This window comes from Chryseobacterium sp. WG14 (assembly GCF_024586945.1).
Classification (GTDB): domain Bacteria; phylum Bacteroidota; class Bacteroidia; order Flavobacteriales; family Weeksellaceae; genus Chryseobacterium.
In genome coordinates this window covers 1-57,671 of sequence record NZ_JALCZD010000015.1, presented here as the reverse complement: position 1 = coordinate 57,671, position 57,671 = coordinate 1, and the positions used below count along the sequence as shown (strand labels likewise).

The 57,671-nt window shown below is 36.4% G+C and carries 52 protein-coding genes (1 of these 52 running past the window's edge); 13 read left to right on the top strand and 39 right to left on the bottom strand.

The annotated features are described in order from the left end of the window. From MP478_RS20070 to MP478_RS20040, 7 genes are all read right to left on the bottom strand, one after another. Nucleotides 1–1,017: the 5' portion of a CocE/NonD family hydrolase gene (locus tag MP478_RS20070; RefSeq protein WP_257191771.1), read on the bottom strand. It extends 843 nt beyond the left edge of the window; only the first 1,017 of its 1,860 coding nucleotides appear in the window; the start codon lies at nt 1,015–1,017; the stop codon falls past the left edge of the window. 169 nt (nt 1,018–1,186) lie between these two features. Then, nucleotides 1,187–3,904, bottom strand: a complete 2,718-nt coding sequence (locus tag MP478_RS20065; protein ID WP_257191770.1) for an outer membrane beta-barrel protein — start codon at nt 3,902–3,904, stop codon at nt 1,187–1,189. Nucleotides 3,905–3,994: 90 nt separating this feature from the next. Then, the gene (locus MP478_RS20060; protein WP_230037284.1) at nt 3,995–4,414 is read right to left on the bottom strand and encodes an SH3 domain-containing protein; all 420 of its coding nucleotides are present in this window, start codon (nt 4,412–4,414) and stop codon (nt 3,995–3,997) included. Nucleotides 4,415–4,419: 5 nt separating this feature from the next. Next, nucleotides 4,420–4,908, bottom strand: coding sequence for a BON domain-containing protein (locus tag MP478_RS20055; RefSeq protein WP_257191769.1), 489 nt, complete (start codon nt 4,906–4,908; stop codon nt 4,420–4,422). A 174-nt stretch (nt 4,909–5,082) separates the two neighbouring features. Then, nucleotides 5,083–5,994, bottom strand: a complete 912-nt coding sequence (locus tag MP478_RS20050) for a hypothetical protein (RefSeq protein WP_257191768.1) — start codon at nt 5,992–5,994, stop codon at nt 5,083–5,085. A gap of 10 nt (nt 5,995–6,004) precedes the next feature. Continuing rightward, a complete protein-coding gene (locus MP478_RS20045; RefSeq protein ID WP_257201463.1) occupies nt 6,005–6,847 on the bottom strand; it encodes a hypothetical protein in 843 nt (280 codons plus the stop codon). A gap of 10 nt (nt 6,848–6,857) precedes the next feature. Beyond that, entirely contained in the window at nt 6,858–7,700 is an 843-nt protein-coding gene (locus tag MP478_RS20040; protein WP_257201462.1) for a hypothetical protein, read from the bottom strand. Nucleotides 7,701–8,351: 651 nt separating this feature from the next. Between MP478_RS20040 and MP478_RS20035 the strand changes: the two genes are divergently transcribed. Continuing rightward, on the top strand, nt 8,352–9,602 hold the full coding sequence (locus MP478_RS20035) for a dicarboxylate/amino acid:cation symporter (RefSeq protein ID WP_230037274.1): 1,251 nt from the start codon (nt 8,352–8,354) through the stop codon (nt 9,600–9,602). A gap of 10 nt (nt 9,603–9,612) precedes the next feature. Then, the gene (locus MP478_RS20030; RefSeq protein WP_257201461.1) at nt 9,613–10,335 is read left to right on the top strand and encodes a phytanoyl-CoA dioxygenase family protein; all 723 of its coding nucleotides are present in this window, start codon (nt 9,613–9,615) and stop codon (nt 10,333–10,335) included. Between the two features lie 126 nt (nt 10,336–10,461). On the opposite strand, the gene MP478_RS20025 is transcribed toward MP478_RS20030, so the two are convergent. Then, complete coding sequence (locus MP478_RS20025; protein WP_257201460.1) at nt 10,462–13,263, bottom strand: GH92 family glycosyl hydrolase; 2,802 nt, start codon at nt 13,261–13,263, stop codon at nt 10,462–10,464. A gap of 95 nt (nt 13,264–13,358) precedes the next feature. Here MP478_RS20025 and MP478_RS20020 point away from each other — a divergent pair, with 95 nt between their 5' ends. Then, nucleotides 13,359–15,701, top strand: a complete 2,343-nt coding sequence (locus tag MP478_RS20020) for a TonB-dependent receptor domain-containing protein (protein WP_257201458.1) — start codon at nt 13,359–13,361, stop codon at nt 15,699–15,701. Between the two features lie 136 nt (nt 15,702–15,837). On the opposite strand, the gene MP478_RS20015 is transcribed toward MP478_RS20020, so the two are convergent. Then, a complete protein-coding gene (locus MP478_RS20015; protein WP_257201457.1) occupies nt 15,838–16,293 on the bottom strand; it encodes a hypothetical protein in 456 nt (151 codons plus the stop codon). A gap of 147 nt (nt 16,294–16,440) precedes the next feature. On the opposite strand from MP478_RS20015, the gene MP478_RS20010 reads away from it, so the two are divergent. Both MP478_RS20010 and MP478_RS20005 read left to right on the top strand, forming a co-directional pair. Next, the gene (locus MP478_RS20010) at nt 16,441–17,547 is read left to right on the top strand and encodes an Mrp/NBP35 family ATP-binding protein (protein ID WP_257201456.1); all 1,107 of its coding nucleotides are present in this window, start codon (nt 16,441–16,443) and stop codon (nt 17,545–17,547) included. 48 nt (nt 17,548–17,595) lie between these two features. Next, the gene (locus tag MP478_RS20005; RefSeq protein WP_002977212.1) at nt 17,596–17,844 is read left to right on the top strand and encodes a NifU family protein; all 249 of its coding nucleotides are present in this window, start codon (nt 17,596–17,598) and stop codon (nt 17,842–17,844) included. 86 nt (nt 17,845–17,930) lie between these two features. Here the strand turns inward: MP478_RS20005 and MP478_RS20000 are convergent, their stop codons facing one another. The 6 genes from MP478_RS20000 to ppk1 form a co-directional block, all read right to left on the bottom strand. After that, entirely contained in the window at nt 17,931–18,683 is a 753-nt protein-coding gene (locus MP478_RS20000; protein WP_257201455.1) for a barstar family protein, read from the bottom strand. Between the two features lie 47 nt (nt 18,684–18,730). Next, entirely contained in the window at nt 18,731–21,769 is a 3,039-nt protein-coding gene (locus MP478_RS19995) for a choice-of-anchor I family protein (RefSeq protein WP_257201454.1), read from the bottom strand. Nucleotides 21,770–21,901: 132 nt separating this feature from the next. Further along, nucleotides 21,902–22,054: a hypothetical protein gene (locus tag MP478_RS19990; protein WP_209804973.1), complete on the bottom strand. Its 153-nt coding sequence runs from the start codon at nt 22,052–22,054 to the stop codon at nt 21,902–21,904. Then, the gene (locus tag MP478_RS19985) at nt 22,051–22,704 is read right to left on the bottom strand and encodes an NAD-dependent epimerase/dehydratase family protein (protein ID WP_257201452.1); all 654 of its coding nucleotides are present in this window, start codon (nt 22,702–22,704) and stop codon (nt 22,051–22,053) included. Before MP478_RS19985 ends, MP478_RS19990 begins: the two co-directional genes overlap by 4 nt. Nucleotides 22,705–23,095: 391 nt before the next feature. Continuing rightward, nucleotides 23,096–23,980, bottom strand: a complete 885-nt coding sequence (locus tag MP478_RS19980; RefSeq protein ID WP_230037255.1) for an exopolyphosphatase — start codon at nt 23,978–23,980, stop codon at nt 23,096–23,098. Continuing rightward, a complete protein-coding gene (gene ppk1 / locus MP478_RS19975) occupies nt 23,977–26,049 on the bottom strand; it encodes a polyphosphate kinase 1 (RefSeq protein ID WP_257201451.1) in 2,073 nt (690 codons plus the stop codon). The genes MP478_RS19980 and ppk1 overlap by 4 nt, the downstream gene beginning before the upstream one ends. Before the next feature lie 614 nt (nt 26,050–26,663). Between ppk1 and dnaK the strand changes: the two genes are divergently transcribed. Next, entirely contained in the window at nt 26,664–28,565 is a 1,902-nt protein-coding gene (gene dnaK, locus MP478_RS19970) for a molecular chaperone DnaK (RefSeq protein WP_209804968.1), read from the top strand. A 114-nt stretch (nt 28,566–28,679) separates the two neighbouring features. Here dnaK and MP478_RS19965 read toward each other — a convergent pair whose 3' ends face one another. The 4 genes from MP478_RS19965 to MP478_RS19950 all read right to left on the bottom strand — a co-directional run bounded on the left by MP478_RS19965 (nt 28,680) and on the right by MP478_RS19950 (nt 31,884). Beyond that, nucleotides 28,680–29,720: a hypothetical protein gene (locus tag MP478_RS19965; RefSeq protein WP_257201450.1), complete on the bottom strand. Its 1,041-nt coding sequence runs from the start codon at nt 29,718–29,720 to the stop codon at nt 28,680–28,682. 494 nt (nt 29,721–30,214) lie between these two features. Then, nucleotides 30,215–30,568 (bottom strand): cupin domain-containing protein, encoded by a 354-nt coding sequence (locus MP478_RS19960; protein WP_257191755.1) that lies wholly within the window; start codon nt 30,566–30,568, stop codon nt 30,215–30,217. Between the two features lie 25 nt (nt 30,569–30,593). Further along, the gene (locus MP478_RS19955) at nt 30,594–31,007 is read right to left on the bottom strand and encodes a DoxX protein (protein ID WP_257201449.1); all 414 of its coding nucleotides are present in this window, start codon (nt 31,005–31,007) and stop codon (nt 30,594–30,596) included. A gap of 88 nt (nt 31,008–31,095) precedes the next feature. Continuing rightward, complete coding sequence (locus tag MP478_RS19950; protein WP_257201448.1) at nt 31,096–31,884, bottom strand: AraC family transcriptional regulator; 789 nt, start codon at nt 31,882–31,884, stop codon at nt 31,096–31,098. Nucleotides 31,885–32,402: 518 nt separating this feature from the next. On the opposite strand from MP478_RS19950, the gene MP478_RS19945 reads away from it, so the two are divergent. Both MP478_RS19945 and MP478_RS19940 read left to right on the top strand, forming a co-directional pair. After that, a complete protein-coding gene (locus MP478_RS19945) occupies nt 32,403–33,512 on the top strand; it encodes a DUF1624 domain-containing protein (RefSeq protein ID WP_257201447.1) in 1,110 nt (369 codons plus the stop codon). 135 nt (nt 33,513–33,647) lie between these two features. Then, nucleotides 33,648–34,166: a thioredoxin family protein gene (locus MP478_RS19940; RefSeq protein WP_230037240.1), complete on the top strand. Its 519-nt coding sequence runs from the start codon at nt 33,648–33,650 to the stop codon at nt 34,164–34,166. 511 nt (nt 34,167–34,677) lie between these two features. Here the strand turns inward: MP478_RS19940 and MP478_RS19935 are convergent. The 3 genes from MP478_RS19935 to MP478_RS19925 form a co-directional block, all read right to left on the bottom strand. Beyond that, nucleotides 34,678–35,073, bottom strand: coding sequence for a hypothetical protein (locus MP478_RS19935; RefSeq protein WP_230037238.1), 396 nt, complete (start codon nt 35,071–35,073; stop codon nt 34,678–34,680). Between the two features lie 262 nt (nt 35,074–35,335). After that, nucleotides 35,336–35,692 carry a hypothetical protein gene (locus MP478_RS19930; protein WP_257201446.1) on the bottom strand — a complete coding sequence of 119 codons (357 nt, stop codon included), beginning with the start codon at nt 35,690–35,692 and terminating at the stop codon, nt 35,336–35,338. Between the two features lie 12 nt (nt 35,693–35,704). Further along, complete coding sequence (locus tag MP478_RS19925) at nt 35,705–35,866, bottom strand: hypothetical protein (RefSeq protein ID WP_257201445.1); 162 nt, start codon at nt 35,864–35,866, stop codon at nt 35,705–35,707. 436 nt (nt 35,867–36,302) lie between these two features. On the opposite strand from MP478_RS19925, the gene MP478_RS19920 reads away from it, so the two are divergent. Then, the gene (locus MP478_RS19920) at nt 36,303–37,316 is read left to right on the top strand and encodes a nucleoid-associated protein (RefSeq protein WP_047492108.1); all 1,014 of its coding nucleotides are present in this window, start codon (nt 36,303–36,305) and stop codon (nt 37,314–37,316) included. 59 nt (nt 37,317–37,375) lie between these two features. After that, nucleotides 37,376–38,335 (top strand): hypothetical protein, encoded by a 960-nt coding sequence (locus MP478_RS19915; RefSeq protein WP_257201444.1) that lies wholly within the window; start codon nt 37,376–37,378, stop codon nt 38,333–38,335. Nucleotides 38,336–38,436: 101 nt separating this feature from the next. Here MP478_RS19915 and MP478_RS19910 read toward each other — a convergent pair whose 3' ends face one another. The 6 genes from MP478_RS19910 to MP478_RS19885 all read right to left on the bottom strand — a co-directional run bounded on the left by MP478_RS19910 (nt 38,437) and on the right by MP478_RS19885 (nt 45,652). Then, on the bottom strand, nt 38,437–39,186 hold the full coding sequence (locus MP478_RS19910; protein ID WP_257201439.1) for a succinate dehydrogenase/fumarate reductase iron-sulfur subunit: 750 nt from the start codon (nt 39,184–39,186) through the stop codon (nt 38,437–38,439). Between the two features lie 13 nt (nt 39,187–39,199). Then, nucleotides 39,200–41,116 carry a fumarate reductase/succinate dehydrogenase flavoprotein subunit gene (locus MP478_RS19905; RefSeq protein ID WP_257201438.1) on the bottom strand — a complete coding sequence of 639 codons (1,917 nt, stop codon included), beginning with the start codon at nt 41,114–41,116 and terminating at the stop codon, nt 39,200–39,202. Between the two features lie 10 nt (nt 41,117–41,126). After that, nucleotides 41,127–41,783 (bottom strand): succinate dehydrogenase cytochrome b subunit, encoded by a 657-nt coding sequence (locus tag MP478_RS19900; RefSeq protein WP_257201437.1) that lies wholly within the window; start codon nt 41,781–41,783, stop codon nt 41,127–41,129. Nucleotides 41,784–41,799: 16 nt separating this feature from the next. Then, nucleotides 41,800–43,230, bottom strand: a complete 1,431-nt coding sequence (locus MP478_RS19895) for an anion permease (protein ID WP_257201436.1) — start codon at nt 43,228–43,230, stop codon at nt 41,800–41,802. Between the two features lie 20 nt (nt 43,231–43,250). Beyond that, nucleotides 43,251–44,414 carry an OprO/OprP family phosphate-selective porin gene (locus MP478_RS19890; protein WP_257201435.1) on the bottom strand — a complete coding sequence of 388 codons (1,164 nt, stop codon included), beginning with the start codon at nt 44,412–44,414 and terminating at the stop codon, nt 43,251–43,253. Nucleotides 44,415–44,602: 188 nt separating this feature from the next. Then, nucleotides 44,603–45,652: a linear amide C-N hydrolase gene (locus tag MP478_RS19885; RefSeq protein WP_257201434.1), complete on the bottom strand. Its 1,050-nt coding sequence runs from the start codon at nt 45,650–45,652 to the stop codon at nt 44,603–44,605. Between the two features lie 376 nt (nt 45,653–46,028). Between MP478_RS19885 and MP478_RS19880 the strand changes: the two genes are divergently transcribed. From MP478_RS19880 to MP478_RS19870, 3 genes are all read left to right on the top strand, one after another. After that, nucleotides 46,029–48,221, top strand: a complete 2,193-nt coding sequence (locus tag MP478_RS19880; protein WP_257201433.1) for an ATP-binding protein — start codon at nt 46,029–46,031, stop codon at nt 48,219–48,221. A 26-nt stretch (nt 48,222–48,247) separates the two neighbouring features. Continuing rightward, nucleotides 48,248–48,799: a biliverdin-producing heme oxygenase gene (locus tag MP478_RS19875; RefSeq protein WP_257201432.1), complete on the top strand. Its 552-nt coding sequence runs from the start codon at nt 48,248–48,250 to the stop codon at nt 48,797–48,799. 120 nt (nt 48,800–48,919) lie between these two features. Continuing rightward, nucleotides 48,920–49,846: a malate dehydrogenase gene (locus MP478_RS19870; RefSeq protein ID WP_209805069.1), complete on the top strand. Its 927-nt coding sequence runs from the start codon at nt 48,920–48,922 to the stop codon at nt 49,844–49,846. 401 nt (nt 49,847–50,247) lie between these two features. On the opposite strand, the gene MP478_RS19865 is transcribed toward MP478_RS19870, so the two are convergent. The 11 genes from MP478_RS19865 to MP478_RS19815 form a co-directional block, all read right to left on the bottom strand. Next, nucleotides 50,248–50,673: a hypothetical protein gene (locus tag MP478_RS19865; protein ID WP_257201431.1), complete on the bottom strand. Its 426-nt coding sequence runs from the start codon at nt 50,671–50,673 to the stop codon at nt 50,248–50,250. A 4-nt stretch (nt 50,674–50,677) separates the two neighbouring features. After that, the gene (locus tag MP478_RS19860; protein WP_257201430.1) at nt 50,678–51,106 is read right to left on the bottom strand and encodes a polymorphic toxin type 24 domain-containing protein; all 429 of its coding nucleotides are present in this window, start codon (nt 51,104–51,106) and stop codon (nt 50,678–50,680) included. A gap of 309 nt (nt 51,107–51,415) precedes the next feature. Then, nucleotides 51,416–51,697 carry an RHS repeat-associated core domain-containing protein gene (locus MP478_RS19855; protein WP_373691732.1) on the bottom strand — a complete coding sequence of 94 codons (282 nt, stop codon included), beginning with the start codon at nt 51,695–51,697 and terminating at the stop codon, nt 51,416–51,418. 274 nt (nt 51,698–51,971) lie between these two features. Next, entirely contained in the window at nt 51,972–52,358 is a 387-nt protein-coding gene (locus tag MP478_RS19850) for a hypothetical protein (protein WP_084084871.1), read from the bottom strand. 9 nt (nt 52,359–52,367) lie between these two features. After that, a complete protein-coding gene (locus tag MP478_RS19845; protein WP_257201429.1) occupies nt 52,368–53,054 on the bottom strand; it encodes a hypothetical protein in 687 nt (228 codons plus the stop codon). Between the two features lie 93 nt (nt 53,055–53,147). Beyond that, entirely contained in the window at nt 53,148–53,600 is a 453-nt protein-coding gene (locus tag MP478_RS22630; RefSeq protein WP_257201428.1) for an RHS repeat-associated core domain-containing protein, read from the bottom strand. 5 nt (nt 53,601–53,605) lie between these two features. After that, complete coding sequence (locus MP478_RS19835; protein ID WP_257201427.1) at nt 53,606–53,893, bottom strand: hypothetical protein; 288 nt, start codon at nt 53,891–53,893, stop codon at nt 53,606–53,608. Between the two features lie 13 nt (nt 53,894–53,906). Beyond that, entirely contained in the window at nt 53,907–54,173 is a 267-nt protein-coding gene (locus tag MP478_RS19830; RefSeq protein WP_230037211.1) for a hypothetical protein, read from the bottom strand. Then, nucleotides 54,130–54,876, bottom strand: a complete 747-nt coding sequence (locus MP478_RS19825; RefSeq protein ID WP_257201426.1) for an RHS repeat-associated core domain-containing protein — start codon at nt 54,874–54,876, stop codon at nt 54,130–54,132. Before MP478_RS19825 ends, MP478_RS19830 begins: the two co-directional genes overlap by 44 nt. 242 nt (nt 54,877–55,118) lie before the next feature. Next, on the bottom strand, nt 55,119–55,646 hold the full coding sequence (locus MP478_RS19820; RefSeq protein WP_257201425.1) for a hypothetical protein: 528 nt from the start codon (nt 55,644–55,646) through the stop codon (nt 55,119–55,121). Nucleotides 55,647–55,648: 2 nt separating this feature from the next. After that, nucleotides 55,649–57,671, bottom strand: a 2,023-nt coding sequence (locus tag MP478_RS19815) for an RHS repeat-associated core domain-containing protein (protein WP_306592897.1), incomplete at its 5' end; no start/stop codon positions are given.

Genomic DNA, 57,671 nt, shown 5'->3' with positions numbered 1-57,671 from the left:
GAAATGTTTTCCCTGTTCCTGAGACCAGCCTCCATGAGAGAAAGGTCCCATTACAATGGTATTTTTCGCTTTTGGACTTGTCTTTTCAATTGTTTTGTAAATATTCAGAGGACCGGAAAGGTCTTCAGCATCAAACCATCCTCCTACGGTCATTACAGCATGGTTGATATTTTTCAGGTGAGGAAGAAGGTTTCTCTTCTGCCAGAATTCATCATAATTGGTATGATTCATAATTTCGGTCATGAAGAAATTGTCTTTGTAATACTTTTCATAGGCATCTTTCAGGGTACCAAGCTCTCTGTAGAACTTTAATCCGTCTTCAGAGGTTTGCTTAACGAAAGAATCCATATACCAGGCTTTATTCTCTGCTTTTGTCTTTTGGACTCCAAAAACAGGGAATGTTCTGAAATATCCCAGCATAAATCTTCCGTTATGAAGGAAATCGTCATTCCAGAAATCAGAAATCGGAGCCTGTGGAGAAGAGGCTACCAAAGCCGGATGTTGTGCCAATGTACCTACAGCAGTATAAAAGCCCGGATACGAAGTTCCAAACTGTCCTGCTTTACCATTGTTATCTTTAACGTTTTTCAAAAGCCATTCTATCGTATCATAGGTATCTGTACTTTCATCCACATCTTTTTTTGTTTTACGTTCTACCTGAGGGGTCATATTGGTAAAAGTACCTTCGCTCATATATCTTCCACGGACATCCTGATAGACGAAGATGTATTTGTCTTTCATCAGATAGGAGTTCGGGCCTACCTTTGTTTTATATTCATTTTCTCCATAAGGAGCTACGCTGTAGCAGGTTCTCTGCATCAGGAAAGGATATTTGTTTTTATTTGAGATATCTTTCGGAATATAGACAGATGTGAAAAGTTTCACCCCGTCACGCATAGGAATATAAAATTCTTTCTTGGTGAAATTATCTTTAACGAAATTGTCTTTCTGTTCCGTTTTTTGAGCTTTCCCAAGAAGGAAAAAAAGAATACATAACACTGAAATATGGATTTTCATAAAAAAAATTTACGGCTAATTTAAAAATAAAAATAAAGCCACCCTGTTTTATCTCAAGAATCTTCCTGAAAAACACCCATCAAATCAGATATTTGTTGTGTTTATGGAGGAGAAACTCAGTTTTTCAAGTGAAATACTCATAAAATCATATTTTTAAAAAAATACAATATTATTTATTTTTCGGTTTTTTACCTGCAAATTTATTGAGTTTCATACTCAGCGAAAACATAATATAGCGCTTTAGAATCAGATCTTCACGGTCTTCAAAATAAGAATCTGTAATGGTTCTCCTTACACTTTGATTTTGATTTAAGACATCATAAATTTTTACTTTTGCCGTCAGCTGCTTTTTGAAAAAAGAATATCCCAGACTGGTATTCCAGAAATAGAAATCCTTTTTGAATCCGGGAGCAATATTGGAACTGGTATTGTACTCGAAGTCATTTCCGAAAACAAGCCTGTTTTGAAAGAGGTAGTTGGTAAGTTCCAGCTTTAAAGACTGATTCATCGTATTTACCTGGTCTATATTATAATTGGAATATTTTGAGAAATTATATCCAATTTTATAGGAGGGTTTAATACTGAACTTTTCCTTAATTTCAAAGCTCAGATTCAATCCCGGATTCATACTATATGAGTTGCTTTTAAAAGCCTGTCCATTGATAAAACCATTATTGTAAGTATAATTCATATTGAATCTTGGGCTAATGGTGAATTTTTTGTCCTGCCACTTGAAAATCTTGGTTAAACCTGTACCAATGGTAACATTTTTATTTCCGCTTACATTATCATAAGTAACAATCTGTTTTCCGGCCTCATCATATTTGGTGTAATTGATGACGTCATTATTTCTGTAGGTAAAGCCTATATTGATATAGTAGTTGAAATTTTTGATGATATTATACCTGTTAAAGGAAAGGTTAGTGTTAGTCATCCAGGTGTTTTTCAAATCAGGATTTCCTGTGTAGGATATCAGCGGATCAGACTCATCTTTATAAGGAGTCAGTTGTTCTGCCCCAGGAATATTGAAGCTGGAAGAATTGTATAAGGTTAGGTTTGTACGTTCTGAAAAAGTATACTGAAAATTCACTGTATACCTTGGAAGCACAAAACTTTTCTGAAGATCATATACCTGTCCCTTGAAAACAGAATTTACCTTCATATCTGAGATATCAAGATTTACACCGCTCCAGATATTATACTTCTTTTTGAAGAGAGAAAAAGAAAGCTCAGGAGAAACCTGGTTGATTCTTTGGTTCATACTGTTTGAAAGCAGTGTATTGTATTTGGAATATTGTCCCGTAACAGGATCAAAATCACTGAAATCTCTCGAATCTCGGGATAATTTTGAACTGTATTCCAATTGAAGGCTTAGTATTGCAGAATCTGAAATAGGTTCTGTATAGCCTGCACTGAAACTGTAATTATTACTTTGTGATGTATTCTTCTGTAGCTGATCCCGGTTGTCTGTGGTAAGGCCGGATTCATTGTAGAATGTATTTTGCGACTGATTGATATTATCACTGTTGGACTCAGAAATACTGGTGTTGATGGTGGCCGAAATTGACCTTCCTTTTTTTCTTAAATTTTTCGAAAAATAAATAGTAGGACTAAAAGCATTACTTTCTCCACGGGTACTGCTGGAAGATGTACTTTCATTAAGCAGCTTATCATCCCTTAAAGTGGATGACTGAGATCTGCTGAAGCTGAAATTTTCAGATTTTGAAAAAGATGGAGATATATAAATATTGGTCAGAGAGTCCAGTTTTATTCGCGCTGAACTGTCAAAATTATATGCTCTGGATTCAGTGTCACCATTGCTTTCAGAATTGGTTTTAAGTGTATAGCTGGGAAGAAGGGTCGTTCTTGAAACTTTAGACCGGGTTTCCATAGTAGAATTGGAGTATTTTAGACTGAGATTATCCAGATCTGCATCTTTTCCGAGCTTATCATTGTAGTTAAGTCCAATAGTGGTAGATCTTTGAATCCCATTGCCACCTGTTTGAGTTCCGGAGCCTCTGATACGGCCCATATTATCAAAAACATCATCAGCAGAAACACTTTTAGAATTGATATTGTTGGAAGAAGCTAAAAGACTGATTTTAGTGTCTCCTTTAAAATAACTTAGAAGCGTACTGCCTTCATACCGCTTATCAGAGCCGTAGCCTAGGGTAATTCTTGAAAGAAATCCTTTGTTCTTCTTTTCATCAATAGTAAAGTTGATCGTAGTATTCTGAGATTTTGGATGTTTCCCACTAAGCTCTTCTTCTTTTGTTTTTGTAGTGGTAAACTGAATATTTTTAATAATATCTGCCGGAAGATTCTGTAAAGCCATTTTACCATCTTTATCAAAAAATGGTTTGCCATTGACCATAACCTGATCTACATCTTTCCCATTAACTGTAATTTTATCGTCATTACCGACTTCCACACCGGGAATCTGTTTTAAAAGCTCCAGAATTTTGCTGTCAGGGCGTACCTTAATCGCTGATGCATTGAATTCTATGGTGTCATTTTTTATTTTTACGGGAGAGACTGTAATTTTGACCTCATCAATATTGATCACGGCCTTTTTCTCAAGTTGTATAGTACCCAAAGATATAGACTGGTCAATTTTTTCAAATTTCCTGAAATAGGAAAGGTTTCCAGCGTCAATTCTGAGAACAGACGGTTCTTTTGCCTCATCAATTTTTAATGAAAATTTTCCCTCCTTATTGGTAGCAGTATAATTGACAATAGATGAATCTTTTGTCTTCAGCAGATATACCGTTAGATTTTCTACAGGTTTTTTTTCCAGGTCCGATACTATTCCGTCAATATGCAGTTTCTGGGCATGTACAATCACGATATTGCATACGAAAAGCAATAACAGTAAGATTTTCTTCATTTAGCTTTTTCAAAGGGTAAAAATAGAAAAACATCCCAATATAGGGATGTTTCTCAGTATATTTCTGAAATTAATTTTCGTAAAATTAAATTATGCTCTCAAATATCTTGAATACGCATATCCTTCCTGACCGTCAGCAGTTTTCACTTTCCACCAGTCGTCAGAAGTCTGCTCAATTAAAGTTACTGAAGAACCTTTGGCTGCTTTTCCTACAACAGCAGCTTCCGTAGAAGGCTCTTGTCTGATATTCAGGTTAGAGTCCTCTGTTGCTATTGTCAGAGAAGCACCTGCAGCAAGTCCTGCTACCTGTACATCAATATTGATATCTGAAGAAGAATAGGTAGAATCAATGGCACCTAAAGCATTCCATACTGCATCTTTTGCAGCGGTGCTTGAAGCATTTCCGGAAACATAAAGTATTCCGTCCTGCTCCTGAACCTGAAGGTTTGAAATTCCTGCAGACTGAGCTGCTGAAACTACACTTGAATATTTATTTTGTAATTCGCTCATCTTAATTATTTTACAGTTAGGTTATTGTTATATTTTCCAATTTTCAGGGCATCTACAGATTCTTTGATCTTTCTTGCCTGTAAACCTGAAACATTTCCTGTAAGAGTAAGCTGTCCGTTTACAACTTCTACTTTTACAGTTGGAAAATCTTTTACAGCATCCTGAACTTTTTTCTGAACAGCAGGGTCTACAGCTGATGTAGTTTCCACTGGTGCGGCAGGCGCAGGTGCTGCTATAGTAGACATATCCATTACGTCTTTTACTCCGCTGATCGCTTTTAATTGTGTGATCATTGCATCCTTAGACTGCTGATCTGCAAAAGTTCCGCTTAAGTGAGCTACACCTTCTTTTACTTCAACAGAAGCATTGGGATTAGAAGTTACTACAGTTGTAGCCTGAGTCTGAAGATCGGCATCAGATACTTTCTTTTTACAAGAAACTGCTCCGAAAGATACAGCTACAGCTAATGCAGCCATTGCGATAGTTTTTTTCATATTGTATATTTATTAATGTTGTTATACAATCAAATGTAATAATAAAATTTGTACCAAAAGAATAAAAAATCAATAAATGTTTCTTAAATTTTTTACAATATTTTATATATCAGGGATTTAATTTTAAATGTATAAATCTTTTCTAAGGTACTTCCGGTTTATTACAGAATGTTTTTACTGTTCAACTATGGTAAGAGAATTATAGGCTCCGTTTCCTGAAATATCAAACTGGCTGACTGTTCCGTCAAATGCTACTGTAATCCAAACAAAAGGTCTTAATTTATCTCCTTTATTTAAATATACACTTACTGTACAAGCCGAGCCTACCGGTACTGCATTAGGACTTCCTCCTGTATCGGAAGCATATCCGTTATTGGTTTTTACCCTTTGAGTGATAGTACCCGCCGGATTTCTAACTTCCCAAATGGCTTCTGTTTGATTGTTGGCCCCTGTATTCACCTGACTGGATTGTAGTGCGTAAGTAAAAGTAGCAAAGTATACACCATCACGCGGTGCTATAAATTCACCTGTAGCCGGGGTAAAATTTGCCGTTGGTACCCCCGAATCAGAATCTAATTTTTCAGCCCAATTAGTTAAATAGGAAGATCTTCTTTGAACCACCCCGGATTTAGTCCCTATTTCCGAAGGTACCGCACTTTCAAATACATAGGTATCCTGAGTAATCTTACTTGCCATTACGATGATACGGGGTTTTCCTTTAGGAAAAAAACTAACCCAACTGGAACCGTCGGAAAATTCTAAATAGCCTTTTACCCCAATGGCAGGACTTGCAACATATCGTAATGTGCCTGCGCCTGCCTCGGCAGCTGTTTTCGTTGTATTCCCGATAGCCACAGAACCGTTGGTGCCACTGCGTAGATCCATGGCTACTTTTGGATTGGCAACGAGTACCCCCATTCTTCCGGAATTATCAACTACAATATTGCCTGCATTTGTTTTAATTTCTACAGGATTTGCCGGATTGGGTATTCCAATTCCTATTTGAGCATTGATACAGGTTACTGTAAGTGACACAGTAAGTAAAGTACTAATACATCTTTTTATTTTATTTTTTGATACCATCATTACCTGTTTTTTATAATTCGCTGATGCTTAAATTATTCAATTTGCTGTCATTTAGTGTGTTTCGCGCGCTGCCAATAGTATGCCTTACGCTAAACTTTATAGTATCATCTTTCTTAAGATTGAAAATAGCATTACAATTTCCACTTATATAATTACTTACTGCACCAGCCTGAAAAGCAGGATAAGAATTTATTGTTTTAAATACCGGAATATTATTAGAGCTTTGGCTGCTTTCTATTGCCGTTTCTATAAATGTATTTTTAGGGATATTCCCATTAGCCAATGTGATGCTAAAAGAAACCAAATAGAACCCATCGCGTGGAGCTTTGAAAATTCCGCTGGAAGGATCGAAATCTCCACCGGTACCAGCACCTAGATCAACTGTTTCTGCCCAACCGGTAATCACTGTTGATGTAGAAGTTGGAATGCTCTGGGGAGCGCTTTTATTAGCATTTACAAGGGCCTTAGTGGGAGGAGTAAGTGGTAATGCTATCCATTGCTCACCATCAGAATACTCTAAAAATCCACCAGTATTGTAACGTATGGCCCCACCACCTGCTGCAGCAGGGCTTTGGGTATTAGTGCCCAGGCCAATAATTCTCTCGTTACCCGCAGATCGGAGGTCAACCTTAGTAACCGGATTTAAAAGGCCAACACCTAACTGCCCTGTTGATGTAACAACGATGTCATTAGATATTTTTGTGGCATCAGGTGCAGAGCCATCATCTTTTCCTGCGTCAATATGTAACGGTTGTGTAGGATTCGGAATAAAAAAACCTACCTGTGCACTTATTTTAATTATAGAGAAAAGTAAAGCACAAGTGAATAATTTATATATTATATTGATTTTCATACTCTATATCTTAATGTTCTATTATTGTTAAATTATTAAACCCATCATCGGGATTTGCAGGATTTGAAGAGTCAGTTGTTACTCTAAGGGGAATCGCACTTGAGGAAAGGTTTTGATATAATCTGACACTCACCCTGGTCCCTGCATCCAGCGTAAGAGTAACAGTACTTGATCCTCCAGCCTGTGTGGAGCGTGTAGCATTAGCATCATCAGATGAACCGGTCATAGATTGGCCGAAAGTTTTATAGACACTGGCCAGAACGGTGCTTGTTGCAGGATTATAAAATTGTGATTCTACTCTGGAACCATCAGTAATAACAGTACCGTTAAAGTTAAATGTTAGTAAAAAAGTATAGGTTCCATTACGGGGAGCAGTAAATTCTCCTGAACTAGGATTAAAGCTATTACTCATGTCACGTACCTCATTCCAGTTAATGATAGTGGTTGCCGAAGCTGTTGGTATTGATTGGCTTGCAATCTTACGAACCACTATCACTGCCTTTTGAGGAGCTACATAAGCTTTATGCCACACCGTACCATCAGACACTTCAATTTTGGCTCCTACTGGTGTATTATTTACATCATAGCGTACGGCACCTGCACCTGCTGCGCTTGCCAGCATAGTGGTAGTACCTATACCCAGAGAATTTTCATTTGCCGCTGATCTCATATCTAGTTGAACCTGAGGAGTAAGAACTCCAGCTCCAATAAAACCTGTTGCTTTATTTATGATAATATCATTAGAAAGCTGTGTGGGTGTTGGTATTCCTGAAGTTGGATTATCCTTGGCTCCGTCTACATGAAAAATTCCTTGTGGGTTATTTGTTCCTATACCAATTTGTGCATTAAACACATTTATAAAAAAACAAAAGGGAAGTAGCAATATTTTGCGTGTTTTTTTTTCCATATTCTTGTGTAAAATTTGAAGTAATTAATTAAATTTAATAGGTTGTTAATCATTACTTATAAACCAGTTTATTTTAAAAATTTTATAAACTGGTTTTAAAATCAAAAAATGTACATTAAATCTGATGAATAATATTTTGATTTAATTGATGCAGTACCTTTAAACTATTGCATTAGAGGGAATACGCAAAGTTTAAAGGTTAAAAATTAATTGTACAGCATACTCTTAAAGTCAGATATGATACTCATCATAATAAATTTAATTTCTTATAAATTAATGTGTTTTTAGAATCTTATCAATGCAAACGTTGGGTTCTAATTGTTTTATAATAGATTTTATGCAAAACTGATGATTTTTTGCAGTCAATCAAAAAATAGCGAATCGATATATTTCGAGACGCTGATAGATTTAAGTGCTGCAAGTAAAGTTCTTTTTAATTTATTGATAATTAATAGAATACATGGTCAGTCATCTTTTCATTTTTTTATTTCCTGAATACCCGGCAGGTTATTAAAATCCTAGCCAAAAATTAATCCGTTTTGAAGAAAATCTTATGCCAACTGAAAAACCATTATATTTGCGCAAATTGAACTATATATGAAAGGACAGAATAAACTTTTTATAGCAATTATCATTGCACTTATCCTGGGAGTAGGAATTGGAGGAATAGTACATGTAAAATATCCGGAAAGTGCGGAACCTTTTTCCAAGAATATAAAATTATTGGGAACTGTTTTTATCAGATTGGTACAGATGATCATTGCACCACTGGTATTTACCACTCTGGTTGTTGGGATAGCCAAAATGAGTGATATCAAAATGATTGGAAGGGTAGGAACAAAAGCCATGCTTTGGTTTATTTCTGCTTCTCTGGTTTCCCTTTTTATAGGGTTGATGCTGGTAAACTGGCTGGAACCGGGGCATGTTACAAAGCTGCCTATCCAGGACGTTGCTTCTGCTGAAGACCTTCTGAAAAGCAGTAAAAGTTTTTCTATGGAAGACTTTGTGAAACATATGATTCCTAAAAGTTTATTCGAAGCTTTTGCAACCAATGAAGTATTGCAGATTGTAGTATTTGCTATTATGTTTGGAGTGGCTTTGGCCAATCTGGGCGAAGAATATGCTCAGCCTGTAGTTAAACTTTTCGATATTATTGCCCATGCTATCCTTAAAATGGTAGGATATATCATGTGGTTTGCTCCTTTTGGAGTATTAGGAGCTATTGCAGCAGTAGTGGCTACCAATGGATTTGAAATATTTAAAGTCTATGCTATTTACTTAAGAGACTTTTTCTTTGCATTAGGAGTTCTATGGCTGGTTCTTTTACTGGTAGGATATCTGATCTTAGGAAACCGTCTTTTCGATTTGTTGAAAAGAATTAAAGAGCCTTTATTGATCGCGTTTTCTACCACAAGTTCAGAAGCTGTATTTCCAAAATTGGTGGAAGAGCTTGAAAAATTCGGATGTAACAGCAGAGTAGTATCTTTTATTCTGCCTTTAGGATATTCTTTTAATCTGGATGGAAGTATGATGTATATGACATTTGCCTCTATCTTCATTGCACAGATCTATGGAATCGAAATGACACTGGGACAGCAGATCACGATGCTGTTGGTATTAATGCTTACTTCAAAAGGAATTGCCGGTGTTCCAAGAGCTTCACTGGTGATTATTGTGGCTACCTGCTCCATGTTTGGTATCCCACCGGAAGGGATTGCCCTAATTCTGCCAATTGATCACTTTTGTGATATGGGAAGAAGTATGACAAACGTATTAGGAAATACATTGGCTACTTCTGCAGTCTCTAAGTGGGAAGGACAGCTAACTGAGCCGTTAGATAAAATTTAAAAGCTGATCAATGAGTTTAAAAAACTTAGAAATATATAAAAGCCATATTCTTGAATATGGCTTTACTGTTATCAACACTGTTTTTTCAGAGGAGGAAGTTGGCGAAATAATCAATGTTCTCAACAACATAGACACCTCAAGAGAGAACTTCAGAAAATCTGAAGACCTGTTTGCCATAAGACAGTTTTTAAAGGAACTTCCGGAAATTAAAGACCTCATCTTTAATGACAATATTAAAAGAGTAATTAAGGAAATCTTTGGCGGAAAATACTTTGTGGTAAAAAGTATTTATTTTGATAAACCTGAAACCTCCAACTGGTACGTAGCCTATCATCAGGACCTTACTATTTCTGTGGATAAAAAACTGGAATTACAGGGGTTTGGACCCTGGACTACAAAACAAAATCAGTTTGCCGTTCAGCCTCCGTTGAATATTTTAGAAAATATCTATACCCTCAGGATTCATCTGGATGATACGGATGAAAATAACGGAGCCCTAAAAGTGGTTCCAAAATCCCATGCCAAAGGAATTTACAGACCTGAAACAATTGATTGGAATGTAGAAACTGAAGAAATAGGCAATGTGGAAAAAGGGGGGATTATGATTATGAAACCTCTTACCCTTCACGGTTCCAACAGGACAACCAACGGAAGGAAAAGAAGAGTGATACACATAGAATTTTCTGACATAGAACTTCCGGAAGTCCTGCAATGGTCTGAAAGAATGAATTGATAAAAACAACCCCTCTTCAAATTCTTGAGAGGGGTTTACTTTAGCTCTAATCACTGTATACTACTTCGCTGTCAGGAATACTTTCCTTATCGTAACAGAAAAACAATAGAAATTCTTTTTATAGTTTTATTTTGCAGAGATTTCATCAATAAAGATATAAGCATCTTCACCGGCTCCCTGATGCCATTCCGGAAGCTTCCCGAAATAATAAGCTTTTACTTTGAGATATCTGGCTTCGGTAGGAAGTATTTCCGTTGCAAAGTCTTGTATCTGAATCTTTTCGTCTTTAGGATCGATCGTATTATCTATTGTTTTCAAAAGAATAAAATCTTTACCATTCATAGAAACATAATATTCCACTTTTTTGGGCATCAGGATCCAGGCTTTACTGTCCTGAAGATAGGTAGAAGATAGCTTTGTGATCTGCTGAGGAGATTGGAAGTCAATAATTGCTTCAAAATTCTGCCCCTGATATCCATGCCATTCCCCTTTTCGCCAGTTGATATCCCCTCTTATTCCGTCAATTAATGCCAGTTTTCCATTAGCTGTATACTGAGGAGTGGCTTTTGAAAGGATGTTGATATCCCAATAATTCGGTCTTCTGTTAAAATTGGCTACTGTAGCAGAGCTTTTCTCACCATTTTTCTCGGCATAAGCGAGAACCTGAGTCGTTTTCGTGATAGAGAAAGGTCCTTTATAAGGGATGAATGTTTTCCTTTTATTGGCATCACTTTCATCCATAGTCATATAATACACTTTATCACCGGGGTGTAATGGAGTAATCTCAACCTTTGTGGAAAAGTCAAAAATACGGTCAGCTGAAATGATCGGGGAAGCTGTAATCTGATCATATTTAAAATCTTTAAATGATTTTACATTTTCAAATCCCAGTTTTTTAATTGCTGCCTTACCTGTATTTTTAGTAATGTTTTTCGTAGTTCCGTCTTCAAGATGAATGGTAACCTCATCAAAATAAGGAGTAGTGGCTTCCCATTCGGGTAATCCCGGGGTTACAGCGTAAATTCCCATTGAGCTTAAAACATACCAGGCACTCATCTGACCGCAGTCTTCGTTTCCAATAAGTCCGTCCGGTGTATTTTTATAGAAATTATCAAGGATGTATTTAATTTTAGCATCTGTTTTTTCAGGTTTATCTACAAAATTGTAGAGATAAGCAATATGATGACTCGGTTCATTTCCCTGAGCATACTGACCCATTAACCCTGTAATATCTACCTGCTCTCTGCCTGTTGTTTTATCCGGAGCGGCAAATATGGCATCAATGAACTTTTCAAATTTCTCCTTTCCGCCATGAGCTGCAATAAGACCCGGAATATCCTGCTGCACGGAATAAGAATAATGCCATGAATTTCCTTCTGTATAATTATTGTTGACCTCTCTCGGATCGAAAGGCTCATACCATTTTCCATTCTTTCTGGGCTGCATAAATCCGTTCGCAGGATTATAAAGGTTTTTCCAGTTTTGAGAACGTTTCATGAAATACTGATAATCTTCTTTCTTACCCAAAATTTTAGCCATTTGAGCAATACACCAGTCGTCATAGGCATATTCTACCGTTTTGGAAACACTTTCCGACTCATCATCGATGCTGATGTAATTATTATGCTTGTAGGCATTCAACCCAAAAATATCCAGCATGGCAGAATTTTTAGACGCCTGAAAAGCTTTTTCGTAATCAAACCCCTGGATTCCTTTAGCCATAGCATCAGCAATTACAGAAACAGCGTGATAACCGATCATGCATTCCGTTTCATTGGAAGACAGTTCCCATACAGGAAGTTTTCCTCCCTGTTCATATTGTTTGACGAAGGTATTGACGAAATCGGCAGTTCTCTTTCTGTCGATTAAAGTCATCAGAGGATGTGCTCCCCTGAAGGTATCCCAAAGCGAAAATACGGTGTAATAATCGAAGTCTTTGGCTGTATAAAGCTTATTATCACGGCCTCTGTATTTTCCGTCCGCATCCATATTGATATTAGGCTGTGTAAAAACATGGTACAGTGCTGTATAAAAAACAGAGAGTTTGTTTTTATCATCAGACTTAACCTCTATTTTTGAAAGCTCTTTGTCCCAATCCGTTTCGGCTTGTTTTTTTACTGTTTCAAAATCATTCGTCTGTCCTTCTGCCAGCATGTTTTTTTCTGCCCCTTTATAGCCTGTAGGTGAAATGGAAACTTTTATACTGATTTTTTCTCCTTTTTTAACATCAGCAGAAAATGCCAATGCCAGTTTTGTTCCGGTATAAAGGTTGGCTTCCTGTTTTCCGTTAACTTCCTTCTTAGAGATTTTCATAGGTTTAGAAAATTCAATTCTGGAGTAGATATACTGATTGGTTGCCCAGGCTTCACTTCTCCTGAAAACTTCAATGGTTTTATTGTCAATGATTTTTACTTCACCTTCCAGTAACTTGTCTCTATGGTTGAGATCCAGAATAATATTAGCATTTCCGGCATTATTGAAAGTATATTCATGATAGCCGACTCTTTTGGTCGTGGTAAGGCGAACGTTGATGTTGTTTTTATCTAATTTTACAGTATAGAATCCGGCAGTAGCTTTTTCGTTCTTATGTGAAAATTTTGAAGAATAGTCTTTACTATCCAGACTCGGATTGCCCATTGTAGGCATGAGCATAATATCTCCGTAATCAGAAACTCCTGTTCCATTCAGGTGAGTATGGGAAAAACCATAGATCACCGAATCCGAATAATGATATCCGCTGCATCCGTCCCAGCTTCCGTCTATTCTGGTATCCGGAGAAAGCTGTACCATCCCAAAAGGAACTATAGCGCCCGGGAAAGTATGACCATGACCTCCCGTTCCTATAAACGGATTGACATACTGTGAATAGTTCTGAGCGGAAATAAGCTGGGTCATAAATAAAGAAAACGTGATGAGCCTTTTTTTCATATTCTAATTTTATAATAGCGAATATATTGAAAAACGGTAAAACAGATGTAATAAAAGAAGGGTATAGCTTGTCCTATAAAAAACGATAATAATTCATGAAGAAAATATTTCTGTCAGGAATACTCCTGCTTCCGGCAATTGCTTTTTCACAAAGTATAACCGGGAAGATCACACAAACCGGAAATGACGTTTCCTATGTTGAAGTGGTAGCTGCCAAAAGTGAGAAGAAACAGACTGTCATTTCGGATGAAAAAGGAAATTATTCACTGAAGCTTTTGGAGAAAGGAAATTACCACATACAGCTTATACAAGAGGGTGTGGAAGTATTCAATAAGGATATTACGGTAAATGGAGACCTGAAACAGGATTTTTTTATTGAAAAAAAGAAAGAAAAACAGATTGAAGGGATTAGTCTTACCGCCAGAAAAAAACTGATTGAGAGAAAGGCTGACCGACTGGTTTTCAATGTTGCCAATTCCGTTGCCTCACAGGGAATGGATGGGGCAGATGCCCTTGCAACCACACCATTGGTTAAAATAGATGATAATACAGGAGTTTCCATTGTTGGAAAAAGTGGAGTGTCGGTAATGGTGAACGACAGGATACTGAATTTTTCACCTACTGAGCTTGTGACCTATCTTAAGAGCCTTCGTTCTGAAAATATCGAAAAAATAGAAGTTATTACGTCGCCGCCTGCAAAATATGAAGCACAGGGAAACAGCGGACTGATCAATATTGTGTTAAAGAAGAATCAGAATCTGGGATGGAGTGGGAGCCTTACAACAAGTCTTCAGCAGCAAACTTATACGGGAACTTCCAATAGTGTAACGGTCAATTACCAGAACGAGAAGTTACGTTCTTCATTGAAATTAAGACAGAATAAATATGACAAACATTCATACGAAAACTACTGGATAGAAGGAGCAGATGGTCTTAAAAGTAATGATAACAGAAAAGATTTTGGTGACGGGCTGGGCGCTAACTTAAGTGTTGATTATCAGTTGAGCAATAAGTCTAATGTAGGCTTTATCTATGATTATGGATTCGGCCACTCCAATATGAATATCACCAATACATCGAACTATTTTCAGAATGACAACTATACCAATACACTGCTTACCTATGCAGAACACAGAGCAACAGGGAAGCAGCATACAGCAAGTGCCTATTATGATCTGAAGTTCGGAAAACAGGATCATAAACTAAGTATTACAGGAAATTATTTTTCCAATGTTCCTGAAACGACCATTGATTTTACAACAACGGAGAACCTGGGAGACCGTTTTGTGGTAAAATCTCCTTCAACGGTAAATTATAAAATCTATTCCGGGCAGGCTGATCTTACCTTACCCTATCAGTTTGCAAAAACCGAAACAGGAGTGAAGTTCACTAATTTTGATAATAATTCCAATATATCCTATCAGAATCTCATCAATGGAAAGTATGTGACAGATCCACTAAAAAGCAATCAGTTTGAATATAATGAGAAAAACTATGCAGCCTATATCAGCTTTGAAAAAGCATTCAATGAAAAATGGTCTGCAAAAGCAGGTCTCCGCTATGAATATTCTGTTGTTAACGGAAATTCTTTAACTTCAGGACAGCAGACCGGGAATGCTTATGGGAAATTCTTCCCAACAGCTTATGTTACCTATAAAAGTAATGAAAACCATACCTTCAATCTTAATTATTCCAAAAGGATCAACAGGCCTGGATTCCGGGCGATCAATCCGTACCGCTGGTACATCAATATCAATTCTTACTTTACCGGAAATCCTTTTCTGAAGCCTTCTATCAATCATAATTTTGAATTTTCCTATGTCTACAAGGGAAAACTCTCAGCATCTGCTTATTTCCAAAGAACTCTGGAAGCGTTTGGTCAGCTGGCCAACCTGAAAAATGAAAACAGGATCAGTACTTTTGAAAACTACTACAATCAGAACAGTATGGGAATTTCCCTAAACTATTCAGATACTTTTTTCAAAATGTGGGAAGCGAATTATTCAGCCAATTATTCTTATATGAATACGGATGTTTTTGCAACCGATGCCGTTTCCAGAAAAGGAAACAGCTATGATTTCGATGCTCAGAATACTCTATCACTTAATAAGAACAAAACCATTCAGCTGATTCTCAATTATTGGTTCCGGTTACCTTCAAATTCAGGAAATGTATATATGGATTTTGCCGGAGTTTTTACGTCAGGGCTTAAGTTGAGCCTTATGGAAAGGAACCTTCAGATAAATGTAATGGTTTCCGATATTTTTAAGCAGGGAAAAAGTGTTGGCAAAATTTATTATACAACAGGAACCCATTCTTATAATAATTATTACGATGCCAGAAGACTGACAGTATCGGCTACCTATACTTTTGGAAATAAAAAGGTAAAAGGAGCCAGCCGTAATGTGAATTTTGATGAAAAGAACAGAGCGAATTAGGAAAGGAAGTTAGAAAAAGGTCATTATTATTGGACTTTTAAATTGCTGAAAAACTATAAGTTATTAGGATACTCCTTTACATTCAAATCTATAAGGTTTAGCATAAGTAGCTTTCAAAAAATTCCGTAGTAAATTTTTAGACTTCTCCCTCAAAGAAATCCTGAAGATATAGCTCCTGATCATTCTCTTTTCTTTCTGTTCCCAGGTATTTTTTCCATGCCCGGGATTCATAATATACAATTCCCATTTCCCAGACACAGTAAGTGGGGAGATGGGTTTTATTTCTGTTCCAGATTTCAAATGTTCCTGAGCCGTCATGGTATACACTTTCCCATAATTCATTTTCACTTCGCCATGTGCAGACCAAAAGAAGGTAGTTTTCACCACACCGGTGCATGATGACAAAGCCAAGGTCATCTATGTCCTGAAAATTTTCTTCGGCATTTTCTATCGCGAGCTGGGCATTCCGGATGTCTTGAGAAGAAATTTCTGAAAGGTTTCCGGCAAGGTCATACCATTTGAACCTGGTCTTTCCAACGTTGAAAATTCCTTTGGGAGAAGCATATTTGGATGGGTAAGCAGTATTTCTCATACATTATTTTGTGTGAAGGATAAAAAGTCTGAATAAAAAAAAGGACAAACAAATTTTTAATCATCTGATTTATCACCTGATATTATAGATTTTATTGATTCTAAATTACCGAAAAAATCCGTAAATTTGTAAACAATTTATATTTATATGTTGACGAAAGAAACGGTTCAAAATTTCCTTAAAGAAATAGAAGTAGACGATTTAGTGAATAATTTTCAGATTATGGGTGAAGATGTTTATATTGACATGACCGCTCATTCGCCTGCAATGCATGAAAAGAAAAAACTGGAGGCCGCAATGAAGCAGGCTTTTGCCAGTGAGTTTGGAGAAAATGTTCATTTAAAACTTAAAATCGTTTCTCCGGAGCCTAGTGAAATTCAGCAAAGTCAGATCAAAGGAAAACAAATTCCCGGGATTCAAAATATTATCGCTATTGCTTCCGGAAAAGGAGGAGTAGGGAAATCTACTGTTGCTGCAAATATGGCAGTAACATTGGCTAAAATGGGCTTTAAGGTAGGATTGCTGGACGCTGATATTTATGGGCCATCAGTACCTACCATGTTCGATACAGAAGGAGCAAAACCAATTTCTGTAGATGTAGGTGGTAAAAGCATGATGAAACCTATTGAAAATTATGGTGTGAAGATGCTTTCTATAGGATATTTCTCAGGAGCTAATCAGGCTGTTGTATGGAGAGGTCCTATGGCTTCAAAAGCATTGAACCAGATGATCAGAGATGCTGCATGGGGAGAATTGGATTTCTTATTAATAGATCTTCCTCCGGGAACTGGTGATATTCACTTATCAATTATCCAGGAAGTTCCTGTTACAGGAGCGGTGATTGTAAGTACACCTCAGCATGTTGCACTGGCAGATGTAAGAAAAGGTATTGCGATGTTCCAGATGGAAAGTATTAATATTCCTGTTCTTGGATTAATAGAAAATATGGCGTATTTTACACCGGATGAACTTCCTGAGAATAAATACTATATCTTTGGAAACCAAGGAGCACAGTATCTTGCTGAAGATCTTGGAATTCCTGTATTGGGAGAAATTCCTTTGATCCAGAGTATCAGAGAAGCCGGAGATGTAGGAAGACCTGCAGCGCTTCAGGAAGGCTCTAAAATTGCAGAAATCTATACAGAAACGGCAAGAAAAATGGTTGAAAGCTTAGTAGAAAGAAATAAGAATATTCCTCCTACTGAAGCGGTAAAGATTACCACAATGGCAGGATGCTCACCCAAAGCAAAATAATAATAACTTTCAATTACATTTGAAAAAACCGAATTGAACTGAAAAAATATGGAAACAAATATAACGCACGAAGATACAGTAACACGAGTAATGGAAGCTCTGGAAAGCATCAGGCCGTTTTTGAATAAGGACGGAGGTGATATTGAGCTTATTGATGTGAAAGATAACCAGGTTTTTGTGAAACTTTTAGGTAACTGTTCCGGATGTTCATTGAATTTTTCAACCCTTAAATTAGGCGTTGAAAATACCATTAAACAGCATGCCCCGGAAATTGAAAAAGTAATCAACGTAGAGTAAAAACTACATCGGAGATATTTTTAAGATAGATCTTTTTTTAAGGTCTGTCTTTTTTATTGGTTGATATAAAGCAGGTTTCTTATCAACTATTTTAAAGAAACTTTTACATTAAATTCTTCGAAAATGTTAAGTATAGTTTTAAATTTAGTTTTGAACAATTTTTTACTTTTCTGATGATTATTCCATGTTAATTCTGTAATGGACTTCACTCCAAAACCTCCTTGCAGGCAATCACTCAATGCTCCAAAATTACGGCCAAAATACCCTGCAGTTCCATTAATCTCTTCTCCTAATTTACAGAAGAAACTGTCTATATTATGAAATTCGTTTCCATCGATCTGAATATTGATATTTTCTTGGGCAGAGTCAAATTTTCCAGAACGTAACGTATATACAAGCCATCCTTGTAGCTCGTTTTTTTCAAAATTTTTCCAACTATTTTTTTCTTTGATTTCATCATTGAATTTCATATTCCATGCTTTTTGGTAGCCTTTAGGATGGCACCATACAAATCCACTAAGAATGATATTGTTTTTTCTGGATTTAATGATTTTTATATTACTTATAAAAGTTCCGGATAAGATGTTCTTTTGTTGATCGATCAAATAAATGAAACCATTATTTTCATAAGTCTTGGATGAATTTTTTATAGCAGATTTGAGGCTGGAAATATCATTGACACTAATAAGTCTGATCTTTTTATAAATAATTGGAGAAGGTCCTTCAATGTTTTTTACATCACTTATTAAAGTAATAATTTCAGGTTCATTATCTGTATCTAATGCAAATCCGAACATAGTATTGATGATTTTGATTGTCAAATGTAAGTATAAATTCAAAAGCTCCAGGTATTTCCGGAGCTTTTGAATTCAATAATAAATGTAAATTACTTTACAATAATTCTCTTAAGATGTCCTTCAGAAGTTTTCACAAGGTAAGCTCCTGTAGAAAGACCGGAAGTGCTGATGGTTAAGGCATTCTTTTCTTTTCCGATCAGCTTTCCTGACATATCATACAGCTCATAATCCTGTTTTCTGTTAAAGTAAAGAATATTTCCTTTGTTTACAGGATTGGGGAATACATTGAATGTTGCTGTTTCAGATTTTATTTCGCCGGTTCCCAGGGTTGGTGATAGGCCTACTTCATAGATAGATAAGGTACCACTGATCTCATTGGCAACAATAACATAGCCTTTATGGATTGTCATATTTTCAGGGGCGATATAGATAATACCTTCAGGTCCGTTATCTCCACCATAGGCAGAAGTAGAACGGGAATGCTTATAATCTGTAAAAGTAGGGTTATCAGGATCTGTAATATTGTAAACCATTACTCCTCCTGTTCTTTCCAGCGTAATGAAAGCGAAGGTTTGTCCGTTGATTGTTCCTAAGGCTACCCCTTCCGGTTCCGGACCTTTTGCACGGCTTCTGTTTTTAACGGCATTGGATTCATTATCAACATTGAAAAGCAATGGATAATGGGCGGCAATATATCTTTCAAACTGATCTCCACTGTCATAAGCTCTTTGTTTTGTATCTGTATTGAAAATAGAGAATGAACGTGCCCCTAATGCTGAGATTTCTTCAAAATCTGTATCTCCATCTGTATTTCCAGTAGCCGATGAAACCCTAAATCTACCCAAATTATGAGTGGCTTTTAATAGAGCGGCCTGAGGAAAAATAGCAGGATCTAAAGTATAATTATTAGCACCTACAGTAGTTCTTTCGCTGTATCCTGAAAGATCTTTTTCATCCCCTTCGTTGGCTGTTACAATATAATGGGTATTTCCTACTTTATAGTTCTGTACAGCATCAGGAGTGTAATAAGCTTTTACGGGCCAGTTGGCAATTAATACTTCTCCATTATTATCGGAGGCATCAAAGCCATTACCCGGGAGGCTCATATCTTTTTTGCCCAATCCCCAAATCCCTGTAATAGATTGGGTGGTAAGGTCAATTTCTGCAATGGCATTGTTTTCCTGAAGCGTTACCCAGGCTTTTTGACTGTCTGCACTTACTGTGACATATTCAGGCTCTAAATCCTGAGAAAGGGTATTGTTGGTTCTTACTTTTCTTAATCCGGTTGCTGCTAAGGCTGAAACCTGAGCATCAAAACTGTTGAAATTAAGAGTAGCCACTTGAGTTTGCGTAAGGTTACCAATTCCTCCTGAAATATCAATGATGCTTATGGTGCCCTCAGGATCTATGGTGTAAGCATCATTTGGCTCTCCTTCATTAGCCGTAATCACCTTTGTTCCGTCGGGAGTGAAGGTAATCATATCCGGTAAAGCTCCTACAGTAACTTGCTTCAGGAAATTTCCGTTATTATCAAAAAACACTACGGAACCGTTCTGTTGCGGATTGGTATTTGGAGATGCTGCAGCTATGATTCCGTTTTTCACGGCGATACTTGTAATTCCGCCATAGGGAGCCATATTGACTGTTTTGATAACCGAGGGAGTGGAAGGATTACTGAAATCAATAATATCAAACACATCTGTAATAGAGCTGATTGTAAATAAACGCTGTGTGGAAGGATCGTGAACTACAATTTCTGTGGAACTGTTATTATTTCCTGAAGGATCAAAACTTCCGATATAATTCAGCTGTATCTGATTAGACGGAGCCGGGGCCGGTTTATCATTGTCTATAATATAAACTGTTGCAGAATGATCTCCCGAAATGGTTGCTCCGGTTGGATTTTCGAGGCTTACAACAAAATATTCTGCCTGCTGTTCTTCCGTTGCATCATCAATAATAGGAATATTGACAGTATAACTTGTTGTGGAAGGTGTAATAGTGATGGTCTGGTTGGCTAAACTAAAATCATTGCTGTCAGCTGTGCTGAATGGGGCAGGCTTAACAACTAAATTAACTGTCGCCGTTGAGGGGTTGGCTACGTTAATTTTGAACGCCAGGTTTCCTGTATTTTCATTGACTTTTATGAAATTCTTATCCAATGAAATTGTAGTTCCGGCAGCTGTAAAGGTGCTGGAAGTCGCTGATGTAACTCCATTATCACTGAAATCTTCAATGGTATTAGGTGTAAGCGCTGCATAATAAGTCTGCCCCGGCACTAAGCCGGAAGTTGGGATGATGGTGATGATATTGTTGCTGAAAGCTGTACTAAAGGGAACTTGTGTACCAGTAGAGTTTCCCAGACGAAGCTCTACCAGGTTTTGTGCATTAGAATCGTTAATCGCGGAATTATCTGCCAATCTTACATTTTCATTAAAAGAAATAGTAGGGTGAACAGTTGTAGAAGCATTATTTGTGTTGTTTGTAGGGAAATACGTGACTGTGGGAGGAGTAGTGTCAACGCCTCCTGTTGAAGTTGCATCTACAGTAAAATTATCAAAACGGTTGTTTCCGCCTGTTCCTCCTCCTGTTGCAGAGAATTCAACTTTTAATTTAAAATTCGGGTTATTGGAAACACCTGCTACCGCTGAGAAATCAAAACTAATGAGCTGTGGATTGGCATCCTGAGGATTTACAGTCTGATAGGGAGTAAAGGTAGTTCCATCTGTAGAATAAGACCATGCCTGTGTTCCTGCTCCCTGGCCTGATCTTCTTGTCGTGAATTTTATATTCACATTGTCATACCCTGTTGTAGGAAGGTTAAATTGTAATGCACCCCCAATAGGATTATTAAATCTTAAATGAGTTCCGGAGAGATCCCCATTTCTGGCATTCAGATTACCAATATCGAAGTTTTGTCCTGTACCATTTGCAAAATCTATGACACTGCTGCCACCCGCCAAAGCATTCAGTGAGCCGTTAGCCAGTGTGGAAGAAGGTGTAGTGATGGAAGCTGCAGAAGCATTGTTATTAAAATTCCAGTAATGAATAAGGGTCTGTCCGAAAAGCCCGCTTTGAAAGAAGAATGCGGCAATGACAGATCCTTTTAATAGGTAGTTGTTGATCATTTTTTACTTTTATTAGATAAATGCAAAAATGAACTTTATGTTTGTCAACTATCTTAAGGGAATTTTAAGAAATGTTTAAAAAATAGGTTTGTAAAATATTGAATATATGATAGAGGTTAATAAATCATGGAATTATTTATTGACAGACTGACCGGAAAAATTGAGAATACTTCCGGATTTACTTCCTTCCAGAGGGTGTTGCTGCATATAGAAAAATCCTGACACTGCAGTCAGGAGTAAGAGTACAAAAATAACCAGAACAATTCTTTTTAACATGTCTCTCATATCGCTAAATTTTTAATATCTCTAATCTCTAAAGTGGAAGTTGGGTATCCTTTTTGTACAGCATTGATCATTGCTCTTCCCACTTCGTGTAAAGATAATGATTTTGACGGTAAAAAAATAGGAAAAAACCAAATAAAAGGTTTGAAAAACCATTTTACATTCAATTGGCCTTCAACAGGTTTCATAAAACCGGGACGAAAGTTGTAGGCATCTTTAAAATTCATCTTTTTTAAAGCATTTTCTGTTTTCCCTTTCACTCTTGCCCACATCATTTTTCCACTTTCCGTATTATCAGTCTGAGCTCCTGAAACATAATTAAAGACCATTTCCGGATTTTGATTCAGGACAGCTTTTGCTATATGCAGGGTGGTATCGTAGGTAATTTTAGTATAATCTTCCTCGCTCATTCCAACGCTGCTGATACCGGCACAGAAAAAACAGGCGTCATAGCCTTTCAGTTTTTCATCATTGATATCTATTGACAAAAAGTCAGAAACAAGATATTCCTTTAGTTTTGAATGCTGCTTTCCGGAAGGTTTTCTGCTTATGCTCAATATTTCAGAAACGTTCGGGTTTTCCAGGCATTCCATTAAAACACCTTCACCTACCATGCCTGTAGCTCCTGTAAGAATTATTTTGATCGGGGTCATTGTATTGCTATTGATAGTTGTATGACGAATGAGAGATAGGATTTACTTTAAAGTTAGGGATTTTTTATTTAAAGAATAAAGAATAAAGAATAAAGAATAAAGAGTAAAGAGTAAAGAGTAAAGAGTAAAGAGTAAATATTTTGCTGTTAAAATTCAATAGGAGCGGACTTTAGTCCGCTTTCATCTGGAAACATATCTCCTCTGGCTTCAGCCAAAACTTAATTTTAGATAATAAAATAAACATTTCCCAGCCCTGATTGCAGCGGCATCCTTTTTCCGGAATGGCTGTAAAGCGGCTGCAGAAAAAGATACAGCGGAAAGCAGGAAATAGCTTCTGAAAAAAGAAAAACCGGACCAATAGAGCCCGGTTTTCAAATATTATGCTGTGAAATTATTTTTTATGCTGTAACTGGCTGTATATATTCTGGATCAATCCATCGGCCACAGAAATCTTAGGAACGAAAATCCTATTGATATCTGACCAGGACATTATATTATTGAAAATACGCAGGGCAGGAACTAAAACATCTGCTCTGTCTTCTCTCAGGCTGTAGTTTGTCATCCTTTCATCTACTGAAAGTTCATTAAATTCCTTATATACCTTTTTAAGATGAGATAAAGACATTGGTTTGCCTTCTTTTGTTTTGCTCATGGAGAAAATCTTGTTGATATTTCCTCCTGAACCTATAGCCACAATCGGCTTTTTACTGATAATATTTTTTTTGATCTCCTCTTTCATCTCTTTCCAGTTGTCTGCGGTGACCAGATTATTGAGCAGGCGGATTGTCCCGATATTGAAGGATCTTTCATAGAGCATTTTACCGTTTTCGTAGAAGGTAAGTTCTGTAGAACCTCCGCCTACATCAATGTATAGATAGGCAAAATCTTTATCAAGCCCTTCAGCTACATGGTTCTCATAAATCAGAGTGGCTTCTTCATCTCCGGAAATAATTTCTATATTGATTCCTGATGTTTCCTGAACCTGTCTGATGATTTCATTACCGTTTGCTGCATCACGCATGGCACTTGTAGCACAGGCCCTGTAATGGTCTACTTTATAGATATTCATAAGGTCGCTAAAGATCTTCATGGCATCAATGACCATTTTCTCTCTTTCGCTGCCTATTTTTCCAATAGTGAAAACATCCATCCCCAATCTCAGAGGGATTCTCAAAAGGTTGAGCTTAATGAATTCAGGTTTTCTATTATTTATTTTTACTTCATTAATAAGAAGTCGGGCTGCATTACTTCCTATGTCTATCGCTGCGATCTTCATTTTTTATTGGTTTTAGCTTTTAAATATTTATAGGTTTCTATTTGAGAACGGCATTCTTTCTTGTCATTTCTTACATATTCATTGCTCAGTTTCTTATCTAAAATCCTTGCCTTTACATTGTCACTAAGCTGAATATTCAGTATGTCTTTTAATTCTTTTTTAAGGTTTTTGTCTGTAATTCTGGCTGCAGCCTCAATTCTGTAATCAAGATTTCTGGTCATCCAGTCTGCAGAGGAAATGTACATATCTTCACTCCCTTTATTATAGAAATACATTACTCTGGCATGTTCCAGATATTCATCAACGATACTTATCGCTTTTATTTTTTCTTTAAAATCTTTTTGGTTAACGGCGCAATAGATTCCTCTTACGATGAGCCTTGTAACCACTCCTGCCTTTGCGGCATCATACAGTTTTTCGATCAAGGATCTGTCGCTGAGAGAATTGGCCTTAACAATAATTTCGGCTCTTCTTCCTGCTTTAGCTTCTTCAATTTCTTTATCAATATGATGAACAATCTTTTCACGCATAAATTGTGGGCAAACCAATAAATTTTTGCAGGTTTTCAGTACCGGGAGATAATCATCTTTTGGTTTTTTCAATACACTGAATACTTTATTAATGTCTGCCATAATGCCACGGTCAGCGGTCAGCAATAAATGGTCTCCGTAGATTTTTGCTGTTTTTTCATTGAAATTTCCAGTGCTGACAAATCCATATTGGATGGTTTTATTGTGGGCTCTTTTTTTGATGACACAAAGCTTGGCATGAACCTTTTTGTTCGGAAGCCCCACCAATACTGTAATTCCTTCAGGTTCCAGCATATCCTTCCATTTCAGATTGGATTCTTCATCAAATCTTGCCTGAAGCTCCAGCATGACCGTTACTTCTTTGCCATTTCTTGCAGCATAGATCAGGGCATTAATGATTTTGGAGCTGCTTGCCATGCGGTAGGCAGTGATCTGTATAGATTTTACGTCCGGGTCCATTGCGGCTTCACGCAGAAGATCGATCACCGGATTGTATTTATGATAAGGGAAGCTGAGAAGGACATCGTCTTTTAAAATAACATCTGTCACTCGTTCTCCATGTTCAAAAGCCTGATGGGTAAAAGAAGTTCTTTCTACCGGTCTTTCATAGGTTTCAAAAACATCAGGAAAGTCCATGAAATGCTTGAAGTTATGGATTTTTCCTCCCGGAATAATACTGTCTTTTTTAGTAAGGTTAAGCTTTCTGATCAGGAGCTCCAGCAGGGCCTTATCCATATCTTTATCAAAAACAAAACGGGTGGGTTTTCCTTTTCTTCTGTTTTTGAGACCTTTTTCTATTTTTTCTGCAAAGTTGGTACGGATGTCATTATCCAGGTCCAGTTCAGCATCTTTTGTAACTTTAAAGGCATTGGCTGCAAATTCATCATAGCCAAAATAAGAGAAAATGTGAGGTAGATTGAACGTGATGACATCTTCCAGCAGCATTACATTTTTCTCTTCAGGATCTTCGGTAGGAAGGAGTACAAATCTTCCAACAAAGCGGGAAGGTATTTCAATAATGGCATAATTGCTGGAATACTGCCAGTCTTTTTTTCTCATGGCAACACCCAGATAAAGGCTTTTGTCCCTCAAATAAGGCATGGGAGTGTTTTCATGAAGCAAAATAGGAATTACATTAGATTCTACCACTTCATCAAAATAGTTTCTGACAAATTCTTTTTGCTTTGCGGTCAGATTTTTAGAATTTTTAATGAAAACTTTATGATCAGCCATCTCTGCCTGAATTTTTTTCCAGGTTTTATCAAAATTCAACTGATGCCTCATTACAATATCATTAATGTGCTGAAGAATTTTGGAAGGGGGCTGATAGAAAGATTCAGCGATCACTTTTTCCTTAAAATCCATGGCACGCTTTAATCCGGCAACACGTACTCTGAAGAATTCATCCAGGTTGTTGGAAAAAATTCCGAGGAAACGTATTCTTAAATGAAGAGGAACTTTCTCATCCATAGCTTCCTGTAAAACTCTTTCATTGAAGGCAAGCCATGTAATATCTCGCGGATTAAAGTGTAATGACATTCTTAAATGTATATAATTTATCAAAAATAATAATTTGTAAAGTTTCTGGCTCTATTTATAAGGTTAAACTTTGATTAATTTTTAAAGAAGAGTGAATTATTGCTTTTTGGTTGATAATAATTATCTGTAGATGATCGTGAATCAATATATTTTTATTTTATAATAATTAAATTTCATGAAAAAAACAATTGTACTGAGCTTATTGCATGGGACAACAAAATATAACCCAATCATATGCAGCAGTTTGATGCTGTAATAAAGCTGAAAGCACAGTATGTTTTTGAGCATTATCCGGCTTCTGTAAGATATTATTCTGGAAAGATAATATATAAAAACATCAGGTCTATGTTTTTCAATACTTTGAGTTTGAAGGATGCTTGTAGCATATAACTTCAATGAGAATATAATAGGCTATATTTTAAATTTTCCTTCACAGATCCGGGGAGATTGGCTGCTGTTTAGCTGAAAAAATTTCCATATTAATCTATAGAAAACCTCGATATACCGGGGTTTTTATTTTTATTGTGTCATTTTGTCATAATTCTTTGAATGGTACAGATATTGAGAAATTGAGAGTATAAATTAAACTTAAAAATTAGAAAAAATAAAATATTATGAGTAAAATAATTGGAATTGACTTAGGTACAACCAACTCTTGTGTTGCTGTTATGGAAGGTAAAGACCCTGTTGTTATCCCAAATGCTGAAGGTAAAAGAACAACACCTTCTATTGTAGCATTTACAGAAGATGGTGAAAGAAAAGTAGGTGATCCTGCAAAAAGACAGGCTGTAACGAATCCAAAGAAAACTGTATACTCTATCAAAAGATTTATCGGAACTCATTTTAAAGAAGATGCTAAAGAAATTTCAAGAGTACCCTATGAAGTAGTAAGCGGACCAAACGATACGGTAAAAGTAAAAATTGACGATAGAGAATATACTCCACAGGAAATTTCTGCAATGACGCTTCAGAAAATGAAGAAAACTGCTGAAGATTACCTTGGACAAGAAGTAACAAGAGCGGTAATTACTGTTCCTGCCTACTTCAATGACGCGCAAAGACAGGCTACTAAAGAGGCTGGTGAAATTGCAGGTCTTAAAGTAGAAAGAATTATCAATGAGCCTACAGCTGCAGCGTTAGCTTATGGTCTTGATAAAAACCATAAAGATCAGAAAATCGCAGTATATGATCTTGGTGGTGGTACTTTCGATATCTCTATCCTTGATTTGGGAGATGGTGTATTTGAAGTATTGTCTACAAACGGAGATACTCACTTAGGAGGTGATGACTTTGATGATGTGATCATCAACTGGATGGCTGATGAGTTCAAAGCTGAGGAAGGTGTAGATTTAAAAACTGATGCTATTGCTCTTCAAAGATTGAAAGAAGCTGCTGAAAAAGCAAAAGTTGAGTTATCTTCTTCTGCTCAGACTGAAATCAACTTACCATACATCACGGCTACAGCTACAGGTCCTAAACACTTAGTGAAGTCTTTAACTAAAGCTAAATTTGAGCAGTTATCTGCTGATTTAGTAAGAAGATCTATGGAGCCGGTTGCTAAAGCATTAAAAGATGCAGGTTTATCAACTTCTGATATTGACGAAGTAATCTTGGTAGGAGGTTCTACAAGAATCCCTATTATCCAGGAAGAAGTAGAAAAATTCTTCGGTAAAAAACCATCTAAAGGTGTTAACCCGGATGAGGTTGTTGCTATTGGTGCAGCTATCCAGGGAGGTGTATTGACGGGAGACGTAAAAGACGTATTACTTCTTGACGTTACACCACTTTCTTTAGGTATTGAAACTATGGGTTCTGTATTCACTAAATTAATTGAAGCGAATACTACAATTCCAACTAAAAAGTCTGAGGTGTTCTCTACAGCTTCTGACAATCAGCCAGCGGTAAGCATCAGAGTAGGACAGGGAGAAAGATCTATGTTCAACGACAACAAAGAAATCGGTAGATTTGATCTTACAGATATTCCACCAGCACCAAGAGGAGTTCCTCAAATTGAAGTAACTTTCGATATTGATGCCAACGGTATCTTAAGTGTATCTGCTAAAGATAAAGGAACAGGTAAAGAGCAGACTATCAAAATTCAGGCTTCTTCAGGTCTTTCTGATGAAGAAATTGAAAGAATGAAAAAAGAAGCTCAGGAGAACTCTGCAGCAGATGCTAAGAAAAAAGAGGAAGTTGAAATCTTCAACAAAGCAGACGGATTGATCTTCCAGACTGAAAAGCAATTGAAAGAATTCGGTGAAAAGCTTTCTGCTGATAAAAAAGCAGCTATCGAAGCAGCTCACACAGAATTGAAAACAGCTTTTGAAGCTAAAAATGTAGATGATGTAAAAGCTAAAACTGAAGCTTTAGATGCAGCATGGATGGCAGCTTCTGAAGAATTGTATGCAGCAGGTCAACAGCCGGGTGCTGATGCAGGAGCAGGAGCTCAAAATCCTGGAGGTAACAATGCAGGAGGTGAAGATGTACAGGATGCAGACTTCGAAGAAGTAAAATAATTTCTTAAATATATAATAAACCCCCAGTTTTTACTTGGGGGTTTTTAGTTTCAGAATGTCTCTATTCCGGAAGAGTGATCAACTAATAGAGATCACCAATTCTTTATTCGGAATTTATAATTTTACAGCAGGTGATTCTAATATTTTAACAGTTGAATTGGCGATAGTTTTTATGATTCCTTTCTCATCCATAGGAATAGAACTATCTCTTAGTAAACCTTTGGTGATATCACTGTTATTTATTTCATACCTATAGCCCGGTGTACATAAAACATAAGTACCATTTACAGTTATTGGAACTGTGTAATTCACTTCCGAGCTTTGCATCTTTGTAAATACTTTAATGCTTTTTTTACTATTAGCAGGTATCTTTGTTTTATAGGAGCTGGTTAAGGTTTTTTCGTTTGTAGTATCTTCTCCCCAAGACTTCTCTCCACCCACTATCCATTCTACAGTAACTTGCCCTTCAAGAACTAATGGAACACCTGCTTTATAAGTTACAGAGGTTTTCAGGCTACCTGAATATTTTGTATTCCAAGTGTATTTATAACCTGTTTTATAAGAATAGGTTACCGTAATTTCACTGTCTTCATTACTGCTATTCATTACTTCTGTTGAAAAAACTTCATCAGGTAATTCCAACTGATTAGGATTAGCTACAAGTTCCGGTTTTCCTAACTTTACATAAGTGTCTGCTTTCCACCAGTTTTTTTCTTCTTTAATATTCTTACGATTCAAAGCAAAATCACGGGTAAAAAGTACGGCATCAGGATTAGGATTTTCACCTCCGGGGGTTAAAGATTTCAGCTGTTTTATGATTTCTTGTATCTCAGCCCTGCCATTGTTAGTATCGCTCAAATCCCACCCCATTTGTGATAAGAATTTTTCTGTAAAAGGAATTTTGATGTCCGATTGTTCCATAGATTTTGCGGATGTGGAAATTTTAAGACTTTTTTTGAGGTCAGGCATCAAATCAATTTCTTTTACCAATGTCCAACCTCTAGCTAGCAATTCCTTTTCTGTTTTATTTCCAGCATTTTTAGAGCTAATAGGTTTTTCATTTTCTAACATACCAGTACTGTCAGTTCGCGAACAGGAAACAATAGATAATACTGTGACCCCTATATATAGAGATCTTAAATAATTTTTTTTCATAGTATTTTAGCTATGAGGTAGCAACCCTTTTAAATTGTGTTTATAGTATAAAAGAGGAAAATAAAAGAAATTAACTTGTTATAATAAAGCTTATTTTAGAATCATACTTACCTTACAAAATAAAATCAGTATGGATTTTTATAATACCTGCATTTTATACTTACAAATGTAGTATATAATTCTCATTCATTTGAAAAATAAATTAAGTTAAATTGTTTGTTTACAGTATGTTGTGTTTTATTATAATTTTGTTTTAAAATAAACATGCTTAGTTGTTATTATAAGTAGAACTTATTTATATCCTAGCTTTTTCGGTATTATTTTTTATTTCAAATTGGAGATAGGCTTCGAAGAAGTAAAATAATAAAGATTACCATTTAATTATATCAAATCTGAAGTAGAAGGTTTTTTTGTACTTCGGATTTTTTTGTTGTTAGCGAGTTAATTGTAGCAATTGTCATATGAAACTCCTTCCACTAGAGAAGATAGCTCAATTAAAGTATTTCCACTTCTTCAGGAACGATAAAGAGAATAGTACAGCCATTTTCAGAGGTAACGGAATGCTTAAAAGTGGGCGGTGTATACAGATAATCCCCTTTTTCCAATGGGGTACCTGCAATATGGGCACTCCCTTCTAAGATGTAAAGTTCTTCCCCTGCAGGATGATTGTGGTAAGGGTAGCTTGCTCCGGGTTCAAATTTTAATACAATAGTTGTAGAGCGGTTTTTCTCCGAATCAAATTTCAGAGATTTCACAAAAATGCCCTCGTAGTGAATGCCTTTTTCAATGAGAGGCTGCCATTCTTTCTGTTCTGTTTTTACGATATAATCGTGAATGTTTGTGTTCATTATAATATATTTTAAATTGTTATTACTATAAAAGTTGTTCCAAGGTCCATTTGTAATGGGAGAAAGTACTCAGCAGGAAGGCTCCGGCGCTGAATACAAAAGCCGAATAATCCAGAGGTTCTTTAACCCCAAAAGAAATACTCATGGCAACAGCAAATAATAGGGTGAGTATGGATGCACAAAGGGAAACTTTGTTTATACGGTATCCTACAAGAAGTAAGATCCCGATAGATAGCTCGGCAACTGTTGATAATACTGCAATTGCTGGTACCAGATACTGAGGCAAAAAAGAATTGGTTTCCGCGGTATAGTGTACAAAGTTTTTCCAGCCGGAAGATTGAGAACCCCAAAGATTCAATCTGCTTGCTGTGGCCGATAAAAATCCTGCTGATAATGCTATTCTTAATAGAAAAACGGCTATGTCCTGTTGAATTTTCATACTTATTTGAGGTCTTAATTATAAGTACAAAGTTCAGGGAAAGAGACCTCCTAAAGAATAGACAATTCCAGGAAAAGCATATAATATTTTAGTTTTTTACTGCCTTCTGATAATCTTTTGGAGAGTGGGAAGTATGCTTCTTAAAGAAATTAGAAAAATAAAAAGGATCATTAAACCCAAGCTGGTAAGCAATTTCTTTTACGCTCAGCTTTTCATAAAGTAATAATCTTTTCGCTTCGGAAACGATAAGGCTATAGATGACATTTTGTGCTGTTTTATGGGTATGGAGTTTTGAAACTTCATTCAGTTTAGCTTCGGTAGTTCCCAATATATCTGCAAAACGGGCTACCGGATAATTGTCAGCAAAATGACTCCGTACGCTTTCGAGAAATTTTAAAAACAGAGCGTCGGGTTTCCAGATTTCATCTCCGTTTGCCATTTTACTGCGGTTGATTTCCACCAATAATAATTCAATTAAAGAATGGGTGGAGATCAGATATTGGTAGGGTTTTTCTTCAATTTCTTTTTCAATCCGGCTGAGTGTTTCTGTAAAAAATGATGGATGCTGAATACTAATCATTTCATTCATTCCGAAATGGCAAAAAAGACCGTTGTGGAAAATAAGTTCAATATCACGGTCACTTTTACTGAAAAAATCCAGGGTAAATTCCAGGGCAGTCAGTTCTCCTTCTACCATGATTAGCTGATGGAACTGTCCGGAGGTAATGGTGATGGTTTGACCGGCTTTCAGGATAAAGGTGTTTTCATCAATCAGAATTTCTGCATTTCTGCTTTCACACCAGAAGAGTGTATATTTTATAACCCGTCTTGGCTCCGGATGGCCTGCCTGATGTGAATATTTTTTTATTTCAATCATAATATGAATGTGGGTATATAGATAAATTCTGATTTTCAGCCTTTGGTTTAGCTGAGTCCAAATTACAAAATCGCTAATATAAAAATAATAGGTATAAATTATTTTTTAAACTTTTTTATGAAGAAGATAAGAACCTTTATGAAATTGATAGGTAATCTTGAAAACAATTAAAGCTTTCATTAAAGCTATAAAATACTCACTGATAATTTTGTTAAAGTATTTAATTGCCTAGTATTCAGCATGTTGTTGATTTTGATGAAAATAATATTAATAAAATCAATTATTTACTTTTAATTTATATATTTGTTTTTATTTAGAATAAATAAAAAATATTGTTATAAAAAATAAAAATACAGACAATCCATGTAAAATAAGGAATTCATGACCAAGTGGATGGGGTTGTTATCAAAAAATAAACGAACGAAAGTTTTACATCACAACAAAAATGGCTGCGGGTAACCTCAAAAGTGTAATTCCCCATGCGATGTGCAGCGTTCGCTTTAAAAACTAAAAAAATTATGGAACAGCAAAGTAAAAGAATCCTGGCACTGGATTTAATAAAAGGAATGAGTGTTATAGGAATGGTCATTATACATACCTTACTCATATTTGCGAATGTAAAATCGCAATCAGAGTCGGTTATTGGAAGTTTTATTGTGTTTTTGGGAAGAGGAACTTCCATTTTTCTGATCTGTATGGGAGTAACGTTTATGACATCAACCCATCAAAGTCTTAAAAGTTCAATACAACGGGGTGGCCTGCTTTTATTAGCCGCTCTTTTCATGAATTTCATGAAATTTATGATTCCTGTGCTGTTTGGTTTTGCTCCGGATAATTTTATCCAGAAGTACGGATGGCATGCTCCAATAGAACAGCAATATGTATATCTGGTGCTGTTGGGAGATATTTTACAATTGGCAGGAATGTCTTTAGTCTTTGTTGGTTTTATTCGGAAATATGTACACAACAAATACATTATTCTGGCTATAGGATTACTGGTAGCACTGGTTTCCAGAGAAGTGAGCGGAATCAATATGGATTATCCTGTTATTAATTATGTCTTAGACCTTCTTTTTAATAATGACTATCCCGCCTATGTCTATTTTCCGGTTTTCCCATGGATGTCTTTTATTATTATCGGGATGTTTTTTGGTAAATGGTTTCTGGAGCTTAATTATAACAGCAAACAACTGTTTAAAAATATGTTATATGTAGGACTGCTGTTTATAGCCATTGGTGCTCCTTTGGTTTTCTTTTATGGTGAATACCATTATAATGGTTTTTATCACATGGGACCGGGAGGTGTTATTTATTTTGCAGGATGGACATTAGTTTTTCTATGGCTTATTTTTAGGATCACCCTAAAGATGAAAGAAAATAATGCGGTCAGAATTTTAAAATACTGCAGTAAAAACCTGACCTCAATGTATATGATACAGTGGATATTAATTTCCTGGGGTAAAGGTATCTTCGGATATAGACAACATGGAATTGGGTACGTACTTGTACTGATCCTGTTTTATATTGTTCTTACCTTTGCAGTTCAGATCTCATTGGATATACTAAGAAAGAAGAAAACATTAGTTCTCTTTAGAAGAGCTTCGATGGATGAAACGGCTTTGAAATAATACTGAAGATTTAATGGGGTTTCAGAAAAAAGGGATATCTCACTGGATATTAACTTTTACAAGAAATACATTAACCGGATCACTATATTCCTTGTAAAATACCTACATTCGTATAGATAAAAAACAAAAATAGTAATGAGATATTCTAAAATTATTGTGGTGGCAGCCTTAGTGTTGTTTCAGTTAGGAATGGCACAGGAGAAGGCAGGTACAGTATTAAACAAAGCGCTTACAGAAGCTAAAGTAAGCCATAAAAATGTGTTGCTGGTATTTCATGCTTCATGGTGCAAATGGTGTAAAGTGATGGAGGCAAACATGAATCTTCCGGAAACCAAACCTATTTTTGAAAAGAAGTTTGTTACCGCATATGTTGATGTTCAGGAAAGAGGAGATAAGAAGTCGTTGGAAAATCCCGGCGGACAGGAGCTGATGAACAAATACAAGGGGGAGAATGCCGGACTCCCTTTCTGGCTGATTCTAAATCCAAAAGGGGAAGTACTTGCCGATTCTTTTGATGATAAGAAACAAAATCTGGGATCACCCTCTACACCTGAGGAAGTTGCTGTTTTTGCTGCGAAGCTGAAGAAAAGTTCAAAACTGAGTAAAGAAGAACTTCAGGTCATCGAAAATGTTTTTACTAAAAAAGATAAATAGAAAGAAATCCCGGGTCAGGCGCCCGGGACTTTTTATATGGCTTATTCAGCGACAAAGTCGTTTTTTTGGATCAGGTGTAAAAGTTGTGGGGTGATATAAGTTTACCTCAATACAGCTTCTCTTTGACGCAAAGTTCTATTTTTATTACGCTTGTTTTTAAGTGAGCCAAGAATGAATCGATTAAAAATCGATTTTGATGAAGCTAATGCTTATTCAGCGACAAAGTCGTCTTTCTTTACTTTCTTACAATAGAACATCCGATTATTATTCCTTTGCATAAATAAAAGGATATTTCCATCCTGTTTTCAAGTTAAAATATAAAAATCACATATTTTTTTCAGCATAGATTTCTGAATGTCATCCAAACAAGAAGTTTTAGACTTAATCCAATTTGCTTAGTCCATAACTTTTGAGACTGGGTCTTTTTTTACTGTCTTACCCTAATACCTATAAAAATATAACTCCCCGAACAACAAAAATTGCCCGGGGAGTCTTTTCAAATTAAACTATTTTATTTACCAAAGTAGATCTTATCCTGCTTTTGCTGTTCAGTATAGATGATCTGGAAACTTACAGGCATATAACGGTAGAGAAGCTTCCAATGCTGGATTTTAGCATGCTTTTTAAAGCTCTCAAAAGACCTGATAAAGATATTTTCGATCATTGTTCTTACATAGGAATTTCCATTTCTGTAAATCCCGTCCATGAGTTTGATGTGATGGGCGATAATGTTGATCTTCGATTCCTGCAAAAGACCTTTCAGGTAATTAACGGTAGCCTGCATGATCCCAGCAAAATTATCCTGAACAGATAACTGTGTGATTTCCCTGCGAAGGGGCGGATAGAAAAATTTTAAGTATTCAACAGCTATTTTTTGATTAATAGTTTGCATTTGTACTTTCATCATAATTTAGAATTTTTCAAACACTTTGTATTGTAGCGAAATGTATACCAAAATTTATAAACATGCTGCAAAAATAAAAACACTTACAAGCACCGCAATGTGAGTGAGTAATATCTCGGAATTATGCCTGTTAGTGGTGGTTTTCCAGGTTTTCCAATCTGAAATTTTTCTGATTTTATTTTTCATAATCTATTGATTGTGAGTTATTTTAATTTTTGTTTAATTTAAACACTTTGTAATGAAACGGGTAAAAAATGTAATAAACTTATATCCCGTGACTGTAAATTTGTCTCGAATAGATCTTTTGAAGGTCTGTGGAAATATGACTAAAGATCATTTTTTTATATTCCTCACTGCAGAATGCTGTAAAATTGTCCAGAGAATAGATAAAAGTATTCTCAATAGCATTTTTTAGAACTGAATCTCCATTGCTGTACATGGTGCCCATCTTCTGTAAGCTTCTCCACAACAGGTATCTGTCATTCTGACGGATCATATTTTTAATACGTTCGGTAAAAGCCCGGACTAAAGCGTAGGGATTTTGATTTTTTTCCTCTTTCAGTTCATTTTCAAAGTCGGGAACGAGTTCTGTGATTTCCTGTGCAGCCTGTAAATAGTTCATATTATTATGATTTTAATTGTTTTGTTCCAGCATTTTGATGATAAAACCAAAAATAAAAATGCTTAAAAAAGCAAAGAAAAGCAGGTGATAAGGTTTCAGCCATTTCGGAGTTTTCGGTCCTCTGCTTTTCAGTCTTCTCAGCTTGTCTATTCTGTTTAATGTTTTTAAGTCCATTTTTGTATGTTTTGAAACTAATGATACTAATGGTGTACCTTTGAATATTGATCTGATGTATTGTGTTGAAAATGAATTGTTTGATTTGTTTTGGTTTAAAATTTATAAGAGAGAAAGCATTTCAAAATGATAAGGATTTTATCAAAATGGAAAATAAATAAGGCTTAGATCCTAAGATGGAATGAATTTTAAGGCATAAAGATGAACTTCGCGTTAGATATGGTATGAGTTTTTGAAAATATTTGAATTGTACTTGAGGAGAGCTTTTTATTCGAGATCATTTTTAAACTTTATTAAGTGAGTTGAAACGTTGCTATAAAAGCTTTTTTGTCTTTTTGGTTAGAAATTCCAGTATAAGCAATGATAAAATCAATACTGTTTTTAAGTTTCGTGGAAAGGATAGAATGAATATCTTTGCAGTCCAAATATTCAGAAGATGTTTTCAAAAATTATAGTACACAGAGTAGGCAATAAAATCAATGGAGATTCCTTAACGCTTTCCCAGGAGGAATTGAAGCTGGAGGAAGGAATGGCAGAATTGCTTGAAGATTACTTTTTAGGATCATTCAAATCAGAAGAAACTTTTCATTTTTACAGTGACACCTATTTGGTGAATAATCCGGTTTACAGTGCGGTTTCTGAAATTTTTGAAGATAAGGCCAAATTTATATGGGAATCTGAAAATATTGCAAAACACCTTTTCGAAGCAGCGGAGAACCCTAGAGTTCAAAGTGGAGAGCTGTTCATTGTACTTTTTGAAGATGAAAGTGACCGTCCGGACAGAGTGGATAAGATAGGGATCTTTAAAACCGAAAAAAGAGAATCTTTCCTGAAAATTAATCCTACAGAAGAAACATTTGATATTGAAAAAGATCAGGGAATCGGCTTATCCAAAATTGATAAGGCAGCTTTAATCTATAATAATGATAAAAACACCGGCTATGTACTTTCTGTAGTTGACAACAACAAAAACGGAGATATGTATTACTGGTTTGAAGATTTCCTGAAAGTAAAACAGCGTGATGATGAGTATTTCCATACTCAGGAAGCATTAATGGTTTACAAAGATTATATCACCAAGCAGCTTCCTCAGGAATTTGAAGTTTCTAAAGCTGATCAGGCAGATTTCCTTAATAAGTCTATCAATTTCTTCAAGGAGAAAGAAGAATTTAAACTGGATGAGTTTGCCAGTGAAGTATTGGGAGACGAGCACGTCATTGAAAGTTTTGTGAATTTTAAAACAGATTATGAGCAGGACATGCAGGTGAATATTGCTGAGGAATTCCCGATCAGTGAAGCAGCGGTGAAGAAAACCCAGAGGCATTTTAAAAGCATCATTAAACTTGATAAAAATTTCCACATCTATATCCACGGTGACAGACAGAAAATTGAAACAGGAGAGGATGATAAAGGAAAATACTACAGACTTTATTTTGAAAAAGAGGTATAATAGAAATCAATTCATTAAATAAATATCATAACTTTATTGCTGATTACAAAATAGCAGTTATGAAGTTTATGATTGTTTTCTGGGGAGCTTTCCTCTTTTTCTTCTGCGTACCTTTTCCGATTTTCATTTATATGATGACTGAGGAAGGCGCAACAGGACCGAGAAATTCATTAGCGGTGAGCTATGGATATCTCGGTCTTTCTTTATTAATATGGGGATATATTCTCGTATTCTTCATTAATATTCTTTTCATTAAAACCTTTAAGCAGAGGAACACCATTCATTCCATTCTGAGAAATGGTATTCCCAGAGAGGCTAAAGTGATGCGTTACCAGCTTTTAAAATACTTTCCGAAAACCAATATGAATGCCATTCAGATTGTTCTTTCATTTCCCAACCTTAGGAATACCATGATTGAACATGAGATGATGTTTCATGATTCCAGGCCACAGGAAAAAAGGTTTGATGTAGGAAATTATGTGAAGGTATTGTTGAATCCTGATGTTTTGCAGGAACCTTACTTTATTTTAAGCGACCAAAAGGTTGGTTTCAATGCATCGGGAATGATTGTAAGAATAGTATTTATCATACTGTTAATCGCTTATATTATCGGTCTGTACTCTTATTTCTATAGGCGGGAATCTTTTGATTTTGGCTGGCAGTTTCTCACTTTTATGCATCCTATTATTTTCAGTGGAGTGATGACCCTTATTTATGTATTGGTTTTTCAGATGATTGTAGGGAAATTTTTTAAGAATAAAAAAGAAGAACGTATCCTCTTTGTTGGAAGAAGTGCCGAAGCACAGATTATCAGTGTCAACCAGACGGGACTGACGATAAATGACCAGCCGCAGATTATGTTTCAGGTCAGCTTTAAGGATTTCAGGGGCAAAGAGCACATTGCCGTCTATAAAAAGGTGGTCAGACTTCTGGATCTTTCTTCAGTACCCAAAACAGGAACGATAGAGATTATGTATGATGAAGATGATCCGGATAAAATTACGATCCCGGGAATTTAAATCAATTAATTCCGAAAATCAATATTCAGCTAAAGATAAAAAAGAGCGAATTTGTTCATTGCAAATTCGCTCTTTTTATCATCTATACGTTATTCGTTTAGTTACTTTTTCCTGAAAAACAGGGCCCTGTTGTATTCAAAATTCATTCTGGCGATATTCAGTACAGAAATTCCTTGTGGGCATTCCACTTCACAGGCCTCTGTGTTGGAGCAGTGCCCGAATAATTCGCTGTCCATCTGAGTTACCATATCCAATACCCGTTTGCTTCTTTCCTCTTTCCCCTGAGGAAGCAGGGCCATATGGGTGATTTTTGCTGAGGTAAATAAAGCGGCACTTCCATTTTTACAGGTGGCTACACAAGCGCCACATCCGATACAGGCGGCAGCGTCAAAAGATTCTTCAGCAGTCTGATGGGTAACGGGAATTGCAGTAGCATCAGGAGCCTGCCCGGTATTTACAGATACGAAACCTCCTGAAGAAATAATTCTGTCGAAAGCGGAACGGTCTACTTTTAAGTCTTTTTTTACGGGAAAAGCACCTGCACGGAATGGCTCTATTAAAATTGTTTCCCCATCTTTAAAAGATCTTAAATGAAGCTGACAGGTGGTTGTATGTTTCAAAGGGCCATGGGCAATACCATTAATCATCATCCCACACTGTCCGCAGATTCCTTCACGGCAGTCGTGGTCGAATTCTACGGGTTCATCTCCTTCGGTGATCAGTTTTTCATTTAATGTATCAAGCATTTCTAAGAAAGACATGTGAGAATTTAATCCTTTCAGGTCATAATTAACCAGTTTTCCTTCACTTTGTCTGTCTTTCTGTCTCCATATCTTAAGGTGTACATCCATAATTTTTTGTTTTTTATTTGTAGCTTCTTACCGTTGGCTGTATTTCTTCGAATACCAGGGGTTCTTTGATCAGTGCAGGCTCTTTGTTTTCGCCTGCCCATGCCCATGCAGAGATAAACTGATATTCTGAATCATTTCTCAGTGCTTCACCATCCGGTGTTTGAAATTCTTCCCGAAAATGAGCACCACAGGATTCATTACGGGTTAATGCATCATAACACATCAGCTCGCCAATCTCAAAATAATCGGCCACACGGCCTGCTTTTTCAAGTTCGGAATTCATTTGATCACTCTGTCCGGAAACCCTCACTTCTTTATAGAATTCCTGTTTTAGTTTTCTGATCTCCCGGATGGCATATTTCAGGCCTTCCTCATTTCTGGCCAGTCCGCAATAATCGTAGAGCAGTTTTCCTAATGTTTTATGGAAATGGTCGACGGTTTTGGTTCCTTTGATATTGATCAGGTCGCGGATCTGGTTCTTAACTGCATTTTCAGCCTGTTCAAACTCGGGCGTATCCGGAGATATTTTTCCGGTATGAATCTCATCTGCCAGGTAATTGGCAATGGTATAAGGAGCAATAAAATATCCATCTACAGAAGCCTGTAAAAGGGAGTTTGCTCCTAAACGATTGGCACCATGATCTGCAAAATTGGCCTCTCCCAAAGCAAAAAGTCCCGGAACGGTAGTCATCAGCTCATAATCTACCCAAAGGCCTCCCATTGAAAAGTGGGCAGATGGGGAAATCATCATTGGTTCTTTATACGCGTCGTATCCTGTTATTTTAAGATACATATCGAATAAATTTCCGTATTTCTCTTTAATCTTATCTTTTCCCTGTTCCCTAATGGCCTTTGAAAAATCAAGATAAACAGCATTCTTTAACGGCCCTATCCCAAATCCGGCATCGATTCTTTCTTTGGCAGCACGGGAGGAAATATCTCTTGGTGCCAAATTTCCAAACGCAGGATATCTTCTTTCCAGATAATAATCCCTTTCGTTTTCAGGAATATCGTTAGGCGGTCTGTTTTCATCCTGTCTTGCTGGAACCCAGATTCTTCCGTCATTACGCAGAGACTCGGACATCAGGGTTAATTTAGACTGGTAATCTCCGGATTGCGGAAGAGAAGTAGGATGCACCTGAATCCAGCTTGGAGAAGCCATCAACGCTCCTTTTTTATGGGCCCTCCAGATGGCAGAACCATTGCATCCCATAGCTAATGTAGAAAGATAATAGATCTTCCCGTAACCTCCTGTTGCCAGTACTACAGCATGAGCTGCATGTCTTTCAATTGCTCCGGTATCCAGGTTCTTTACAATAATTCCTCTTGCCTTTCCGTCAATAACAACTAAATCGAGCATTTCATGTCTTGAGAATAGCTCTACAGAACCTTTTCCTACCTGTCTCATCAAAGCCTGGTAAGCCCCTAAAAGTAATTGCTGTCCGGTTTGTCCTCTCGCATAGAATGTCCGGCTTACCTGAACACCGCCAAAGGAACGGTTATTGAGATAGCCTCCATACTCACGTCCAAAAGGAACACCTTGCGCTACGGCCTGATCGATGAGGTTTAAAGAACATTCTGCCATACGGTAAACATTGGCTTCACGGGCTCTGAAGTCTCCTCCTTTCAAAGTGTCTACAAACATTCTGTAAACACTGTCGCCGTCATTTTTATAATTTTTAGCAGCATTTACCCCTCCCTGTGCAGCAACGGAGTGCGCTCGTCTGGGGCTGTCCTGAAAACAGAATGACTTGACATTATAGCCCATTTCACCCAAAGAGGCAGCAATAGAGCTTCCTGCCAGTCCTGTTCCCACAACAATCACGTCCAGCTTTTTACGGTTGGCAGGGTTGACGAGTCTGGCTTTCTTTTTATAGTAATCCCATTTTTGTTCTAATGGGCCTTGTGGTATTTTTGAATCTAAAATCATAACAGGGTTTTTAATGATAAGTAAAGAATACATACACCGGCATCAGGGCAAAACCTAAGCTGATGATGATTGAATAGGCAATTCCAATGGTTTTGAACCATTTTACAAACTTAGGGTGATATAATCCCAGGGTTCTTACCGCACTGTGTATTCCATGGATCAGATGATAGCAGAGTGCCATCATAGATACTACATAAATGAGCACATACCACCATTCTTTAAACACAGTAACCACCAGGATATACAGGTCTTTATTTCCATTCTCGTCCAAAGGTGGATTTCCGAATTTGTAAACATACCAGAAGTTTTGAAAATGAATCACCAGGAAGATTAAAATCAATGTTCCCAGGATTCCCATATTCCGGGAAGCCCATTGGCTGGCTCTTCCACGTCTGTCATTCCGGTAGTCTCCTCCTGATTTTCTATTCTTTAGAGTGATCACCAATCCGTCTGCGGCATGCAGAATAATACAGGCATATAAAACGTAAGACACTATTTTGATAATGATATTTCCGGATAAAAAATGGGAATAGGCATTAAACTGAAGATGTGCCTGCTCCTGAGGAAGGAACAGTTGGAGATTTCCCAGAAAATGAATCATCAGGAAGAACCCCAGAAACAGCCCCGTGAGACACATCAGCATTTTTCTTAACAATGTTGATAACATACATTTGATTTTATAATTAATAATATCCTAAAACTTTCATCCATAATCCTCCTACCACCATGTAGATAATTAATAATACAATTCCTATTTCGAGACCTCTGAGCCACCAGACTTTCAGGTCTACATATCCGCTTCCGAAGAATACCGGGGCAGGGCCGTGGCCGTAATGGGTAAGTACCCCGTAGATGGAACCTAAGAAACCAAGCATCATGGCCAGTAACATAGGTGGAATTCCCAACGAAACACCTACTCCCAGTAATGCGGCATACATCGCTGCAACGTGAGCTGTGGCACTGGCAAAAATATAGTGACTGAAAAAATACACAATGATAATAACAGGAAAGGCTACCTGCCAGCTGAGCCCTCCTATTTTCACTTTGATAAGATCACTGAACCATCCGATGAAGCCCAATTCATTCAAGGAACTCGCCATCATTACCAGCACAGCAAACCAGACAATAGTATCCCAGGCTCCTTTTTCACTTTTTACATCTTCCCATGTCAGCACTGAGGTTAACAGCAAGAGTGTTAATCCAATGAAGGCCGTTGTGGTAGCATCAATAGATAATGTTCCCCCAAATATCCAAAGCGCTAAAAGGATGAAAAATGCCAGCAGCATCAGCCATTCGTTTCGGGAAATAGGTCCCATTTCTTTTAATTTCTGAGCAGCCATTTTCGGGGCATCTCCTGTTTTTTTCAATTCCGGCGGATATAGTTTGTATAAAACCAAAGGAACAACAAAGAATGCCACGGCACCAGGTAAGAAGCCGGCTGCTGCCCAGGACATCCAGGTGATATCAATACCCAGGTTGGCTGCAAATTTCTGACACATCGGGTTACTGGCTGTTCCTGTCAGGAACATGGAAGAAGAGATAAGGTTCATATAATAGCTGTTCAACGTTAAAAAAGAACCTAGTTTTCTATGAGTTTCGGGTTTTTCAGGAACGGAATCGAAGCTTATGGCCATAGATTTCATAATAGGATAGATAATGCCGCCACCTCTTGCTGTATTACTCGGAATAGCCGGTGCCAGACAAACATCTGCAAGTCCCAGTCCGTATGCTAATCCCAATGAGCTTTTTCCGAAGACCCTGATGAATAAAAAGGCAATACGGTTTCCAAGACCTGTTTTGATAAATCCTCTGGCAATAAAGAATGAAATCCCAATCAGCCAGATTACTTTATCTCCAAATCCTGAAAGGGCTTTTGTGATAGATTTTCCGGCATCTCCCGGAGCCACCACCTGGGTAAGAGCTGTAAATGCGATGGCCATCATACACATTGTGCCCATGGGAGCTGCTTTAAGGATAATTCCTAAAATGGTTGCGGCAAAGATAGCGAACAGGTGCCATGCATCCTGAGTAACACCTTCGGGTACAGGAATGAACCATATAATCAATGCCACGATAAATGTAATCGCTACATTTTTGATATTAATTTCTTTCATGATAATAACTATTTAAAGGGTTAGAATCTACTCTGTACCTGAACAATGAATAGATTGTTGTTGTATTGTGAGGTGTTTGCCACCTGATATTTGTAACGGTCAAACTGTACGCCCAGTTGGATTCTTGCTCCGTAATTTTTCAGGAACTCCAGGCCAACCATTGGGGTGACCGTCTGTCTTGGGTTGGAAGCCAGTCTGAAATTGGTATCCAGATATTCATAGCGGCATGAGAGTTCAAAAGCGCTGAGGTTTTTATGGTTAATCTCATATCTTAGATTAGGAAGAAAGTAAACCCCGCGAACCAGATACTGATCCGGGTTTTCAGGTCTTACTTCAGGGTCTATAGAATTGTATAAAACATGATTGGTGGCTTGTTTAGCTTCCAGCTGCATATCAAGGCTCCATCTTGGATCAAATTGTACTAAAGAGCTCAGGTCAACTCCCAACGCATATACTTTCTTACTGAATACTTCACCAATACCTCCATTAAGGCCTACGTTGAAATTGTACTTTTTAGACAGTCCAAAGACCAGACGGGTGGAATACTGTTTTCCGTTGTCATTGTCATTGACCTGGTTTTTTCCGTTTCCATTCACTACGGAAACTGCGTATTGGAAGGGAACTTCTCCAAGCTGAAGCTGTCCTGTAGCAGACATCCCGATCTGGAAACTGGTCCAGCCCAGCTTTCCAAATTCAGAATACTGATTAGACCAGTCCAAAGATTTAATAATATCGATAGGATAGGTTTCCTCAATCCCGAACCAAGGTCTGAACTGTCCGACCGTAATCGCTAATTTAGGATTAAAAGTATATTTCAGATAAGCGTTTTCAAGGACCCTGCTTTTAGGATCATTTTTAAAATCTGCCAGGTTGGCTAAAACAACAACTTCTGTCCGTTTACTGATTTGCGCCCGGACCTGAACTCTCATGTATTTGAGCATAAAATTATTGCTGGTTCCGGAGCCGTCGGAATGATGAAGTCCGTTTACATCCACATCTTTGCTCATGCCTACCAGGTAACGTGCCTGGAAAAGGCCTTTGATCTGAAGCTGTGGATATTTCACCTGATCTTCTTCCGGTTGTGGTTTGGTCTGTAAAGAATCCTGTATCTGCGCATGGGCTGAAAACCAGCAGGCAAGCATGCAGAATAACAGGCTTTTCTTTTTGAGTGAAAAAAAGGCCATATCTTTTTGTTTTTTTGTTTTAATAACCCCGTCAAATCTTCAATTTGCCACTTCTCCGGAAGAGGGAAACGGGCACATAGTAAGAGAAAGCCTTTATGACAATCCTAAGAAAGGGTGTATTTTTGATGTGTTGAGGTGAGCACTTAAATGACTTAAGTGTTTTTTTTTATGGTTTTTTAAGGGTGTTTTTATTCTAATCCCAGAAATTTGAATGGCAGCGATTCTTTGAAATCTGTATTGGATTTGCCGTTATAGGTATGAAAGCTGCCCAGATCCAGTTTCATCACTTTTCCTTTTGGACTGAGGTCAAAGTCATTAAGGTCTACCCAAAAAGTATTGGGGGTAAAAACGGTTTCAAAATAGTAAACCAGATTCTTTTGGTCTGAGACAGAACGCCATCTTGTGGAAGATATATTAGGCTCCGTTGCTGAGGTAATTCCATATGGTACGGAACAGTTTCTGATCACACTGAAAACGCTGGCTACTGCTGTACGGGTATCAGCACTTCTTGGAATAGCGTTGATATAATAAGAAGCTCTTACAAATCTGTCTGCAGCGCGGTTGGTACCCGGAAGCATAACGTTACCGGGAATTCCTTTCCAGTAATTATTAAGGGCCAGCTGTTCTTCAAAGATAGGAGAGTTGGTCATTACCGTATAAGAAGGATCATGATGAATCACCAGTTTTCCATTGATATACTCAAATACCGCGTTGTCTCCTGAAGCATCAGAAATGGAAAGGTGTATAGTGGTGAATTTTTCGGTGCCGGGAATATAATCGCTTACAATAACGAAAGGTTCTTTTTTTGAAAATTCTACAGCTTCTTTTACAGTGGCAAAATTATCGAGATAATATTGTGCCCATAAAGAAATGGCAAGTCCCTTTTTATTTCCTTTAGGATCGAATTTTGGGTACTGGGATTCACCTAGCCATAACATGTTGGCAACCAGTCTTTTTTCATTCATTCCGTCTGCTGAGGCAATATCCCAGCTGGAGCTGATGATACTTCCGTATTTTGAAGTCCATTTTACAGATTTTGGCCCTGTTTGTCCTGTATGTTCTATTCCTTTTGGAAAAACCCACAGATTGGCCGGAATTTCATCACGCCAGTCCATAGAACGGGCAGTCAGGATGGTGTTTTGCGGCCCTTTGTAAAGTACACGGGTGCAGGCTTCAGACGGATTCCATAATCCTATTGAGAGGACAAGAGAAAATAAAATTAATGGGAACTTTTTCATAATAGTATTATTTGAATTTAAATTTTATATTGAATTTATTGTGAATAATTCAATGAATTTTCCATCATATTCATTATTTGGTGATATAAATTTAGTTAAAATTGTTTAAATGTCATAATTATTTCAACTGATAATGTGTAATTCATGTTATGAATCATGAACTATAGATTGAAAACATTATTACTGGATTTTTTTTTGTATATTTTAGAGATATCTTATTAAAACAGGGGTAAAATAAAGAATGTTTCAACGCGGTTTTTAGCCGGTAGAAGAGCAAAATATACAGAGATTATTGTTTGAAACAAAGGAAAATAGGTACCACACCGACCACCCTGTAGAAAAAAAGACTTATCTTTGATAGATTGACTGACATATTATGAATTTTGTAGAGTGCCATGAGGAGCCTATCCATATTCCAGGCTATATACAGAGTTTTGGCTATTTGATTGGCATTGATGCGGAATCCCATTCCATTACTTTTTTCAGCAGGAATATTCTGAATATATTTACTATTGAGAGTTCAGATGAACTTTTCGACAGAAAGCTTACGGACTTTCCTGAAAGCTTTCAAAGTATTATCGATTCAGATATTTATACTTCGCTGAATACATTTACCAGGAGGGAGAATGAAACCTACTTCGACAAAATTTTTATTAATGATAAAGAATATCACTTTTCTGTTTTTAAAAGCGGAAGGTATATCTTCTTAGAATTTGAAGAAGTCCTGATTAATCCCAATAAGCGGATTTCCAATAAATATGACAATTTTTATACCATAGATAACCAGCAGGATCTTTGGAACCATCTGTTGGAAACACTTTCCAAGGTTGTGAATTATGACCGGATAATGGTATATAAATTTATGATGGATGGCTCTGGAAAAGTGATTGCTGAAAAGAAAGGGGACGGTATGGAAAGTTTTCTGGGACTCCATTATCCGGAATCGGATATACCCAAGCAGGCCCGGGCGCTTTATCTTAAAAAAAGGAAAAGGATATTCAGTAATATTAATGCTGAAACGGTTCCGCTTTTAAGTAAAACAGAGAAACATATCGATCTCAGCCTTTCTGCGTCAAGGGGTATGTCTCCTATCCATGGGCAGTATCTTAAAAACTCGGGGGTATCTTCCAGTTTCAGTATTTCCATTATCATTGATGATCACCTTTGGGGATTGGTTACCTGTCAGAATGTTGAGGCTAAGCATATTGATCTTGAAGATAGGGTACAGGCCGGTATTTTTACGGCTCTGGCGGCAAATGCCTATTCATCATTTAAATCTAAAAATGAACTGAATTACCGACTGGAACTGAATGAGAAGCTATCCCATCTGAAAACGGATTTTTTAAAACATCATAATTTACTGGACTCATTGTCCGAAAATAAAACGGAAATAAGGGATTTACCTGAAGCCGACGGCCTTGTTGTGATTTCAGATGAAAATATAGTAACAGACGGAATTACTCCGGATTATGATACGATTAACAAAATCGTTGATTGGGCTTTTGAAAACTGCGAAAACACGATTTATGTAAACAGAAGCTTTCTTAAGGATCAAGGTGAAAATTTAGGCTTGTCTGAGAATGTGGCAGGTGTGATTATCTATTTTATTGACAGGGAAAAAAAAGAAATGCTGATCTGGTTCCGGAAAGAGTTTGATGAGCATATTAACTGGGCTGGAAATCCGGAAAAGAATATTGATATTATTTCCCAAAATGGAGAAGAAAAACGAATTGTTTCTCCCAGAACATCATTCCAGATTTTTACAGAAAATATAAAAGGCCATTCTAAAAGATGGAATTCCCGGAATGTAAGTTCTGTTCATGCAATCCGTGATCTGATCCTGGAAAGCTCCCATAAAAATTATATTGCGATCAAAAGACTGAATGATGAGCTTAAAAAAGTAAATGAAGAGCTGGACAGTTTTTCTTATACCATTTCTCATGATTTAGGAACTCCTCTTACTGTCATGAAGCTTAATGCACAGATGCTTTTGGGAAGTTTAGCTGATGATTCTGAAAAAAGTAAAGGGAAGATCAATACGATTATCGAGGAAATTGATACTATGGCGGAGATGATGCATGATGTATTGCAGCTTAGCCGTGCCAAGCACAGTGAAATTCAGCTTGAAAGCCTGAAAATAGGCCATACCATTCATAAGATTTCTGAAAATGCCAAGATGACGTATGGCAGCTCGAAAAGTGAAATCATCATTAAAGATTGCCCTGATGTGATGGGAGACAAAACCATGCTTCATCAGGTATTTTTAAATATTATCAACAATGCCGTAAAATACTCTTCCCATAAAGATCAGCCGAAAGTGGAGATTGAAGGGGTAGAGGATGGCTCTGTTATTGTATATCGGATTTCAGATAACGGCATCGGAATTCCTGAGGAAGAGAAGCATAAAATGTTTAAGATTTTCAACAGGATGGAAAATGCGAAAAAATTTAAAGGAAATGGAATAGGGCTGTCTATTGTTCATCGGATTATGAAAAGAATTGGTGGGAATGTAGATTTTGAGAGCAATAAAGAGGGGACTTCTTTCATTTTAACGTTTAAAAAGCCTTAAATTTGAGAAACTTTTAAAACGTTATTATGGTATCAGAATATTTAAAACAGAATACAGCCAATTATCACGATGCAGCAGAAAAGCTTTTTAATTCTGAAAAAATTTTTAATAAAACTTTCACTTTAGAAGATTATAAAAAAATCATTCATACCAATTATCTGATGCTTCTTCACAGCGAGGATAAAATATTCACCAGTCTTTCTGAGAAATATTCGGAAAAACTTCAACTCAACGAGAGAAAGAAACTCTCTCTTATTGAAAAAGACCTTAAAAGCCTTTCCCTGAACAACCAGGAAGTTTCCCATGATCTGGAATTTAATAATGAACATGAAGCGTTGGGAGCAATGTATGTAATTGAAGGTTCTACATTGGGAGGAAACGTAATCGCCAAGCAGCTTTCTAAAACAGAGGGTTTTGATGAGGTTACCTTCAATTTTTTCGGATGTTATCAGGAAAATACAGGACCTATGTGGAAGAATTTTAAGGAGGTACTGGATACTGAAGTTCATGAAGAAAACTACAATGAAGTACTGTCCGGCGCGAAAAAATTATACTCGTTTTTACTGAACGTCAATTAATTTCTTTTAATACCTAATAAAATTCCTGAAAAATTGCCCACTTTTTCAGGAATTGTTAAATTTGGGGAGTTTCAATTTTAAACTTAACTTAAAAAATAAATAATTTAAAAAGTATACCATATGAAAGTAACTGTAGTAGGTGCAGGCGCTGTAGGAGCAAGCTGTGCAGAGTACATCGCAATGAAGAACTTCTGTTCAGAAGTAGTTTTAGTAGATATTAAAGAAGGATTTGCTGAAGGTAAAGCAATGGATTTGATGCAGACAGCGTCGCTGAACGGATTCGATACAAAAATTACCGGAACAACAGGAGATTACAGCAAAACTGCAGGTTCTCATGTAGCAGTAATCACTTCAGGTATTCCCAGAAAACCTGGAATGACAAGAGAAGAGTTGATTGGTATCAACGCAGGAATCGTAAAAGATGTTACTGAAAATTTAGTAAAACATTCTCCGGAAGTAATTATCATCGTAGTTTCTAACCCAATGGATACGATGGCTTATTTAGTGCATAAAACTTCAGGTCTTCCTAAGCACAAAATCATCGGAATGGGTGGTGCTTTGGATTCTGCAAGATTCAAATACAGATTGGCTGAAGCATTAGAAAGCCCTATTTCTGATGTGGACGGAATGGTAATCGCTGCTCACAGTGATACAGGTATGCTTCCATTATTGAGCAAAGCTACAAGAAACGGAGTTCCTGTAACTGAATTCTTAGACGAAGAGCAACAAAAATATGTAATTGAAGAAACTAAAGTAGGTGGAGCTACGCTTACTAAACTATTAGGAACTTCAGCCTGGTATGCACCGGGTGCAGCTGTTTCTGTAATGGTTCAGGCTATTGCATGTGACCAAAAGAAAATGATCCCTTGTTCTTTAATGCTTGAAGGTGAGTACGGTCAAAACGATATCTGCTTAGGAGTTCCTGCTATCATCGGGGCAAACGGAGTAGAAAAAATAGTAAACGTTACTTTAACTGCTGAAGAGCAATTGAAATTCGCTGAAGCTGCCAATGCAGTAAGAGAAGTGAATGGTGATTTGAAATTTTAATCATTACCCGGCTTTTAGCTGGTTTGAAAATATAAACAGACTGTTCTTCTCTGAACAGTCTGTTTTTTTTGTATTATATTGGAAGTATTTTTTTAATCCATAAAGGTGACTCTTTATGCTCTTTTAGTCAACCTTTTTCAAGACTAGGCATCACTCAAAGTCCGAAGACTTTGCAAAGTGGTGTTTATATTATGCCACACGATACAATCGTGCGGGAGCGGGAGCGGTGGAATCCAGACCGCATTTTTCAAATCATTATTTAACACCAAATCAAATGCATAAACAGTCAAATTAAAAATGAAACTTATAAAATAAAAAACCAAAGCAAAAATAAGTTTACTCTGGCTTAATTATTATTTTTATCCCTTTAATTTGTATTGTTATTTCAGGACTAGTCATTTCTAAGATTCTCTCATTAATATTTGCGAGTTACTTAATACAGGCTGTTTTCTTATATTTTGTATGTAACCTGATGACTCAAAGCTTATAGAACCTTTGTCCGTAAGTATTGAATAATCCCATAGAGTAATTTTTCCGTTTAGTGATAATCGAGGATTTGAGCGATCTATATCTAATATATCTAAACCCACACTATTTTGAAAATTTAAATCAATTTTTAAATTTAAGACATTAATAAAAGTCAATGTAGATGGAGAAACCCAAAAACTATATAAATTAGATGTTTCATCTAAAACCCATTTGAAAATATAATCTATATCAAAAATTAATTTCTGATTCTCATCAGGAAAAGAAATTGAATAAAGATAATTATCGTGCCATCCCATATCTTCAAAATCCACTTCTGTCCATATATTTTTTACATTCATACTATTATTTTTTATTAAGATAGTTTCTGACAGTTCTTAAACCCTGTTGGGTCATTGGTTGAACCCACTTCCGGTCCTTATTCAAAAATGTCTGCCCACTACTATTGGTATTTAAGAATGACCTTTGAACATGTGGAGTTTCCACTCCTTTATGTGTAGCACCACGTAAATCATAATGGAGTGCTCCATCTGTTGTTCCAATAGTAACCGAGTTTTTACCATTATTCAATTTAACTAAATCATCAACTTGACTTTCAAAAGTATTCTGTAAAGCTCCTTTTTCGGCAGCCAACATTTTTAAACCACCTGTATTTCCACTTCTTGTAATTAATAAAGCAGCTAAAAAAGTATTTGCATCTGAATTCCCACTCGCTGAAAGAGCCATTCCAGCACCTTCAAAAACGCCTAATGGATCTCCTGCTCCACCCATCATTTTAATAGGTCCATCTGTAAAACCTAATCCTCCAAACCCTGCTTGTACATTACCAATAGACGTACCTGCTTCTGTGGAAAAGTCAGAGTTAATTGATTTTCCCTGAGTGTCATATACTGATCAGTTAGATGCCAAAGAATAAGAATAATGATTGATTTCAACCCCGGCAAGAGTAGTTTTTCCATTAATAGTAGCACTTTCATACACATTACTTACACCATCATATCCAGCCGCCTCTGCCTCTGCTTTTGTATTAACATTCGGGTCATAGGTGTAAGATGTACCACTACCTAAGCTAAATTGTTCAATTCATCCTTTTCCTTCTCTTCCGTCTGGATCTATGAAACTTATAGGGTTATTATATGCATAATTATAAGGCGACCAACGTCTAGAAGTTTCCGCCAGTGGATCTACCACACCACACCTTCCTAAGTCAGACATATACATTCTCGCCCCGTAATCATACATTCCGGTCTCCTGCAACTCCTTCCCATTGTACTTGTAATTTTTATATGTACTCGGTCCAAAGAAAGATGCTCCAGTATTTAAATGACTCATCCCAAAAGGGTAATAATCATTGGAATCTGTAATTTCAAGAGCGCCTGTGCTGTTTCTTCCGAAACTTAGTCTTACATTTCCTAAATGATCTTTATATTGGTAAATATAAAGATTTTATTCCCCCAATAATAAACTTAAAAACATTACTAAATTAGAGTTCTGTTTAGAATGCAAATCAATCACTTTAAAATGTAAAACCTCGCAAATTACGAGGTTTTATTACTATCTGCCACACGTTGCAATCGTACGGTAGTAAAAGTTTTTTTTAATATTATCTTTCATGACTACTCATGATAAATGTTTACAACTAAGTTATGTTATTAAAATAAAAATCTTGGGCCGAAAAATTATTAGTATTATCCATGTAATCAAAATATTTATCATACAAAACTTTATCTACAGATAAGTATTCGTGGTTAATAGAATCTACATTTATGTACTGTATATAATCATATTTATCTAGAATTGTTTTTACTTGAGTAGAATATATATTTTCTATGAAAAATAATGGATGATTAACATATAGATATCCGACAACATTATCTTTAATTTCAATTACAGCAATTTTTTCTACATCAGCTTCATAACTTACATTAAAAAATTTAGTTAATTCATCTATAGCATCAAAAAAGTCATAGTGTTTCCAATTTACTTTTAAATTTATTGCTTTTTCTATAAAAGTTGTTATGTTCATAATTTTGAATTATTTTGGTGTTCCAGGTGATCCATGTATCAAATTATTTGAATTTTTGTAAACATTTATAAAATTAGTCGGCTGACCATTTCCTAATGTTCCAACATTTGTATTTAATACAGGAACTTTAGCTTTAGTTCCTCCATTAATCCAAAGGTTATTTTTTTCTGCATACTGAGCTGCTTTCAATACAGCCGCATCAGCGTTTATTGTTGGGTAAAAAATACTTTTCCCACCTATCCCTAAATCGATTTTATGTTTCAACATGGCATCTTTAGAAACAGTAAAGACGCCATCCGTTAAATTTCCCTGTTTATTTAAATTAAGAGCACCCTTCTCTACATTTAAAAGATTTAATGCACCTTTTCCATCTCCTCTTGTTATCATTAAAACAGCTAGAAGAGAGTTTGCATCAGAATTACCGCTACCTGACAAAGCAATTCCTGCACCTTCAAGAACTCCAAGTGGATCACCTGCGCCTCCCATCATTTTAATTGGTCCATCATTAAACCCTAATCCACCAAATCCTGGCTGCACATTGCCAATACCGGTACCTGCTTCCGTAGAAAAATCAGAATTAATTGAATTTCCTTGAGTATCATATACTGATCCGTTAGATGCCAAAGAATAAGAGTAATGATTTATTTCAACCCCACCAAGAGTTGTTTTTCCATTAATAGTAGCACTTTCATACACATTACTTACACCATCATATCCAGCCGCCTCTGCCTCTGCTTTTGTATTAACATTCGGGTCATAGGTGTAAGATGTACCACTACCTAAGCTAAATTATTCAATCCATCCTTTCCCTTCTCTTCCGTCTGGATCTATGAAACTTATAGGGTTATTATATGCATAATTATAAGTACTCCATCGTCTAGAGGTTTCTGCCAGCGGATCCACCACACCCCATCTTCCAATATCTGCCATATACATTCTTGCTCCATAATCATACATTCCGGTCTCCTGCAATTCCTTCCCGTTGTATTTATAATTTTTATACGTACTCGGTCCAAAGAAAGCTGCGCCAGTATTTAAATGACTCATCCCAAAAGGATAATAATCATTGGAATCTGTAATTTCAAGAGCTCCTGTGCTGTTTCTTCCGAAACTTATTCTTGCATTTCCAAGTTGATTCTTGTATTGGTAAATATAACTAATTGTTAATGAAAAATGCCACACGAAAGGATTCGTGCGGCGTAGGGGAAACCTCTTTTGTCCTAAAAAAGATAGAAATCCCACCTCTATTAACTAAAAACTAGATAATTGTCAACTTCATTGTACTTTTCATCTAAAACAGATACATAGTAACCTAAATTTATTTCATTTGATAATAAATTCAATCTTACCTCAATAAGGTAAGAATCACTGTTTATAGCTGAATATTTAAATTTCACTGAATCTTTTTCAATTTGAAGGTCAAATACAGATATATCAATTTCATCTGATAAAAAAGAGTTTTCACTTTTTTCAATGCATCTTTTGTAAGATTTAATTGCGTTGAGATAGTAATCTTCTAGTATTTCACTATTCATTTTTTTCTTCATATTAATGTCCTGTTATATAATCAAATATAATATGTCCAGTAGCATTAGGATTTCCATAAATTCTTATATCACCTCCTTTACCTAATATTTTAATTTTGTATGTATAACCTGTAGATTTTGCCTCAGTAGCTGTTAATTTTATTATTCCTTGAGCATCTACAGGTGCTACAATACCTTTTCCAATTGCTGCTGCGACCTTTTTTTGTATAGCTGTATCAAGCTTGTTAAATTCTTTCCTTACAACCCCATCCTGAAGTTTTTCCAGCATTTTTTTTAGCAAGTGATTTTCCTACTGCCCTCAAAGAACTTTTTAATGGTCCTCTACCTATATCTGGCATTTCCAGCAATATCATAGTATCTTCATCACTTGTCGGCATCTTTCGTTTGTCTGGCCCCGAATCAAATAAAGAGGCAAAACTAAAACCACTACCATATCTACTATTGTAATAAAAATCTATATATCCCTGGTTTACTTCATAATTAGAATTCCCATCTAAACTAGTTTTATTAGAATCATAATATTTAGCATAAGTTTTTGCTTTTGCAAAATCATGTCCATTGACTAAAACAGTTTCATTAACTCCATCATTAACATTTACTTCTTCTCCTGTTCTTTTATGCTTATAAATTGTTGCAACCGTTTCAGGTTGTTGGGCAATCATACCTGTCGGGTCATTATAAAAAATAGGATTATTATCTGCATAACTATACGGCTGGAATGTTTCATCACTTAATGGATCATGTACTCCCCATCTACCTAAGTTAGGCATGTAAGACCTCGCCCCATAATCATACATACCAGTCTCCTGTAACTCCTGCCCATTGTATTTATAATTTTTATACGTACTCGGTCCAAAGAAAGATGCTCCAGTATTTAAATAACTCATTCCAAAAGGGTAATAATTATTAGAATCTGTAATTTCAAGAGCGCCTGTGATATTTCTTCCGCAAGAAACCTTACATTTCCCCAACTGGTCTATGTAGTACTGGTAAATATAAATACTTTATAATTCCCAATAATAAACTCAAAAACATTTCTGTATTAAAATTTTGTTTAGAATACAAATCAATCACTTTAGAATGTAAAAACCTCACTTTTTATGAGGTTTTGTTATATCAGCTCAAAGTTATAAACTTTGTGCAGCTAGAGGAATTCTTCAAATAGGCTATCTAAATTTGAGACAGCCTACTGATATTTATTATATACATACTTTTATTCTTCGTAGTCCTTTGAAAACTTAACACCTTTCTTTTCTAAAATATTTTTTATAGTCTCAGCTTTTTCTTGAGGCGATACTTGTATAACTTCATTTTTATAATCGAAAGTAAGCAACCACATACTAGTGTTATAAGAAAACGGATAAGAAGCTAAATTAAAGTTTTCATAGGGAACTTCCTGTACATTCTTAAATGCATTTTTTAACATGATTGTTTCATCCAGTACTTCATCAATTATTATCCTATAATTATAAAGTTTATAGACTTTTGTATACTTAAAACCAGACATTAGTTCTGGATTCATAAAATATACGTTTAACCTATATTTGTTTTCATTTTGTATTTTACTTGCACCAACAATTAATATATTGTCACTTACATTTACATAGTGCTCTTTGTTTTTGAAGTCAATATAACTTTCGATAAATGGTATTACTACTTTGGGGTCAATCTTTTTATCTTGTGCTCTACAAGAAAATAGAATTAATATACCTCCTAAAATAAATATCAATTTTGTTTTCATAATTAATTTATTTTTCTGTTACTACCTGTATATGTTGCTGTTGAACCATTAAAATTGACATATCCCTTTCCTGATGTTGGCCATTTCCAAGTGCTATAAACATTGGTAGTTTTAAATATTGGATTTTTGCTTGATACATCAGCATCGACATAGCCTCCAGTAATGATTTTATAAAAAATAGGATTATTATTTCTATCAAATCCATAATCAAATCCTCCAGGAGCTATACTTTCTCCTAAAGGATGAGAATGGTCAAAATCAACACTTTTTGTTTGGCTAATGAAGTGATTACCATTTCCTCCTGTTAGATTTACATAAGGAATAGCAAAATAAGCACTAACACTTACATTAGTAACATGGCTAGTAGTTATAACATTTGAAGAAAAACCATCTTCAAAATTGAACGTATCTCTAGTAAATTCAACACTAGTATTTTCCGCAGCAAAGTCAAAAAATTGTTTAGCCGCATCATCGTTTTGTATTTGTAGATACGTATAAATATTACTTCCTTTTGAGCCTTCGTGTCCTGGCGTTTTAAAATTAATATCTTTAGCTTCTCCTATTTGTGAGTCTCCTGTAGGATTAGTTTCTGTTACATTGGTACGAGCAATTTGTATAGATTTAGATCCATCTTCGTTGGTAACAGTATCATAGGCATTATTGTCTTTTGTTCTTTCTATATTACCATTATTAAAAATCTTAATCTTATCTTCCGCTTGCATTCCATCCGGATCAATAAATCGGATGGGATTATTATAGGCATAATTATAAGTACTCCATCGTCTAGAAGTTTCTGCCAGCGGATCCACCACACCCCATCTACCCAAGTCCGGCATATAAAACCTCGCTCCATAATCATACATACCAGTCTCCTGCAACTCCTTCCCATTGTACTTGTAATTTTTATATGTACTCGGCCCAAAGAAAGCTGCTCCAGTATTTAAATGACTCATCCCAAAAGGGTAATAATCATTGGAATCTGTAATTTCAAGAGCGCCTGTGCTGTTTCTTCCGAAACTTAGTCTTACATTTCCTAAATGATCCTGATATTGGTAAATATACTGATCTTTTTCATAATCATAAAACCCTTCTGATGTTGGAAAAAATTTTAATTCTACGGTCTTTATTGCAGGGGTTGCGGAAACTTTTCGTGGTTCCACAGAAAACGCCTCTATTTCCATTGCTTTTCTCATGGGAGACATGGCAAAATCCGCAGGTTCTTCCTCTCCAGTACCACCTCCGCCCGGTGAACCGCCTCCTGTTGTTTCCATACGACTGTACTGAAATCCATCTAAATAATCAGTATCGGTAGTAACTGTTACCGTTCCGTTAATACCATCATTCGATTCAATGATTCTTTTATGCAATTTTACTCCGTCAGCCCGGTACAGGTAATTCATATTGTAATTAGAACCACGGGTTATTGAATTAGGTAAATTCAAATGGTTATAACCAATTCCTGCGATCTGTTTATCCTGCATATCTTTCATATTGCCATTGAGATCATAGCTGATTGTATTTCCCCCGCCTTCGTATCCCGCCTGATTGTTGGTGCTGTCCTGAATATTAGTCAGTCTGTTTCCGGAATAGGTATAGGTGAGATTATCAATAACTGTTGCTGTATTTATTCCCGCTTTGAATACTGAAGTTCTATAAAGGGTGGTAATATTTCCGTTTAAATCATACGCTAAGGATTCTATATTTTCTTTACTGTTCGGATTATTAGGATTCTGATAATAGCCTGCACTTAGCCTGTTCAAACCATCATAGGCATATCCATACCTTTTGGGAGTAATGGGTGGGTTAGCTCCAATACTCCGTACAGACCTCCAATCTACTTCTGCAATATTTCCGTTGTATCTTGGTTTTACATTCTTTCCGGGGAATTGTACAGGATCAGGATTTTCGATACCCTCTCTCTGGTTGTATTTAATTTTATAAGCAAATAATTTTCCGCCTAAATCAGCAACAGGCATCTGGTTTTTATTAATATCGGTCATCCAGCCCCTGATATTATAATCGTAA

Coding starts and splice junctions, on each gene's coding strand:
- MP478_RS20020 (WP_257201458.1), top strand. CDS start 13,359: ATGAAGAAAATATTTCTGTCAGGAATACTCCTGCTTCCGGCAATTGCT.
- MP478_RS19915 (WP_257201444.1), top strand. CDS start 37,376: ATGAAGTTTATGATTGTTTTCTGGGGAGCTTTCCTCTTTTTCTTCTGC.
- MP478_RS19880 (WP_257201433.1), top strand. CDS start 46,029: ATGAATTTTGTAGAGTGCCATGAGGAGCCTATCCATATTCCAGGCTAT.
- MP478_RS19955 (WP_257201449.1), bottom strand. CDS start 31,007: ATGAAAATTCAACAGGACATAGCCGTTTTTCTATTAAGAATAGCATTA.
- MP478_RS19870 (WP_209805069.1), top strand. CDS start 48,920: ATGAAAGTAACTGTAGTAGGTGCAGGCGCTGTAGGAGCAAGCTGTGCA.
- MP478_RS19830 (WP_230037211.1), bottom strand. CDS start 54,173: ATGCTGGAAAAACTTCAGGATGGGGTTGTAAGGAAAGAATTTAACAAG.
- ppk1 (WP_257201451.1), bottom strand. CDS start 26,049: ATGTCATTACACTTTAATCCGCGAGATATTACATGGCTTGCCTTCAAT.
- MP478_RS20050 (WP_257191768.1), bottom strand. CDS start 5,994: ATGATGGTATCAAAAAATAAAATAAAAAGATGTATTAGTACTTTACTT.
- MP478_RS19950 (WP_257201448.1), bottom strand. CDS start 31,884: ATGATTGAAATAAAAAAATATTCACATCAGGCAGGCCATCCGGAGCCA.
- dnaK (WP_209804968.1), top strand. CDS start 26,664: ATGAGTAAAATAATTGGAATTGACTTAGGTACAACCAACTCTTGTGTT.
- MP478_RS19980 (WP_230037255.1), bottom strand. CDS start 23,980: ATGAAGATCGCAGCGATAGACATAGGAAGTAATGCAGCCCGACTTCTT.
- MP478_RS19885 (WP_257201434.1), bottom strand. CDS start 45,652: ATGAAAAAGTTCCCATTAATTTTATTTTCTCTTGTCCTCTCAATAGGA.
- MP478_RS19860 (WP_257201430.1), bottom strand. CDS start 51,106: ATGATGGGTGGAGCAGGAGATCCATTAGGCGTTTTTGAAGGTGCTGGA.
- MP478_RS19905 (WP_257201438.1), bottom strand. CDS start 41,116: ATGATTTTAGATTCAAAAATACCACAAGGCCCATTAGAACAAAAATGG.
- MP478_RS20045 (WP_257201463.1), bottom strand. CDS start 6,847: ATGAAAATCAATATAATATATAAATTATTCACTTGTGCTTTACTTTTC.
- MP478_RS19990 (WP_209804973.1), bottom strand. CDS start 22,054: ATGAGAGACATGTTAAAAAGAATTGTTCTGGTTATTTTTGTACTCTTA.
- MP478_RS19895 (WP_257201436.1), bottom strand. CDS start 43,230: ATGAAAGAAATTAATATCAAAAATGTAGCGATTACATTTATCGTGGCA.
- MP478_RS19890 (WP_257201435.1), bottom strand. CDS start 44,414: ATGGCCTTTTTTTCACTCAAAAAGAAAAGCCTGTTATTCTGCATGCTT.
- MP478_RS19820 (WP_257201425.1), bottom strand. CDS start 55,646: ATGAAAACAAAATTGATATTTATTTTAGGAGGTATATTAATTCTATTT.
- MP478_RS19995 (WP_257201454.1), bottom strand. CDS start 21,769: ATGATCAACAACTACCTATTAAAAGGATCTGTCATTGCCGCATTCTTC.
- MP478_RS20010 (WP_257201456.1), top strand. CDS start 16,441: ATGTTGACGAAAGAAACGGTTCAAAATTTCCTTAAAGAAATAGAAGTA.
- MP478_RS20060 (WP_230037284.1), bottom strand. CDS start 4,414: ATGAGCGAATTACAAAATAAATATTCAAGTGTAGTTTCAGCAGCTCAG.
- MP478_RS19940 (WP_230037240.1), top strand. CDS start 33,648: ATGAGATATTCTAAAATTATTGTGGTGGCAGCCTTAGTGTTGTTTCAG.
- MP478_RS19925 (WP_257201445.1), bottom strand. CDS start 35,866: ATGGACTTAAAAACATTAAACAGAATAGACAAGCTGAGAAGACTGAAA.
- MP478_RS19935 (WP_230037238.1), bottom strand. CDS start 35,073: ATGATGAAAGTACAAATGCAAACTATTAATCAAAAAATAGCTGTTGAA.
- MP478_RS19930 (WP_257201446.1), bottom strand. CDS start 35,692: ATGAACTATTTACAGGCTGCACAGGAAATCACAGAACTCGTTCCCGAC.
- MP478_RS19985 (WP_257201452.1), bottom strand. CDS start 22,704: ATGACCCCGATCAAAATAATTCTTACAGGAGCTACAGGCATGGTAGGT.
- MP478_RS19945 (WP_257201447.1), top strand. CDS start 32,403: ATGGAACAGCAAAGTAAAAGAATCCTGGCACTGGATTTAATAAAAGGA.
- MP478_RS20030 (WP_257201461.1), top strand. CDS start 9,613: ATGAGTTTAAAAAACTTAGAAATATATAAAAGCCATATTCTTGAATAT.
- MP478_RS20005 (WP_002977212.1), top strand. CDS start 17,596: ATGGAAACAAATATAACGCACGAAGATACAGTAACACGAGTAATGGAA.
- MP478_RS20065 (WP_257191770.1), bottom strand. CDS start 3,904: ATGAAGAAAATCTTACTGTTATTGCTTTTCGTATGCAATATCGTGATT.
- MP478_RS19875 (WP_257201432.1), top strand. CDS start 48,248: ATGGTATCAGAATATTTAAAACAGAATACAGCCAATTATCACGATGCA.
- MP478_RS20015 (WP_257201457.1), bottom strand. CDS start 16,293: ATGAGAAATACTGCTTACCCATCCAAATATGCTTCTCCCAAAGGAATT.
- MP478_RS20035 (WP_230037274.1), top strand. CDS start 8,352: ATGAAAGGACAGAATAAACTTTTTATAGCAATTATCATTGCACTTATC.
- MP478_RS20025 (WP_257201460.1), bottom strand. CDS start 13,263: ATGAAAAAAAGGCTCATCACGTTTTCTTTATTTATGACCCAGCTTATT.
- MP478_RS19910 (WP_257201439.1), bottom strand. CDS start 39,186: ATGGATGTACACCTTAAGATATGGAGACAGAAAGACAGACAAAGTGAA.
- MP478_RS19960 (WP_257191755.1), bottom strand. CDS start 30,568: ATGAACACAAACATTCACGATTATATCGTAAAAACAGAACAGAAAGAA.
- MP478_RS19835 (WP_257201427.1), bottom strand. CDS start 53,893: ATGAATAGTGAAATACTAGAAGATTACTATCTCAACGCAATTAAATCT.
- MP478_RS19865 (WP_257201431.1), bottom strand. CDS start 50,673: ATGAATGTAAAAAATATATGGACAGAAGTGGATTTTGAAGATATGGGA.
- MP478_RS19900 (WP_257201437.1), bottom strand. CDS start 41,783: ATGTTATCAACATTGTTAAGAAAAATGCTGATGTGTCTCACGGGGCTG.
- MP478_RS19850 (WP_084084871.1), bottom strand. CDS start 52,358: ATGAACATAACAACTTTTATAGAAAAAGCAATAAATTTAAAAGTAAAT.
- MP478_RS19965 (WP_257201450.1), bottom strand. CDS start 29,720: ATGAAAAAAAATTATTTAAGATCTCTATATATAGGGGTCACAGTATTA.
- MP478_RS19920 (WP_047492108.1), top strand. CDS start 36,303: ATGTTTTCAAAAATTATAGTACACAGAGTAGGCAATAAAATCAATGGA.
- MP478_RS20055 (WP_257191769.1), bottom strand. CDS start 4,908: ATGAAAAAAACTATCGCAATGGCTGCATTAGCTGTAGCTGTATCTTTC.